Origin of the sequence: Pseudomonas sp. SG-MS2, assembly GCF_009933855.1 — a bacterium.
GTDB lineage: Bacteria > Pseudomonadota > Gammaproteobacteria > Pseudomonadales > Pseudomonadaceae > Aquipseudomonas > Aquipseudomonas putida_E.
The window spans coordinates 1-54,814 of the sequence record NZ_MOMO01000216.1 but is presented as its reverse complement, the minus strand read 5'-3'; the positions used below and the strand labels follow the sequence as shown (position 1 = coordinate 54,814).

General features: G+C 63.2%; 37 protein-coding genes. 10 read left to right on the top strand and 27 right to left on the bottom strand.

Annotated features, from left to right (window positions below; translation table 11 throughout):
• Positions 1-183: 183 nt before the first annotated feature.
• The 4 genes from BLX42_RS18180 to BLX42_RS18165 all read right to left on the bottom strand — a co-directional run bounded on the left by BLX42_RS18180 (position 184) and on the right by BLX42_RS18165 (position 6,742).
• The gene (locus BLX42_RS18180; protein WP_161872321.1) at positions 184-2,571 is read right to left on the bottom strand and encodes a hybrid sensor histidine kinase/response regulator; all 2,388 of its coding nucleotides are present in this window, start codon (positions 2,569-2,571) and stop codon (positions 184-186) included.
• A 14-nt stretch (positions 2,572-2,585) separates the two neighbouring features.
• The gene (locus BLX42_RS18175; protein WP_046787299.1) at positions 2,586-3,047 is read right to left on the bottom strand and encodes a response regulator; all 462 of its coding nucleotides are present in this window, start codon (positions 3,045-3,047) and stop codon (positions 2,586-2,588) included.
• Between the two features lie 15 nt (positions 3,048-3,062).
• Entirely contained in the window at positions 3,063-5,333 is a 2,271-nt protein-coding gene (locus BLX42_RS18170; RefSeq protein WP_161872320.1) for an ATP-binding protein, read from the bottom strand.
• Positions 5,334-5,593: 260 nt separating this feature from the next.
• Positions 5,594-6,742 carry a M14-type cytosolic carboxypeptidase gene (locus BLX42_RS18165; RefSeq protein ID WP_161872319.1) on the bottom strand — a complete coding sequence of 383 codons (1,149 nt, stop codon included), beginning with the start codon at positions 6,740-6,742 and terminating at the stop codon, positions 5,594-5,596.
• Positions 6,743-7,071: 329 nt separating this feature from the next.
• Between BLX42_RS18165 and BLX42_RS18160 the strand changes: the two genes are divergently transcribed.
• Positions 7,072-8,247: an MFS transporter gene (locus BLX42_RS18160; RefSeq protein ID WP_161872322.1), complete on the top strand. Its 1,176-nt coding sequence runs from the start codon at positions 7,072-7,074 to the stop codon at positions 8,245-8,247.
• Between the two features lie 43 nt (positions 8,248-8,290).
• Here the strand turns inward: BLX42_RS18160 and BLX42_RS18155 are convergent, their stop codons facing one another.
• Complete coding sequence (locus BLX42_RS18155; protein ID WP_161872318.1) at positions 8,291-8,806, bottom strand: DUF4880 domain-containing protein; 516 nt, start codon at positions 8,804-8,806, stop codon at positions 8,291-8,293.
• 436 nt (positions 8,807-9,242) lie between these two features.
• The gene (locus BLX42_RS18150) at positions 9,243-9,554 is read right to left on the bottom strand and encodes a DUF6124 family protein (protein ID WP_046787295.1); all 312 of its coding nucleotides are present in this window, start codon (positions 9,552-9,554) and stop codon (positions 9,243-9,245) included.
• Between the two features lie 130 nt (positions 9,555-9,684).
• Between BLX42_RS18150 and BLX42_RS18145 the strand changes: the two genes are divergently transcribed.
• Positions 9,685-10,347: a LexA family transcriptional regulator gene (locus BLX42_RS18145; protein ID WP_046787294.1), complete on the top strand. Its 663-nt coding sequence runs from the start codon at positions 9,685-9,687 to the stop codon at positions 10,345-10,347.
• Between the two features lie 33 nt (positions 10,348-10,380).
• Here BLX42_RS18145 and BLX42_RS18140 read toward each other — a convergent pair whose 3' ends face one another.
• Genes BLX42_RS18140 through BLX42_RS18125 form a run of 4 tightly spaced genes read right to left on the bottom strand, consistent with a single transcriptional unit; the run spans position 10,381 to position 15,939 of the window.
• Complete coding sequence (locus BLX42_RS18140; RefSeq protein WP_161872317.1) at positions 10,381-12,333, bottom strand: acetyl/propionyl/methylcrotonyl-CoA carboxylase subunit alpha; 1,953 nt, start codon at positions 12,331-12,333, stop codon at positions 10,381-10,383.
• The gene (locus BLX42_RS18135; RefSeq protein WP_161872316.1) at positions 12,330-13,145 is read right to left on the bottom strand and encodes a gamma-carboxygeranoyl-CoA hydratase; all 816 of its coding nucleotides are present in this window, start codon (positions 13,143-13,145) and stop codon (positions 12,330-12,332) included. Before BLX42_RS18135 ends, BLX42_RS18140 begins: the two co-directional genes overlap by 4 nt.
• Positions 13,146-13,148: 3 nt before the next feature.
• Positions 13,149-14,756 (bottom strand): carboxyl transferase domain-containing protein, encoded by a 1,608-nt coding sequence (locus BLX42_RS18130; RefSeq protein ID WP_161872315.1) that lies wholly within the window; start codon positions 14,754-14,756, stop codon positions 13,149-13,151.
• A gap of 19 nt (positions 14,757-14,775) precedes the next feature.
• Positions 14,776-15,939: an isovaleryl-CoA dehydrogenase gene (locus BLX42_RS18125; RefSeq protein WP_012313713.1), complete on the bottom strand. Its 1,164-nt coding sequence runs from the start codon at positions 15,937-15,939 to the stop codon at positions 14,776-14,778.
• Between the two features lie 216 nt (positions 15,940-16,155).
• Between BLX42_RS18125 and BLX42_RS18120 the strand changes: the two genes are divergently transcribed.
• Positions 16,156-17,829 (top strand): AMP-binding protein, encoded by a 1,674-nt coding sequence (locus BLX42_RS18120; protein ID WP_161872314.1) that lies wholly within the window; start codon positions 16,156-16,158, stop codon positions 17,827-17,829.
• An 86-nt stretch (positions 17,830-17,915) separates the two neighbouring features.
• On the opposite strand, the gene BLX42_RS18115 is transcribed toward BLX42_RS18120, so the two are convergent.
• Together BLX42_RS18115 and BLX42_RS26570 are read right to left on the bottom strand one after the other, a co-directional pair.
• The gene (locus BLX42_RS18115; RefSeq protein ID WP_161872313.1) at positions 17,916-18,845 is read right to left on the bottom strand and encodes an RHS repeat-associated core domain-containing protein; all 930 of its coding nucleotides are present in this window, start codon (positions 18,843-18,845) and stop codon (positions 17,916-17,918) included.
• 226 nt (positions 18,846-19,071) lie between these two features.
• A complete protein-coding gene (locus tag BLX42_RS26570) occupies positions 19,072-19,233 on the bottom strand; it encodes a hypothetical protein (RefSeq protein ID WP_012313715.1) in 162 nt (53 codons plus the stop codon).
• A 139-nt stretch (positions 19,234-19,372) separates the two neighbouring features.
• On the opposite strand from BLX42_RS26570, the gene BLX42_RS18110 reads away from it, so the two are divergent.
• The 3 genes from BLX42_RS18110 to glgB are packed head-to-tail and all read left to right on the top strand — an operon-like array spanning position 19,373 to position 26,962.
• Positions 19,373-21,391: an alpha-1,4-glucan--maltose-1-phosphate maltosyltransferase gene (locus BLX42_RS18110; RefSeq protein WP_161872312.1), complete on the top strand. Its 2,019-nt coding sequence runs from the start codon at positions 19,373-19,375 to the stop codon at positions 21,389-21,391.
• 42 nt (positions 21,392-21,433) lie between these two features.
• Positions 21,434-24,751 (top strand): maltose alpha-D-glucosyltransferase, encoded by a 3,318-nt coding sequence (treS, locus tag BLX42_RS18105; protein WP_161872311.1) that lies wholly within the window; start codon positions 21,434-21,436, stop codon positions 24,749-24,751.
• Positions 24,752-26,962: a 1,4-alpha-glucan branching protein GlgB gene (gene glgB / locus BLX42_RS18100; protein ID WP_046787288.1), complete on the top strand. Its 2,211-nt coding sequence runs from the start codon at positions 24,752-24,754 to the stop codon at positions 26,960-26,962.
• 56 nt (positions 26,963-27,018) lie between these two features.
• Here glgB and BLX42_RS18095 read toward each other — a convergent pair whose 3' ends face one another.
• From BLX42_RS18095 to BLX42_RS26565, 12 genes are all read right to left on the bottom strand, one after another.
• Positions 27,019-28,095, bottom strand: coding sequence for an autotransporter outer membrane beta-barrel domain-containing protein (locus BLX42_RS18095; protein WP_046787287.1), 1,077 nt, complete (start codon positions 28,093-28,095; stop codon positions 27,019-27,021).
• Positions 28,096-28,513: 418 nt separating this feature from the next.
• Positions 28,514-30,667, bottom strand: a complete 2,154-nt coding sequence (gene glgX, locus BLX42_RS18090) for a glycogen debranching protein GlgX (RefSeq protein WP_046787286.1) — start codon at positions 30,665-30,667, stop codon at positions 28,514-28,516.
• A gap of 144 nt (positions 30,668-30,811) precedes the next feature.
• On the bottom strand, positions 30,812-31,096 hold the full coding sequence (locus BLX42_RS18085) for a DUF2934 domain-containing protein (RefSeq protein WP_046787285.1): 285 nt from the start codon (positions 31,094-31,096) through the stop codon (positions 30,812-30,814).
• Between the two features lie 14 nt (positions 31,097-31,110).
• The gene (locus BLX42_RS18080; RefSeq protein WP_161872310.1) at positions 31,111-33,885 is read right to left on the bottom strand and encodes a malto-oligosyltrehalose synthase; all 2,775 of its coding nucleotides are present in this window, start codon (positions 33,883-33,885) and stop codon (positions 31,111-31,113) included.
• A complete protein-coding gene (gene malQ, locus BLX42_RS18075) occupies positions 33,882-35,951 on the bottom strand; it encodes a 4-alpha-glucanotransferase (RefSeq protein ID WP_161872309.1) in 2,070 nt (689 codons plus the stop codon). Before malQ ends, BLX42_RS18080 begins: the two co-directional genes overlap by 4 nt.
• Positions 35,948-37,690, bottom strand: coding sequence for a malto-oligosyltrehalose trehalohydrolase (treZ, locus tag BLX42_RS18070; RefSeq protein WP_161872308.1), 1,743 nt, complete (start codon positions 37,688-37,690; stop codon positions 35,948-35,950). The genes malQ and treZ overlap by 4 nt, the downstream gene beginning before the upstream one ends.
• A 14-nt stretch (positions 37,691-37,704) precedes the next feature.
• A complete protein-coding gene (gene glgA / locus BLX42_RS18065) occupies positions 37,705-39,264 on the bottom strand; it encodes a glycogen synthase GlgA (protein ID WP_125923237.1) in 1,560 nt (519 codons plus the stop codon).
• Between the two features lie 535 nt (positions 39,265-39,799).
• Complete coding sequence (locus BLX42_RS18060; RefSeq protein WP_161872307.1) at positions 39,800-40,630, bottom strand: alpha/beta hydrolase; 831 nt, start codon at positions 40,628-40,630, stop codon at positions 39,800-39,802.
• A gap of 14 nt (positions 40,631-40,644) precedes the next feature.
• On the bottom strand, positions 40,645-42,972 hold the full coding sequence (locus BLX42_RS18055) for a TonB-dependent siderophore receptor (RefSeq protein WP_256672024.1): 2,328 nt from the start codon (positions 42,970-42,972) through the stop codon (positions 40,645-40,647).
• A 65-nt stretch (positions 42,973-43,037) separates the two neighbouring features.
• Positions 43,038-43,967, bottom strand: a complete 930-nt coding sequence (locus BLX42_RS18050) for a DUF4880 domain-containing protein (RefSeq protein WP_161872305.1) — start codon at positions 43,965-43,967, stop codon at positions 43,038-43,040.
• Complete coding sequence (locus BLX42_RS18045; protein WP_046787278.1) at positions 43,964-44,473, bottom strand: sigma-70 family RNA polymerase sigma factor; 510 nt, start codon at positions 44,471-44,473, stop codon at positions 43,964-43,966. Before BLX42_RS18045 ends, BLX42_RS18050 begins: the two co-directional genes overlap by 4 nt.
• 127 nt (positions 44,474-44,600) lie before the next feature.
• Positions 44,601-44,768, bottom strand: coding sequence for a DUF6026 family protein (locus tag BLX42_RS26565; RefSeq protein ID WP_168216561.1), 168 nt, complete (start codon positions 44,766-44,768; stop codon positions 44,601-44,603).
• A 167-nt stretch (positions 44,769-44,935) separates the two neighbouring features.
• Between BLX42_RS26565 and gnd the strand changes: the two genes are divergently transcribed.
• The 4 genes from gnd to BLX42_RS18025 all read left to right on the top strand — a co-directional run bounded on the left by gnd (position 44,936) and on the right by BLX42_RS18025 (position 50,042).
• Positions 44,936-45,955: a phosphogluconate dehydrogenase (NAD(+)-dependent, decarboxylating) gene (gene gnd, locus BLX42_RS18040; RefSeq protein WP_323613676.1), complete on the top strand. Its 1,020-nt coding sequence runs from the start codon at positions 44,936-44,938 to the stop codon at positions 45,953-45,955.
• A complete protein-coding gene (zwf, locus tag BLX42_RS18035; RefSeq protein ID WP_115275321.1) occupies positions 45,952-47,457 on the top strand; it encodes a glucose-6-phosphate dehydrogenase in 1,506 nt (501 codons plus the stop codon). The genes gnd and zwf overlap by 4 nt, the downstream gene beginning before the upstream one ends.
• Positions 47,458-47,504: 47 nt before the next feature.
• On the top strand, positions 47,505-49,301 hold the full coding sequence (locus BLX42_RS18030; protein WP_161872304.1) for a glycoside hydrolase family 15 protein: 1,797 nt from the start codon (positions 47,505-47,507) through the stop codon (positions 49,299-49,301).
• 120 nt (positions 49,302-49,421) lie between these two features.
• A complete protein-coding gene (locus tag BLX42_RS18025; RefSeq protein WP_012313733.1) occupies positions 49,422-50,042 on the top strand; it encodes a TetR/AcrR family transcriptional regulator in 621 nt (206 codons plus the stop codon).
• Positions 50,043-50,119: 77 nt separating this feature from the next.
• On the opposite strand, the gene preA is transcribed toward BLX42_RS18025, so the two are convergent.
• The 3 genes from preA to hydA all read right to left on the bottom strand — a co-directional run bounded on the left by preA (position 50,120) and on the right by hydA (position 54,365).
• A complete protein-coding gene (preA, locus tag BLX42_RS18020) occupies positions 50,120-51,394 on the bottom strand; it encodes an NAD-dependent dihydropyrimidine dehydrogenase subunit PreA (RefSeq protein WP_115275318.1) in 1,275 nt (424 codons plus the stop codon).
• On the bottom strand, positions 51,395-52,762 hold the full coding sequence (locus BLX42_RS18015; protein ID WP_161872303.1) for an NAD(P)-dependent oxidoreductase: 1,368 nt from the start codon (positions 52,760-52,762) through the stop codon (positions 51,395-51,397).
• 163 nt (positions 52,763-52,925) lie between these two features.
• On the bottom strand, positions 52,926-54,365 hold the full coding sequence (gene hydA, locus BLX42_RS18010) for a dihydropyrimidinase (protein WP_046787272.1): 1,440 nt from the start codon (positions 54,363-54,365) through the stop codon (positions 52,926-52,928).
• Between the last annotated feature and the right edge of the window lie 449 nt (positions 54,366-54,814).

The following is a 54,814-nucleotide window of genomic DNA, read 5'->3' as shown; positions in this document are numbered from 1 at the left end:
TAAGGCAGCAGGTTTTGATCCTGCCATGCGTTGGTTCGAATCCAGCCGCCCCTGCCATTTTCTCGTTAAACATCCATTCCTGATTCAGTGCAGATGACTATCGGCGCTGGGTTTTTTCGTTTCTGGCGTTTGCGCAAGCCCATCGCCAGCTGACGACAATGGGCCCTGTCAGCTACAGCGCGATTACCTGTTCACCCGCAGCAGTTCATCCAGCACGCGGGCCAGTTCCTCAGCCTGCACCGGCTTCTGCATCACCAGGCTGTCCGGCAAATCCAGCCCTTCCAGCTCGGCATACCCTGTCAGAAACACCACCGGCAAGCGCGGATGCCGTTCACGTGCGGCCAAAGCCAGTTGAGCACCGTTGAATTCGGGCATGGCAAAGTCGGTCAGCAACAAGTCGATCTCGTTGTCCAGCTGGGCCAATGCCTGTTCGCCGCTGTGTGCCTGGCGTACCTGATAGCCGTACTGGCGCAACACATCGCCGAGCATGTCACGCACCAGGTGGTCGTCATCCACCAGCAGCACCGTGCGGTCGCGGCCACTGTCGCTGATGGACTGCGACGCAGCCGGGATCACCGGGTCCGCCGCCAGCTCATGCTTCACTGCGGGCAGGTAAACGGCAACCTGGGTGCCATGCCCAGGCGCGGTGTCGATGCGCACACCGCCACCAGACTGCTTGGCAAAGCCGAACACCTGGGCCAGCCCCAGGCCCGAGCCTTTGCCGATGTCCTTGGTGGTGAAGAAGGGTTCGAACACCTTGGCCACCACCTCTTCGCTCATGCCGCAGCCGGTGTCGCGGATGCTCAGCATCACATACTCGCCCGGCTCCGGGTCTTCCGGCCGCTGCGGGCGGGCCTTGATCCGGGTATTGCGTGTGGCCAGCGTCAACTGGCCACCGTCGGGCATGGCGTCGCGGGCGTTGATCGCCAGGTTGAGAATGATCATTTCGGTCTGGGTCGGGTCGGTCAGCGCTTGCCACAGGCTGTGGTCCAGGTCCAGGCGCACAGAAATGCTCCCGCCCAAGGTGCGGCGCAGCAATTCCTCCAGGCCGCCCAAGGTGCGGTTGAGGTTCAGCGGTACCGGTTCCAGGCGCTGGCGGCGGGAGAAGGCGAGCAGCTGTGAGGTCAGCTTGGCGCCGCGTTCACCCGCCTCGCGGATATGCGTCAGGCGTTTGCGCGCTTTTTCCAGGTCACCTTTGTCCAGGTCGCGCTCAAGGAAGCTTGAGCCGGTAAGGATGACTGTCAGCAGATTATTGAAGTCGTGTGCAACACCCGCCGTGAGCTGGCCGACCGCCTCCAGCCGTTGCATCTGCTGCAACGCTGCCTCTATGCGCTCGCGCTCGGTGATCTGTTCGCGCAGGCGGTCGTTGGCGTCGGCCAGGCCCATGGCTGCTTCGCGCTCGCTGGTGATGTCGCGGGCTACCACATAGAGCAGCGTGTCTTCCGGTACCACCACCCATGACAGCCAGCGCAACTGGCCGCCTGCATGCTGGATACGGCCGACGAAGCGCGCGCTGGTGCGGCCATGGGCGAGGGCGGCGAGTTCGGTCAGCAGCGCTTCTTGGTCCGGTTCGGGCAGCAACTGCAATAACGAGGTCTGGCTCAGGCGTTCGCGCGAGAAACCCAGGCTGGCCTCCCAGGCAGGGTTCAGTGCGACCGGTGTGAGGTCTTTGTTGAGCACCGCGAGCAAGTCCTGGGAAAGCTCCCAGGCCCGGTCACGCTCGCGGGTACGGCGCTCGACCCGCTCGCCGAGCATTTCGTTGAGCTGTTTGAGCGCCTGGGTCGCCAGGCGCTGGGCGTGGATGTCCTGCAATACGCCCGAAAAGCGTGTGCAGCGGCCATCGACAAACTGGCTCTGACCGCTGCTGAGCAGCCAGCGCGGTTCCAGGCCGTTGGGTTGGGCAATGCGAAATTCGGCCCGGTAAAGCCCGTCGCTGTCCGGGCGCATGGCGTATTCCACCGTTTCGCGCACCCGTTGCACGTCTTCTGGATAGATGCCGGCATAGAAAACGTCAAGGCTCATCTCGGTGTCTACCGGCAGACCGAACAGCGTCTTGCAGCGGTCGTCCCAGATCAGCAGCCCTTCTTCCGGGCGAAAGTCCCAGGTACCCATGCCGGCTGCATCGATGGCAATCCGGGCGCGTGCCTCAAGGTCCGCCAGGGCTTCTTCGGCACGGCGCCGACGCTGACGTTCCTGCACTTCGGTAAGCGCCCTGCGCACTGCCTTGGGCAGCAACGACAGGTTTTTCTTCAGTACATAGTCGGTGGCACCCAGGCGGATCATTTCCACCGCGTGCTCCTCACCGTATATGCCCGACAGGAAGATGAACGGCGTATCCGGCGCCAGGCGCTGGGCGATGGCCAGCACGTCGGTACCGGACGAGCCGGGCAGCACGCAGTCGCAAAGGATCAGGTCATAGCTGGCTTCGTGCAGGGCATGCTCGGCGGCAACATGATCGAACACCAGCTGCGACTGCAGCTGCAGTCCGCTGCGCTCCAGGCTTAGCAAGGTCAGCTCGGCATCCAGCGAGCTGTCTTCGACCATCAGTAATTTGAGCGGCGTTGGCAGCATGTTCGCGGCGGGCCTCAGTTGCTGCCACGCCGGTTGAGGCGTAGCGAGCCAGGTGGTGGTTCGTTGAGCACGGCCCAGAACACGCCGAGGTCGGAAATCGCCGCGACGAACTCCTTGAACTCCACGGGCTTGACCACGTAGGCATTGACCCCCAGTTCATAAGCCCGCAGCAAGTCGGGCTCTTCTCGCGACGAGGTTAGCATCACCGTCGGGATGCTGCGCAGCTCGGGGGTGGCACGCACCTCCCTTAGCACTTCCAGGCCATCGACCTTGGGCAGTTTCAGGTCCAGTAGCAACACGGCGGGGTTGCCGTCGTCGCGCGCGGCATAGGCGTTACGCCGGAGCAGATAGTCGAGGGCATCAGCGCCGTCGCGCAGAACGATGACCTCGTTGGCCAACTGGCTACGCTCCAGGGCCAGGAGCGTCAGCTCCAGGTCCCGGGGGTTGTCTTCTACCAGCAGGATAGGTTTGAGCATGATTGAACCGGTGCCTCAGTTTGTTTCTGGATGACGTGGAAGAGTGAAATGGAAGCTGGCGCCCTGGTCGACCTGGCCTTGGGCCCAGACTCGGCCATCATGGCGCTCGATGATCCGCCGCACGCTGGCCAGACCTATTCCGGTGCCCTCGAAATCCTCCATGCGGTGCAGCCGCTGGAACACCCCGAAGAGTTTGTTGGCATAGGCCATGTCGAAGCCCACGCCATTATCGCGAATATAGACTTCGATTTCCTCCGCGTGCTGGTGTGCGCCGATTTCGATGCGCGCAGGTTCGCGGCCACGGGTGTACTTGATAGCGTTGGCGATCAGATTATGCAGCGCCAGGTTGATGAACGCCGGGTCACCGATCACCTTGGGCAGCGGTGCGACGTCCCAGACGATCTCGCGCCCTTCATAATCGGGCGCCAGTTCCTGGCGGATGGCTTCTACAAGCGCATTGAGGTCAACATCCGACAGGCGTAGGGCCGAGCGGCCCATCTGCGAGAAGTTGAGCAGGTTATCCACCAGGCTGCCGGCGAACTGCGCAGCTTCCTCGATGTGCTTGAGAAAGCGCCGGCCGCGTTCACTCAGGCCCTGGCCTTCGATTTCGCCTAGCAGTTCGGTGTAACCGGCGATATGCCGCAACGGTGCGCGCAGGTCGTGGGACACGCTGTAGCTGAAGGCTTCGAGCTCCTTGTTCGAACGGCGCAGCTCGTTGGCCAGTTGCGCCAGCTCTTCGGCCTTGCGCAGGACAATGCCGAGCACGGCGGTGCGCAGTTCGACCACGCCTTCGATCGTCAGCGGGTCCCACGGCTCGCAGTAGCCGCCCAGCTGTTCCTGCCAGTGTTCGAAGCTGTGCCGCGGGTTCAGCGCGCCCTGCGGGCCTATCTGTTTGTCGGGCCGTCCGGCCCAGTTGACCGTGCGCACCTGCTCGGGGCGGAACCACAGCAGGTAGTGCGAGTGGATCTGGGAAATCGCCACTGCCAGCACGCCACCGGCATGCTCGGCCAGCTCGGGCAGTTCGTCGATGTCGCGGCGCACGTTGTCACTGTGGAACACCGTCTCATCATGACGCTGGGCCAGCCAGTGCACCAGCGCAGTGACCTGCGCTGCCGGCGGCGTCTGGCCAATCAGGTCGCAGCGCTCGGCGGAAATGACCGCTGCGCCGCTTGCCCCGGCGAAGGCCAGCAGCACCTCGGGCTGCGCGCGCAGACCCTCGCTGACACTGTCATGGTCGGCCATCGAGGAGATCATGCGTACGATGTGCTGGCGCAGGTCGAGCAGCTTCCGGGTATTGGCGTGGGCCTCACGCGACTCGATCTGCAGCGACAGCACACTGGCCAGCAGCTCGCAGGCTGTGCGGGTGCGCAGGTCGACCGGTCGAGGTTGCTCGTGGTGGCACGACACCAGCCCCCACAGTTGCCCATCGACCACGATCGACAGTGACATCGACGCCAGGGTGCCCATGTTGCGCATGTACTGCAGGTGCACCGGCGACACGCTGCGCAACGCGGCAAAACTCATGTCCAGCGGCTTGCCGGTGCGCGGGTTGGCCGCCGGCACCAGCGGTGAGGCCTGGTAGTCGGCATCTTCGATCACACGAATGCGGTTGACCCGATAGAGCTCGCGGGCCTGGCGGGGAATGTCCGACGCTGGGAAGCACAAACCCAGGTAGCGTGGATAGCCGGCATCAGCCACTTCAGCGAGCACCTGGCCATTGCCCTCTTTATCGAAGCTGTAGGCCTTGACCCGGCCAAAACCGGTGATTCGCTTTATCTGCAATACAGTCTGCTGCAGCAACGCTTCCAGGGTTGCGGCGTTGTTCAGGCTACTGACGAAACCCCGCACCAGGGGGTAATAGTCGCCTTGGTCGACCGGGCCGACAGCCTGACGAACGGGCTCGAACTCAGCGATCAGTACCTGATCATGGCGATGGGTCAGCAGGCGCAGCCGGTCGTTGCAGGGTGCCCCATTACGCAGGAGCACATCGCCGATGTGGAAGGGGAATACATCGTCGCCGGGCAGGCGCTCAAGATGGGAACGCAGATCGAAACTGTCGCTGACCACGTCGGCGAAGGTGCATCCCACCAGCTCAAGGGCGGGCACACCGAGCCAGCGTTCGACATTGTCGCTGGCCTGGAGGATACGCAGGTCCTGTTCATCCAGTACCAGCAGAAAACCATGTGGCTGGATGCTGCCGGGTACCTGGATCGGCTCCTGGGCGCAGCGTTCCACGGCTTCGGCGAGTGCGATGTCGGTGGTCGTCAATGGATACGCTCCTGTCATGTTCGTCCATGCATGGCGCGCATGCGTCTGATGCGGGCTCGGTGGCTGCTGCGCACCGTAACAGAATGCGCACTGCTTTGCCGGCCTATGGCCATTGGAGGCACGGGAGGCGCTTGGGTTCGATGCCAGCCGAAAATTTCTTTGCTGTGGGCAGTGCCAGACGATGTCTGCGGTTTGTACCGGGACAGCTCGCAGACACTATATAGAGATCTGAGCGAGGGTATTGGAGCGGGCTGGCCTCGCGAAGAGGCCAGCATTGATCAGCGCAAATCGTCAGCCATCTTTAGCAAGGTCTCCAGCACCGCCCCTGCCAATGCCTTGGACCGCTCTCCCGACCAGCCGGTCACCGGGTTGGGCGCATCGTCATGGTCCTTGAACGGCATCTCAAGGGTCAGCGACAGGCAGTCGTACGCCATGCCCACCGCATTGCACGCCAGTGTCGTATTGGCCTGCCCCGGCTCATCGCGGGTATAGCCATACTTGGTCTGGAAGTCAGGCGTAACGCTGCACAAGGTGCTGCGGAACTGCTCCTCAAGCTTGGCCAGGCGTGGCGTGTACCCCGGGTTACCCTCACACGCTGCGGTGAACACGTGCGGGATTTCTTCATCCCCATGCACATCGATGAACGCATCCACCCCGTACTGCTTCATCTGCGCCTGGGCAAAGAACACCTCCGGGCTAGCCTCGACGCTGGCGTCCTGCCAGGCCCGGTTGAGGTCCTGGCCCTTGAAGTTGGTGCGCAGGTGGCCGAGGAAAGCGCCATCCGGGTTCATGTTTGCGATCAGGTACAGGTCAGCCTTGGCCAGCAGTTGCTGGACGACGGCGTCATTGGCTTGAAGACGGTCGATCACCCCCTCCATGAACCACTCGGCCATGTGCTCGCCCGGGTGCTGCTGGGCGATCAGCCAGAGCTTGCGTTTGCCTGCGGCTCCGTCGCCTGCGCGCAACAGCGGAATGTCGCGGCCCTGCACGCTGCGGCCATGGGCCAGCAGTTCGACACCGGGAATCTGCTGGGCACGCTCGATCAACTGGTTGTGGCGCGCACGCGGGTAGGGCTCGAAGTAGGCGAACCAGATCTGCTCCTGCTCGGCTTTCACTTCGAAGGCCAGTGCCTTGCCATCGAACTGGCTGGGCACACGGAACCAGGTTTGCTGGTCGTACGAAGCCACGGCGTTATAGCCGGCCCAGGCGTTCTTGTAGGAAGACTCGCTGGCGTTGTCCAGGCTGAAGCGATGGACCTGACCGGGCGTGAGGCCGCTGACCTTGAAGTGGAACCACTGGAAGTGGCCGCTGTGGGTGTCCGGGCGAATGGCCAGGTGGACCTGGGCAGGGTTACTGGCATCCAGGACCTGGATGTTGCCGGAATCGAAAGCGCAGTCGATCTGCAGAGGGGACAGCGTCACGGTCATTGGCGTGGCTCCTTGGGCTTTGTTGTGGGGGTACTGTACACCCCTCGTGGGGGAGACTGTGTACAAAAAACAGCACCCTCAATGATTTCCTATTGTTGGGAAGTTAATTGCAGGCTGATTAAGCCGTTGATAGATCGAACTGGAATGGGCGGGTCAGGATGGACTAGTACGATGTTGGGTTCAAGAATCCTACACGTTTTTAGGGTGTTTCATTCAGTAATCCCGCTTGTGTGTATTGCCTGTGTGGGTTCGTATATGCATTGAAAAAAATAGTGGAACGGTTAGGCGTGTTGGTCAGCGCCCTGTCGTCAGTAACCGGAGTGGGTGGCGTGCCTGCTAAAACTACTGCCCTGTCGATTTTACTCATTCTTATCAGTCTGCTGGGTGTATTCCCACTCGACGTCATTTTGCCTTCTGTTCCGCAGATGGCTGAGTATTATGCAGTCGATACAAAGCGCATTGCCTATTCAGTGAGTTTATTTGCGCTGGGTGTGGCTCTATCCCAAGCGGTGATCGGCCCGCTTTCCGATTGTGTGGGAAGAAAACGCTTGCTGATCGCTGGGCTCTTGGTAGGCATCGCAGGGGCAATCGGCTGCATGCGCACCACTCACTATGAGACCTTCATGGTGTTTCGCCTGTTGCAGGCCATGGGCTGTGGCTGTTTCGTACTAAGCCAAGCGCTGGTGCAGGATAGTTACAGTGGCCAGCAGCGCAATGCGATGCGAATTCTTCTGACCAGTGCAAGCGGCGTCTTTATCGCGTTGTCGCCGTTAGCAGGCAGCGTGCTTCAGCAATATTGGGGGTGGCAGGGGAGTTTTCAGGCATTTGTCATGCTGGCAGTATTGGTGCTGTTACTTTGTTTGATGTTATTGGGTGAAGATAGAGCCTCTCGCTATCGGGGAGGTTTTTTGCCTGGCTATTGCCAGATTCTGAAGGACAGAAAGTTTCTTGTGTATTCGTTCTTCTCCTGTTTGGCATTTGCCTGTCACTTTTCATTTGTTGTCGTATCCCCCTTGTTGTTGATGGGGCCGCTAGGGTTGACGGAGTTCGCCTTCTCCATGGTGTTCCTCTTGTATGGGTTGGCCTACATGGTCGGCGGTGTAGTTGCCAATTCGCTGAATCGAAGTATGAGTACACAGGCGCAGATTGGTTGTGGATTTGCACTGATAGGCACCGCTGGCATTGCCCTGCACCTTGCTATTTCAAGCGGTGCACTGGTGCTCATCGATCTTGTATTGCCATTAACCTTATGCACAATCGGCACGTCGATCGTCCGCCCGGCTGCAACCACGTACGCACTCAGTCGGCATCCCGATCGCGCAGGGGCTGCTGCATCGGTCAGCAACACATTGCTCTTTGCGTGCGGTGGGGGCGTTAGCCTGCTGGTGGCTTCATCAGGAGAGGTGAGTTTGGCAATGCATCTGGCAGTGAGTTTTATAGCCTCTTGCCTATCAGGCTGGTTGCTCCTTGCCTACGTGTCCGGGCTATTCGGACATAAGCCTTGATTTGGCAGGGGTACTGGCTTTGCATCCTGCCGACCCTGACGGCTTACGCCCAGTAGCCAAACAGCACCAGCGCCGCCACGCCCAGCCCTACTGCAATCGAACACCCACCCAACGAAATCGCCGCTCGCCCTTGCCGATACCAGCCATCGTGCCCCAGCTCCCTCGCTGGGGCGAGCAGGCTGCGCCAGCGCAGTTCGGTGTCATGGAAGGCTTGCAGGTGCGCTGCATCGGCGTCCAGCCAGCGCCGAAAATCAATGCGCTCGCAGGTGGTGACCTCAGGGCTCTGCAACCGTACATACCATTGGCCGGCAACGCTGGCCACTGCATCACCGTGCGGGCGGGCCGTTTGCAGGGCCTGGTTCATGTGCCGTTCGATGCTCAGCAAGGGCAAGTCGAGGCGCCTGGCGATACCGGCGAAGTCCAGCTGGTCCAGGCGATTGAGCAGGAACACTTGCTGAACGCGGCGTGGCAAGCGCTTGAGCCCGTGCAGCAGAGCATCCTCGGCGTCGTGGCCGGTAGCGGGCGTTGGGTGCTCAAAAGGCAGCAGCAGGCGGCTCATGGTCAGCTCCTTGCTCAAGAGTAGGGGTGGGGGCATCTTCCGTGATGCGAAACCAGCTTAGTAGAAACGAGATTGATTCTCAAGTGCGGATTCCGCAAAGTTTTGTAATGAGCGTTCACGCCCTGACACACTTTTGCTATCATCGCGGCCATCAATGATCTTCATTAGCCTGAAGAGCCAAAAAAAAGACCCGGCAATAAGCCGGGTCAAAAACCGTGATTAGCCTGATGAGGAGATAATCTGAGAGCGACCTAAGCTCCAGGTTATCCAGCAGATCTCGCGATCAGCTGAGTGCAATAATAATCGTTATCATTTGCCAGTCAAATGATTTTTCACCTATCCGGTAAAAACTTTTGCTGGAGCACTCCCTTGTCCCGGCAATCGGGGCCCCTTGCCGTTACCTGGCCACCACGTCTCTCCCTATTCCAGTTCCAGTCTAAAGACCGCTCTGCACGGTCCGCTTGTGCTCCAGCAGCGCCCTGGCCATGTCCATCATGTGCATCAGTGCAAAGGTCAGCTCGCGGTGGCTGCCTTCCTGATGGGTGGCGGTTTCATGGGCGGTGGCGGCCGCGCAGCGCAGCAGCGCGATGGCGTGCTCCTGGGCCTGGTCTGCGGTGACGCCTTCGTGGAGTGTCCAGATCTTGTTGTCGATGCTGGGGCGCGGCGGGTTGGGGTTGAGGTAGTAGTCGAGGGCGCGGCGGGCTGCTTCGCTGTCGAGTTCTGTTTCGTCGTTTTTCGGTGGTTTCATCGCGATACCTTCTGATTTCCCTTCAAACACAATGAAATCAGAGCATAGGTCAATCTGTACTATTAATCCTGTCACAAATAATTCAGAGTGTGTATTGAAGCGGCTAATACAGTCCGTATTGTTGCCGCTCATGGAAAACTGGAACGCATTTCTCAAGCGCTACAAGCGCGAACATAATCTCAGCCAGCTCAAGCTGGCCGAACGTCTGGGCATGACTCAGGGCGGCGTGGGCCATTGGCTGCGTGGGACGCGGCGGCCAACGCTGATCACCATCAACGAGAAACTGGAAAAGCTCGGGTTGGTGTACCTGGAGGCCCAGGTCATGGTGGTTGAACGTGAGGTCAATGACCTCACGCGTGAATCCAGGGGCACCTACGGCCCCGCACGGCCTTTGTCGGTTGAGGCGCTGCGTTATGCAAGCTTCCGTTTCCCTGTGCTGAGCTGGGCTGATCTGCAGGGGCCTTTACCTGAAAAGAGCGACCTGCACGAACAGACTGACTATATGCCGGCGGGTAATGCATTTTGGCTGGCAGTGGAAAACGACTCGATGAACGCCGCCAGTGGCAAGAGCGTGCCGGAAGGTATGCGTATCCTGATCGATACGGGGCTCGAGGCGCAGCCGGGCAAGTTGGTGATTGCCAGGCAGCCGGGGCGCTTGGCGGTCTTGCGGCAATTGATCGAAGAGGGTGGGGAGCGGATGCTCAAGCCCCTGAATACCCGTTATCCGACGGTTTTGTGTGAGCCAGGGTGTGAGTTTCTCGGGGTGGTTGTGCGGGTGCACGGCTCCTTCTAGATTGCCGGGGCCGCAAAGCGGCCCTTGCTTGCATCACTCCACCAGTTCGACCAGCACCGTCCCTTCGCTGACCATATCCCCTTCCTGGCAAAACAACGCCTTCACCGTCCCACCTTGCGGAGCGCGGATGCTGTGTTCCATTTTCATCGCCTCCAGCACCACCAGCGCAGTCCCTGCTTCCACCGCCTGGCCCGGCTCCACCAGTACCCGCACGATGCTGCCATTCATGGGCGCGCCCAGCCCGCCCTGATGGCTGTGGCTGGCTTCGGCCTCAGCGATCGGGTCAAAGGCCTCGATGGCATGCACTTCACCATCCCAGCGCAGGTATAGCGTGCCACCGCGGCGCACTGCCAGGTAACGCCTGCGCACGCCGCCTTGATCATGCCCGAGCTGTTCGCCGTCCAGCTGCCAGGCCAAAGTAGCGCCGTGCTCAAGGGTAACTGCCTGGCTTTCGCCGCCGCTGCGTAAATGCAGGCTGCTGTGCGCTGGCAGGCCCAGGCGCAAACCCGTGCGCTCAGCCCAGGGGGAGCGTTCATCGTCGTCACGCTGATGCGGCGCCTGGCCCTGCAGCCAGGCTTCCCCTGCGGCTTGCCAGAAGCCTGCGGGCAATGGCTGCGGTACCGGCAGCAGTACCTCCTGATGACGTGGAATAAAGCCTGTATCCAGCTCGGCCGCCGCGAATGCGGGATGGGCGAGGATGCGGCGCAGGAAGGCAATGTTGGTCTTCAGCCCGCCGATGGCGAACTCGTCCAGCATCGCCAGCAAGCGCAGGCGTGCCTGTTCACGGTTTTCGCCCCACGCGATCAGCTTGCCCAGCATGGGGTCATAAAAGGATGAGACCTGGTCTCCCTCGCTTACCCCGCTGTCCACCCGGCGACCTTCGCCAGGTGCCGACTCGCGGTACAGCGTCAGGGTGCCTGTAGCCGGCAGAAACTCATTGGCCGGGTCTTCGGCATACAGGCGCACCTCGATGGCATGGCCGATCAGCGGCACCTGCGCCTGGGTAATCGGCAGCGGCTCGCCGCAGGCGACGCGGATCTGCCAGGCCACCAGGTCCAGGCCGGTGATAGCTTCGGTCACCGGGTGCTCTACCTGCAGGCGGGTATTCATCTCCATGAAGAAGAACTCGCCACGGGCATCGAGCAGAAACTCCACGGTGCCGGCACCGACATAACCGATGGCCTGGGCGGCGCGCACCGCCGCTTCGCCCATGGCCCGCCGCAATTCAGGGGAGAGCCCCGGCGCAGGCGCTTCCTCGACCACTTTCTGATGGCGGCGCTGGATCGAGCAGTCGCGCTCATTAAGGTACAGGCAGTTGCCGTGCTGATCGGCGAACACCTGGATCTCGACGTGGCGGGGCTTGAGCACGTACTTTTCCACCAGCATGCGCGCATCGCCGAACGACGACTGCGCTTCACGCTGGGCCGAGGCGAGGGCATCGGCCAGCTGGCTTTCTTCCTCCACCACTTTCATGCCCTTGCCGCCGCCCCCGGCGCTGGCCTTGAGCAGCACCGGGTAGCCGATGCGCTCGGCGGCGGCGCGGAAGGTTTCCAGGTCCTGGGCGTCGCCGTGGTAACCCGGCACCAGCGGTACGCCGGCCGCTTCCATCAGCGCCTTGGCTGCCGATTTGCTGCCCATTGCATCAATGGCGCTGGCCGGCGGGCCAAGGAAGATCAGCCCGGCGTCCTCGATGGCTCGGGCAAACCCTGCGTTTTCCGAAAGAAAGCCGTAGCCTGGGTGAATGGCCTGGGCGCCGCTGGCTTTGGCCGCAGCGAGCAATTTGTCGATCACCAGGTAACTGTCAGCGGCTTTGCTGCCACCCAGGTCGACACGGATATCCGCTTCGCGGCTGTGGCGGGCATCGCGGTCGGTGGCGCTGTGCACGGCCACGGTGGTCAGGCCCATGGCCTTGGCGGTGCGCATCACCCGGCAGGCGATTTCGCCACGGTTGGCGACCAGCAGCGTGGTCAATGGCGGGCGGCTCATGGGCGCGGCTCCTTGTTGGGCTCGGTTTGCCAGGCGGGGCGACGTTTTTCCAGGAAGGCGCGCAGGCCCTCCTGGCCTTCGGCGCTGACACGGATACGGGCAATGGCGTTTTCACAGTAGCGGCGCAGGGCAGGGCTGAGCTCACCGTCATCGACTTCGCGCAGCAGGTCCTTGGTGGCGCGCAGTGCCTGCGGGCTGTTTTGCAAGAGGTTGTCCACCCAGGCCTGTACCTGCACTTGCAGCTCACTGGCCGGGTACACTTCTGCCAACAGCCCCAGTTCCCGGGCCCGTACGCCGCTGAAGCGTTCGGCGGTCAGGGCATAACGGCGCGCGGTACGCTCACCGATGGCCTTGACCACGAACGGGCTGATCACCGCCGGGGCCAGGCCGATGCGCACTTCGGACAGGCACAGCTGTGCATCCTCGGCGCCGATGGCCATGTCGCAGCAACTGATCAACCCCAGGGCGCCGCCAAAGGCCGCGCCCTGCACCACGGCCAGGGTGGGTACCTTCAAGCGGTGCAGGGCGTACATCAGTTCGCCCAGTTCACGGGCGTCATCGAGGTTGGTGTTGAAGTCCAGCTGTGCCGATTGCTGCATCCACGCCAGGTCTGCGCCGGCGCTGAAATGGCGGCCACGGCCGCGCAGCAGCATGAAGCGCAGGCTGGCGTCGTCGGCCAGCTGGCCGAGGGCGACGATCAGCTCGCGGATCATCTGTGCATTGAAGGCGTTGTTCTTGTCCTCGCGGCTCAGCCACAGGGTGGCGAAGCCGCGCGGGTCGCGGATCACTTCGAGGGTGCTGAAATCGCTCATGGGTCACATCCGGAAAATGCCGAAGCGGCTCTGTTCGATTGGTGCGTTCAGCGCGGCGGACAACGCCAGGCCTAGCACGTCGCGGGTCTGCGCCGGGTCGATGACGCCGTCGTCCCATAGCCGGGCGCTGGAATAGTAGGGGTGACCCTGGTGTTCGTACTGGTCGAGAATGGGCTGCTTGAGCCTGGCCTCATCCTCGGCGCTGAAGGCCTGGCCGCTGCGTTCGCTCTGCTCGCGCTTGACCTGGGCCAGCACCCCGGCGGCCTGTTCGGCCCCCATCACGCCAATCCGCGCATTGGGCCACATCCACAGGAAGCGCGGATCATAGGCGCGGCCACACATGCCGTAGTTGCCAGCGCCAAAGCTGCCACCGATGATCACCGTGAACTTCGGCACCTGGGCGCAGGCCACGGCGGTGACCAGCTTGGCGCCGTGCTTGGCGATGCCGCCTTCTTCGTACTTCTTGCCGACCATGAAGCCGGTGATGTTTTGCAGGAACAGCAGCGGGATGCCGCGTTGGCAGGCCAGTTCGATGAAGTGCGCGCCTTTCTGCGCGGCTTCGGCGAACAGGATGCCGTTGTTGGCCAGTATCGCCACCGGGTAGCCGTGCAGGTGGGCAAAGCCGCACACCAGCGTGGTGCCGAACAGCGCCTTGAATTCATCGAAAACCGACCCGTCGACCAGACGCGCAATCACCTCACGCACATCGAACGGTTGCTTGGCGTCGGCCGGCACCACGCCGTACAGCTCTTGGGCGGGATACAGCGGCGCAACCGGCGCCTGGCGTTGCAGCTTGCCGAGCTTGTGCCAGTTGAGGTTGGCCACGCTGCGCCGGGCGATGGCCAGGGCGTGCTCGTCATTGTCGGCATAATGGTCGGCCACGCCGCTGGTGCGGCAGTGCACATCGGCACCGCCGAGGTCTTCGGCGCTCACCACCTCACCCGTCGCGGCTTTCACCAGTGGCGGGCCCGCCAGGAAGATGGTCGCCTGCTGGCGGACCATGATCGCTTCGTCGGCCATGGCCGGCACATAGGCGCCGCCTGCGGTGCACGAGCCCATGACCACGGCGATCTGCGGGATGCCCAGCGCGCTCATGTTGGCCTGGTTGAAGAAGATTCGCCCGAAGTGCTCGCGGTCCGGGAACACTTCATCCTGGCGCGGCAGGTTGGCGCCGCCCGAGTCCACCAGGTAGATGCACGGCAGACGGTTCTGCTGGGCGATGGTTTGCGCACGCAGGTGCTTTTTGACCGTCAGCGGGTAATACGAGCCGCCTTTCACTGTGGCGTCGTTGGCCACGATCATGCATTCCACGCCTTCGACACGGCCGATGCCCGCGATGACGCCGGCAGCGGGCACGTCTTCGCCGTACACCTCATGGGCGGCCAGCTGGCCGATTTCGAGAAATGGCGAGCCCGGGTCCAGCAGACGATCGATACGCTCACGCGGTAGCAGTTTGCCCCTGGAGGTGTGCCGTTCTTGGGCCTTGGGCCCGCCGCCTTGTGCAATGTGGGCGAGCAGGCCGCGCAGGGCCTGGACCTGTTCGAGCATGGCCGCGCTGTTGCCGGCGAATTCCGCCGAACGCGGGTTGATCTGGGTGTGCAAGGTAGCCATGTGCGCCCGTCCCTTGTGCTCAGCGGGTTTCGTTGAACAGTTCGCGGCCGATCAGCATCCGGCGGATTTCGCTGGTGCCGGCGCCGATCTCGTACAGCTTGGCGTCGCGCAGCAAGCGGCCCGCCGGGAATTCATTGATGTAGCCGTTGCCGCCGAGGATCTGGATCGCTTCCAGGGCCATCTGCGTGGCGCGCTCCGCGGTGTACAGGATCACCCCGGCGGCGTCCTTGCGTGTGGTCTCGCCACGGTCGCAGGCCTGGGCCACGGCATACAGGTAGGCGCGGCTGGCGTTCAGTTGGGTGTACATGTCGGCGATCTTGCCCTGGATCAACTGGAACTCGCCGATGCTCTGGCCGAACTGCTTGCGGTCGTGGATGTAGGGGACCACCAGGTCCATGCAGCTTTGCATGATGCCGGTGGGGCCACCGGAGAGCACCACGCGCTCGTAGTCCAGGCCGCTCATCAGTACGCGCACGCCGCCGTTGAGCTGGCCGAGGATGTTTTCTTCCGGCACTTCGACGTCATCGAAGAACAGCTCGCAGGTGTTGGAGCCGCGCATGCCCAGCTTGTCGAACTTGTTGCTGCGGCTGAAGCCTTGCCAGTCGCGCTCGACAATGAACGCTGTGATGCCGTGGGCGCCCTTGTCCAGGTCGGTCTTGGCGTAGATCACGTAGGTGTTGGCATCCGGGCCATTGGTGATCCAGGTCTTGCTGCCGTTGAGCACGTAGCGGTCGCCGCGCTTTTCGGCGCGCAGTTTCATCGACACCACGTCGGAGCCGGCGTTTGGCTCGCTCATGGCCAGCGCGCCGATGTGCTCACCGCTGATCAGCTTGGGCAGGTACTTGAGCTTCTGCTCATGGGTGCCGTTGCGGTTGATCTGGTTGACGCACAGGTTGGAGTGGGCGCCGTAGGACAGCGCCACCGAGGCTGAGCCACGGCTGATTTCTTCCATCGACACCACGTGGGCCAGGTAGCCCAGGCCGGCGCCGCCGTATTCTTCCGGTACCGTGATGCCCAGCAGGCCCATGTCGCCAAACTTGCGCCACATGTCGGCAGGGAACAGGTTGTCGTGGTCGATCTGCGCGGCGCGTGGCGCCAGCTCGGCGGCGACGAAGGTGCGCACCTGGTCACGGAGCATGTCGATGGTTTCGCCCAGGGCGAAGTTCAGGGAGGGGTAATGCATGGGGCACCTTCTTGTTCTTGAAATTAGGAAACACCGTAGCTCAGCAAGCGGTAGCCATTGGCTATGAGCGCTATGTCGTTTTCACCTTTACGTTAACGTAAACCTGCGGTCCGCCGGTGTCAATCCGGTCATCACCTTTACGTAAACGTAAATCTGCGCCACAGTATTTGTCGCTTGCTTGAGCCGTGCCCAGAACAACCACAAGAAGGGACACCCATGAGTCAACCCAGCTACACCCAAGGTCGTCAGGACCAACCCTTGCTGACCCTGACCATTGGCCAGGCCTTCGATGCGACCGTGGCCCGTTACGCCGATGGCGAAGCGTTGGTGGTGCGCCAGCAGGGCCTGCGTTTCACCTGGCAGCAGTTGGCCGAACAGGTCGATGTCCATGCCCGGGCGTTGATGGCCTTGGGTGTCGACAGGGGGGACCGGGTCGGCATCTGGTCACCCAACTGCGCCCAGTGGTGCATCCTGCAGCTGGCCAGCGCCAAGGTCGGTGCGATTCTGGTCAATATCAACCCGGCCTACCGGGTGGGCGAGCTGGAGTACGTGTTGCGCCAGTCCGGCTGCCGCTGGCTGGTGTGCGCCGATGCCTTCAAGACGTCCGATTACCATGCCATGGTCAAGGAGCTGATACCGGGGCTGGCTGCAGTGGTGCCCGGTGACTTGGCCAGCGAGCGCCTGCCCGAGCTGCGCGGGGTGATCAGCCTGGCCGGCAACCCGCCCCCAGGCTTTCTGGCGTGGCATGCGCTTGGCGAGCGGGCAGGGGAGACGGCTGTTGAGGCTTATCAGGCCCGCCAGCGCAGCCTGCAGTTCGATCAGCCGGTGAACATCCAGTACACCTCCGGCACCACTGGCGCGCCCAAGGGGGCGACGCTCAGTCATTACAACATCCTCAACAACGGTTTCATGGTTGGCGAAAGTCTGGGCCTGACCAGCACCGACCGCATGGTGATCCCGGTACCGCTGTACCACTGCTTCGGCATGGTCATGGCCAACCTTGGTTGCATCACCCATGGCAGCACCATGATCTACCCCAGCGACGCCTTCGATGCCGAGCTCACTCTGCGTGCGGTCGCCGAGGAGCGCGCCAGCATCCTCTATGGCGTGCCGACCATGTTCATCGCCATGCTCGACCACCCGTCGCGCCAGCACCTGGACCTTTCGACCCTGCGCAGCGGCATCATGGCCGGTGCCACCTGCCCGATCGAGGTCATGCGCCGGGTCATCGACCAACTGCACATGGCCCAGGTGCAAATTGCCTATGGCATGACCGAAACCAGCCCGGTGTCCCTGCAGACCGGCCCCGACGATGACCTGGAGCTGCGCGTGACCACGGTTGGCCGCACCCAGCCCCAGCTGGAGACCAAACTGGTGGATGCCGACGGCTGCATCGTGCCCAGGGGCGAGATCGGCGAATTGTGCACCCGTGGCTACAGCGTGATGCTCGGTTACTGGGACAACCCGCAGGCCACGGCGGATGCCATCGATCCTGCAGGGTGGATGCACTCGGGTGACCTGGCGGTGATGGATGAAGATGGCCATGTGCGCATCGTCGGGCGCAACAAGGACATGATCATTCGCGGTGGCGAAAACATTTATCCGCGCGAGCTCGAGGAGTTCTTCTATACCCACCCTGCAGTGGCGGACGCCCAGGTGATCGGCATCCCGTGCGATAGGTATGGCGAGGAAATTGTGGCCTGGATCAAGCTGCACCCTGGGCACAGTGCAACCGTCGAAGAACTGCGGGATTGGTGCAAGGCGCACATCGCACACTTCAAAGTGCCGCAGCATATCCGCTTTGTCGATGAGTACCCCATGACAGTGACGGGTAAGGTGCAGAAGTTCCGGATGCGAGAGGTCAGTGTGGCAGAAATCGTGGCGACTTGAGAGTGATGCTCCTCGGGTTGCCCCGCTTTAAGTGCTTCGAACAACCTGAGGAGCCTTGCCATCCACTGTACTGCTGGCGGAATTGACTAATTTTTATTTTTTCTGACAACCGATAGTAGTCTACTCAATAAGCCTGGTTTTTCTGGGTAAAAAACGATCGGCTTGGGGTTTTTGATTTCCGGATTTGTTTCTATGTTTAGAAACTCCCCGTCAATGTGGTGTGTCCGGGAGACATTCTTTTTATAGGTATATACTGGGCGCCCGGTCAAGTTTGCCATTGTTTGCCCGACGGGTTTCGACCAGCCGGTATAGCCTCCCCTTCTTCCGGCTTTACAGCTATGCAAGTGTATAGGGCCGTCAGTTAGCTCAAGGTTGGCGTCCTGCATCTTTTGCAGTACTTGACGGGGCTTGTATCCACCAATCGTGCCTAAGCTTCTATCGCCATGACCTTTAATATAGGTCATGCCATCGGTGTTGTAGCCTACCAGTAGTGCTCGGTTGTACCCACTTTGATTATCGACGACTTTGCCCAGTGCTATCATCGTACCGTCGGTGATCAATACCGGCCTTGAATTAAGACTGCGGGTGCGCCAGCGCCCACTGGGATCACTAAAGTTTGTAGGGTCACCGGACACAAATGCGTAAGCATTAACACCACCCCTGTCGAAAGGGCTGAAGTCATCAGGGCAGGTGAACCTGCGTAGAGTAGGGAGATAAGACCGATACCCCATGCCTAACCAGTATTGCGAACTGATGGCGTCGAAATACTCACCGTTGAATGCGACAGGTTGTACTTCATCCAAAGGGCTATGCCCGTATGCATCGTAAGCTACTAAATTCCGTATTGTTGAGGTGCTGTCGCTGATGGGGGAGTTATGTGGGTCGCAGGCCAATAGATGTATTTCTTTGTTTTTTCTATAGGCCGAAATAACTGTTTCATTCCTCAAGATGTAGGAAGTCTGTGTAGGGCTAAGCGTTGTAATATATGTGGCGTTACGGTAAAAGTGTCTTTTCATCGTCCAGGCCTCTTGGGGTAATTGGCACAGCGGCCCACTCGCTCACCTGCGCAGTCAGCGCATAGCATGTGTCGCGCACTTCAAGCGGCAAAGTTCTATAGGCTGGAGATGAGTGTGGCACCAAGGATTATCCCAATAGTGAGTGTTCTGAAAAATTGGGGGCCCATCATCGAATCAATCCGCCCACACCGCTACTGGCAAAAATATCAGGTGGCGTGGTCTACCCTTAAGCCTTCACCGGTGGCTCCTGGCTCGGCGGGTCGCCGACCGTCGGCGGCTCGGTCGGCTTGATCGGCAGCTCGTCCGGGTCCTCTTCCGGCACGGGCGGCGGCAGGCTCGGGTCGTCGATGTTGGGGTCGGGTGTCTCTGGTGGAATGGGAATGTTCATGGCCTGACCTCGCAGGGTGAATGAGAGGGTGGTGCAGGCTTTGATACGTGGCTGCGCCGTTTGCTCAATTTTTTTGAACCCCCTGCGTGGACGATGGCTCTGAACCCTTACCGCCAATGCCAACAGGGAGCCAGGACCGATGTCGCGCAACGAGCCCTTCGAAAGCGTACCGATGGCGAACGATCACCCCGACCAGGCCATCAGCCTGTCCCAGGCGCTGCTGGCGCCGCGCATCGTGATCGAGGATACCCAGCCCGCACTTGACGGTGGCGGTTTCGCCGTCAAGGCCATCAGCGGCCTGCCGGTTGCAGTCAGCAGCAAGGTCTACAGCGATGGCCACGATCGCCTGGCTGTGATGCTCAAGTGGCGGCAGGCCCATGGCCGGCGCTGGCACTGCGTGCCCATGCATTCGCCGGGCAACGACCTGTGGCTGGCCGAATTCACCCCCACCGAACTCGGCCCGCACCTGTTCAGTATCGAGGCCTGGATCGATCCGTTCGCCACTTATTGCCACGACCTGGAGAAGAAGTTCCACGCCGGCGTCGACGTGAAACTGGAACTGGAAGAGGGCCGCCAGCTGCTCGGCAAAGGCGCAGAGCGCAGCGAGGGCGAACTGCGCAAGCAGATCGAGGCACTGCAGGTTCAGTTGCCCACGTTGGCCCAGGCTGACCAGGTGGCGCTGCTGCTGGATGCGCAGGCGTCGCGCCTGATGACCGAGGCCGAGCACCGCAGCTACCTCACCTGCAGCCGCGAATTCCCGGTCGATGTCGACCGCCCGGCCGCGCAGTTCGCCAGCTGGTATGAGCTGTTCCCGCGTTCGATCACCGACAGCCCTGAGCGCCACGGTACCTTCAACGACGTGCACGAGCGTTTGCCGGTGATTCGTGACATGGGCTTTGACGTGCTGTATTTCCCGCCCATTCATCCGATCGGCAAGCAGCACCGCAAGGGCCGCAACAATGCCTTGCGTGCTGAGCCCAACGACCCGGGCAGCCCCTACGCCATCGGCAGCCCCGAGGGCGGGCACGATGCCATACACCCGCAGCTGGGCACCCGGGAGGACTTCCGCCGCCTGGTGGCCGCCGCCGCCGAGCACGGGCTGGAGATCGCCCTGGACTTCGCCATCCAGTGCTCCCAGGACCACCCGTGGCTCAAGGAACATCCCGGCTGGTTCAGCTGGCGCCCCGACGGCACCATCCGCTATGCCGAAAACCCGCCGAAGAAGTACCAGGACATCGTCAACGTCGATTTCTACGCCGCTGACGCCGTGCCGTCGCTGTGGCTGGCCCTGCGCGATGTGGTGGTGGGCTGGGTCGAGGAGGGGGTAAAGACCTTCCGCGTCGACAACCCGCACACCAAACCGCTGCCGTTCTGGCAATGGTTGATCGCCAATGTGCGCAGCCAGTACCCGGACGTGATCTTCCTGGCTGAAGCCTTCACCAAACCGGCGATGATGGCGCGCCTGGGCAAGGTGGGGTACGCCCAGAGCTACACCTATTTCACCTGGCGCAATACCAAACAGGAACTGCGCGAGTATTTCGAGCAGCTCAATCAGCCGCCCTGGAGCCTGTGCTACCGGCCCAACTTCTTCGTCAACACGCCGGACATCAACCCGTTCTTCCTGCACACCAGTGGCCGTGCGGGGTTTCTGATCCGCGCCGCGCTGGCGACCATGGGGTCGGGGCTATGGGGCATGTACTCGGGCTTCGAGCTGTGCGAAGGCACACCCCTGCCGGGCAAGGAAGAGTACCTGGATTCGGAGAAGTACGAGATCCGCCCGCGCGATTTCACCCAGCCCGGCAACATCATTGCCGAAATCGCCCAACTCAATCGCATCCGCCGGCAGAACCGTGCCCTGCAGACGCACCTGGGCGTGGCGTTCTTCAACTGCTGGAACGACAACATCCTGTATTTCGCCAAGCGCACGCCCGAGCGCGACAACTACATCCTGATAGCGGTCAGCCTCGACCCGCACAACGCCCAGGAGGCCAGCTTCGAACTGCCGCTGTGGGAGCTGGGGCTGGACGATGACGCCGACACCCTGGGCGAAGACCTGATGAACGGCCACCGCTGGACCTGGCATGGCAAGACCCAATGGATGCGTATCGAACCGTGGCATCAGCCATTTGGTATCTGGCGCATAGAAAAGGCCCGATAAGCCCCTGGGCGGCGCTGAACCCGCAATTGAAAGGAGTCGCACATGGCCAAGCGTTCCCGCCCGGCAGCCTTCCTCGACGACCCGTTGTGGTACAAGGACGCCGTGATCTACCAGCTGCACATCAAGTCGTTCTTCGATGCCAACAACGACGGCATCGGTGACTTCGCCGGCCTGATCAGCAAGCTCGACTACATCGCCGACCTGGGCGTCAACACCCTCTGGCTGTTGCCGTTCTACCCCTCGCCACGGCGCGACGACGGTTATGACATCGCCGAATACAAAGCCGTACATCCCGACTACGGCAGCATGGCCGATGCCAAGCGTTTCATCGCCGAGGCGCACAAGCGCGGGTTGCGCGTGATTACCGAGCTGGTCATCAACCACACCAGCGACCAGCACCCCTGGTTCCAGCGCGCCCGCCATGCCAAGCGCGGCAGCAAGGCCCGCGACTTCTACGTGTGGTCGGATGACGACCAGCAATACGACGGTACGCGGATCATCTTCCTCGACACCGAGAAGTCCAACTGGACCTGGGACCCGGTGGCCGGCCAGTACTTCTGGCACCGCTTCTACTCGCACCAGCCGGACCTGAATTTCGACAACCCGCAAGTGCTCAAGGCCGTGATCGGGGTGATGCGCTTCTGGCTGGACCTGGGCGTCGACGGCTTGCGCCTGGACGCCATCCCCTACCTCATCGAGCGCGATGGCACCAATAACGAGAACCTCCCCGAGACCCACGAGGTACTCAAGGCGATTCGTGCCGAGATCGATGCCAATTACCCCGACCGCATGCTGCTCGCCGAGGCCAATCAGTGGCCCGAGGACACGCGCCCGTACTTTGGCGAGGGCGATGGCGACGAGTGTCACATGGCCTTTCACTTCCCGCTGATGCCGCGCATGTACATGGCCTTGGCCATGGAAGACCGCTTCCCAATTACCGACATCCTGCGCCAGACCCCGGAAATTCCGGCCAATTGCCAGTGGGCCATCTTCCTGCGCAACCACGATGAGCTGACCCTTGAGATGGTCACCGATCGCGAGCGCGATTACCTGTGGAACTACTACGCCCAAGACCGTCGCGCGCGCATCAACCTGGGTATTCGCCGCCGCCTGGCGCCGTTGCTGCAACGCGACCGCCGGCGCATCGAGCTGCTCACCAGCCTGCTGCTGTCGATGCCCGGCACGCCGACCCTGTACTACGGTGACGAACTGGGCATGGGCGACAACATCTACCTGGGCGACCGTGACGGTGTGCGTACCCCCATGCAGTGGTCGCCGGACCGCAACGGCGGTTTCTCCAAGGCCGACCCGCAGCGCCTGGTACTGCCGCCGATCATGGACCCGCTGTACGGCTACCAGACTGTCAACGTCGAGGCGCAGGCCCACGACCCGCATTCGCTGCTCAACTGGAACCGCCGCCTGCTGGCGGTGCGCAACCAGCAGAAAGCCTTCGGCCGCGGCACCTTGCGTACGCTCACCCCGAGCAATCGCCGCATCCTGGCGTACATCCGCGAGTACACCGATGCCGAGGGCAACAGCGAAGTCATTCTGTGTGTTGCCAATGTGTCGCGTGCGGCGCAGGCCGCAGAACTTGAATTGTCCCAGTACGCCGACAAGGTGCCAGTGGAGATGCTCGGCGGCAGCGCCTTCCCGCCGATCGGCCAGCTGCCGTTCCTGCTGACGTTGCCGCCTTATGCCTTCTACTGGTTCTTGCTGGCAGCGCACGACCGCATGCCCAGCTGGCATGTTCAAGCTACCGAGGGGTTGCCGGAATTGACTACGCTAGTGCTGCGCAAACGCATGGAAGAGCTGCTGGAAACGCCTTCGAGCGATACATTGCAAGACGCGATCCTGCCGCAATACCTGCCCAAACGGCGCTGGTTCGCCGGCAAGGAAGGGCCTGTCGACCAGGTGCGCCTGTGTTACGGCGTGCGCTTGGGCACCGCCACGACACCCGTGCTGCTCAGCGAAATCGAAGTGCTGGGCGATGGCGTGGCCAACCGTTACCAGTTGCCGTTCGGGCTGCTGCCTGAAGACCAGATCAGCAGCGCGTTGCCGCAACAACTGGCGCTGTCGCGGGTACGCCGTGGCCGTCAGGTGGGCCTGATCACCGATGCCTTTGTGCTCGAACCCTTCATTCGCGCTGTGCTGCGCGCCTGCCAGGACGGCCTGCGCCTGCCCTGTGGCAATGGCCAGGGCGAGTTGCGCTTCCACTGCACCGAACCGCTGGCCGGCCTGGGCCTCGATGAAGACAGCGCTGTGCGCTACCTGAGCGCCGAGCAGTCCAACAGTTCGGTAGTAGTGGGCGATCGCGTAGTGCTCAAGCTGATCCGCCGGGTCAACCCGGGGGTTCACCCGGAGCTGGAAATGAGCGCCTACCTCACCGCCGCCGGGTTCGCCAACATTTCGCCGCTGCTGGCCTGGGTCAGCCGCGTGGACGAGGCGCAGGCCCCGCACCTGCTGATGATCGCCCAGGGTTACCTGAGCAACCAGGGCGACGCCTGGGCCTGGACCCAGAACACGCTGGAGCGGGCCATCCGCGACGAGATGGAGCCATCCAGCAACGATGGTGAAGCGCATACCGACGCACTGGCCGAGCTCAACGGTTTTGCTGCCTTGCTTGGCCAGCGTCTGGGCGAGATGCATCTGTTGCTGGCCGCCCCGACCGACGACCCCGCCTTCCGGCCGCGCAGCAGCGATGGTGAAGACAGCGAGCGCTGGGCCCAACAGATCAGCAGCGAGCTCTGCCATGCCCTGGACTTGCTGGCGCAGCACCGCGACAACCTGGACAACGACAGCCAGGCGTTGGTCGACGACCTGCAACAGCAACGTGAAGGCCTTGCCCAGCACATCGCAAACCTGGCCAGGCAGGCCCAGGGTGGCCTGCTGATGCGGGTTCACGGCGACCTGCACCTGGGTCAGGTGCTGGTGGTGCAAGGGGATGCCTACCTCATCGATTTCGAAGGCGAGCCTTCGCGTGCGCTGCAAGAGCGGCGGGCCAAGCACAGCCCGTACAAGGATGTCAGCGGCGTGTTGCGATCCTTCGACTATGCTGCTGCGATGATCCTGCGCAGCGCCTCGGCGGTAGACGCTTCCGAGGCGGCACGGCAGGCTCGTCAGCGGGTCGCCCGGCAGTACCTGCACCAGTCGCGCCACGCCTTCGTCGAAGCCTATGGCCTGGCCACCGCCGCCATGCCTCACGCCTGGCAACAGGCCGAGGGCGAACGCGCCGCACTGGAACTGTTCTGCCTGGAAAAGGCCGCCTACGAGATTACTTATGAAGCCGAAAACCGGCCAAGTTGGCTGGCCGTGCCTTTGCATGGCTTGCATGGATTGATCAGTACCTGGGGAGAGTCATAGATGAATGCAACCACGCGTGATAACGGTGGCCTTCGGCAGCGGGAGCTCGATGCCCTTGCCCGCGCCGAGCACGCCGATCCTTTTGCAGTACTTGGCCCCCATGGCGATGGCGCGGGCGGGCTGTGGGTCCGCGCTTTTCTGCCAGCTGCCCTGAGCGCCCGGGTGCTGGCCCGCGATGACGGGCGTGTGCTTGCTGACATGCAGCAGGGCAGCCTGCCCGGGTTGTTTACCGCGCACCTGGATGATGCACAGCCGTACTTGTTGCAGATCGGCTGGGCCGGTGGCGAGCAGGTGACCGAAGACCCGTATAGCTTCGGCCCGCAATTGGGCGACATGGACCTGCACCTGTTTGCCGAGGGCAATCACCGCGACCTGTCCGGGCGCTTCGGCGCCCAGCCCATTGCGGTCGACGGCGTCCATGGCGTGTGCTTTTCGGTATGGGCGCCCAATGCGCGGCGCGTGTCGGTGGTGGGCGACTTCAACAATTGGGACGGCCGTCGTCACCCGATGCGCCTACGGCACAGTGCCGGGGTGTGGGAACTGTTCGTGCCGCGCCTGGGCGTAGGCGAAACCTACAAATTCGAGGTGCTGGGCAAGGAGGGCGTGCTGCCGCTGAAGGCCGACCCGCTTGCCCGCGCCACTGAGCTGCCGCCCAGCACCGCATCGAAGGTGGCCGGCGAACTCAGCCATTCATGGCAAGACCAGGAGTGGATGGAACACCGCGCCCAGCGCCATGCCTACAGTGCGCCGCTGTCGATCTATGAACTGCACCCAGGCTCCTGGCAGTGCGAGCTGGATGACTTGGGTGAAGTGTCGCGCTTCTACAATTGGCGCGAACTGGCCGAGCGCCTGGTGCCCTATGTGCAGAAGCTCAACTTCACCCATATCGAGTTGCTGCCGATCATGGAGCATCCGTTCGGTGGCTCATGGGGCTACCAGCCCTTGTCGATGTTCGCGCCGACCTCGCGCTACGGCACGCCAGAAGACTTTGCCGCGTTCATCGACGCCTGCCACCAGGGCGGTATCGGTGTAATTCTCGACTGGGTGCCGGCGCATTTCCCAACGGACGAGCATGGCCTGGCGCGCTTCGACGGCACCGCTCTTTACGAGTACGACAACCCCCTGGAGGGCTTCCACCAGGACTGGAACACGTTGATCTACAACCTGGGCCGCAACGAAGTACGCGGTTTCATGCTGGCTTCGGCACTGCACTGGCTCAAGCACTTCCATATCGATGGCTTGCGGGTCGATGCGGTGGCCTCGATGCTGTATCGCGACTATTCGCGCAAGGCTGGCGAATGGGTGCCCAACCGCCATGGTGGGCGCGAGAACCTGGAGGCCATCGATTTCATCCGCCACCTCAACGGTGTGGCCGCCCATGAAGCGCCGGGCGCGTTGATCATCGCCGAAGAATCCACCGCCTGGCCGGGTGTCAGCCAGCCCACCCAGCAAGGTGGCCTGGGCTTCGCCTACAAGTGGAACATGGGCTGGATGCACGACACCCTGCACTACATCCAGAACGACCCGGTGCACCGCAGCTATCACCACAACGAGATGAGCTTCGGACTGATCTATGCCTATTCCGAACATTTCATCCTGCCCATTTCCCACGATGAAGTGGTGCACGGCAAGCATTCGCTGATCGACAAGATGCCCGGTGATCGTTGGCAGAAGTTCGCCAACCTGCGGGCTTACCTGACCTTCATGTGGACTCACCCGGGCAAGAAGCTGTTGTTCATGGGCTGTGAGTTCGGCCAATGGCGGGAATGGAACCATGACCACCAGTTGGACTGGTACCTGCTGCAGTACCCCGAGCACCAGGGCGTGCAACGCCTGGTGGGTGACCTGAATCGGCTGTACCGTGACCTGCCGGCATTGCATGAGCAAGATTGCCAGCCGCAAGGTTTCCAGTGGCTGATCGGTGATGACGCGCAAAACTGTGTGTATGCCTGGCTGCGCTGGAGCAGCAACGGTGAGCCATTGCTGGTGGTGGCCAACTTCACCCCGGTTCCGCGCGAGGGGTACCGGATCGGCGTGCCGTTCGGTGAGCGCTGGCAAGAGCTGCTCAACAGCGACGCCGAGCTGTATGCCGGGTCGAATGTGGGCAACCTTGGCGCGGTGGAGAGTGACGAGGTCGCCAGCCACGGGCAACCGCTGTCGCTGGCCCTGAACCTGCCGCCGCTGGGTGTACTGGTGATGAAACCCGCCTGATCCTTGGGCCTGAGTTGGCCTCTTGGCGGGCTTGTCCCGCGAAGAGGCCACACTGATCACCAGCGCATCCTGACCCCCAGGCTGCCGATCAACCCATTCAGATCGTTGTCATCCACATCACTGCTGTAATCGGCGCTGACAAACAACGCCATGGAAGGTGTCACCCGCGCCACCAGGCCCAACCCCAGTTCCACCGTGGTCGAATAGCGCGAGCCGGATATCTTGTCGACCTGGTCCAGCTTAACCTCGTCGGCATCGCTGAAGTCATACCAGACGTTGGTCCGCACATAGGGTTCGATGGGCATGCCCCGCACTTCGTAGCGCCCGGACAACTTGGCACCGACCCGGCCGCTCCAGGTTGGCTGGCTGTCGAACGCCTGCAGCGTCTCTTCCTGCACCTGGTTGCCAGGGAAGAACTGCTGGTTGATCAACTGTGCCTGGGGTTCGATCACCCAACTGCCACCCAGGCGGATCGGGTAACCACCTTCCACGGAAAAGGTCATCGCATGGCCGCTGTCGTTCACCCGCTGGCCCGTTTCGCCCCGGCCCAGCACATCGATGCGCGTGCCCATGGCTACAGCGTCCACGTGCCAGCCCTGATCATGGGTCATGCTCCAGTACACCCCCAGGCTCTCGCCGCTGAGGTTCACTGCATTGCGCTGCTTGTCGCCGAGCATCACACGGCTGCCCTTCAAGCTGCTTTGCAGATTGTTATGCCCCACGAAAATGCCCGCGCGGTGCACATTGCCGCCGCTGGTTTCACGCACGAACAGGTCCGGGCCAATCGTCAGTTGCTGGCTGGGTGCTTCCAGCTGCTCGGGGGCCTGCGCACCCGGGCGAGGTGTGCCCGGGAAAAACTGCGCCCATTGGCTGGCTATCAGGTCGGGCGCCAGCGGGCCATGGCGTTCGGCCATCTTGTTGCTGAAGGCTGTCAGTGTACCCAGGCTCAGGCCGCTGGCGCTGACGGGGTCAAGCGACAGCTGGGCCATTGCCGGCTGCTGCAGGAACAGGGGTGAGCTGGGGTCGTCCAGCAATGGGGAGGCGAAGGTTTCCACCGGGGTTGCCAGAAGCATCGACGTGGAAACCGCGTAGAAAATACGGTCGAAGCGCAACGGGTTCGAGGTGCTTTTCATGGCGGATCTCCTGTGTTTTTGTTGTACAGCCCAAGGACCTGGCCTGTTGTCACGAGCTGTACGGCTAAACACAGGGCGACCCAAACCAGTACGCCAGCTTTCTCAAGCACGCACGAAGGCGCGAGCTAAAGGCCCGGCGCAATTTTTTTACGACTAGATAATCTTTAGCTAAGGAGAGGTAAGGGCTTGCGTCAAGAAAGTGTTAAACAGGCGGGGAGCTTCAGGGCGCAGAGTTAACATCATGATTTCTGGCGAAAACACTACGCGCATAGCGGCGTTCGCTATTTCCTGCACCCTGGCTATGCCGAAACATTGCTAGCGCCGCTGTTACGCCGGGTGCGAGCCGTGCGTCCAAGGTGGCCAGGCGCAGCCGGCCCTGAGATCCGTTCGGTCCAGGGCCGGTTGAGCCAACCCCGGTTCAGTCCTCCTCGCGCTGCAGCACCATCAGCAGCAACGAGCGCCCCTGGACCTGGAACGTGCTGTCGAATGGCAAGTGTTGCCCTTTGCGCAGTTCCGGCCGGTCGGTGTCCACCAGGCAGCTCCAGTAGTCACCGTCCGGTACCGTCGGCAGCAGGAACGGCACCACATCGTGGTGCGCATTGACGATCAGCAGCACCGTCGCCTCCGAACCCGGCCGGGCGATGCCGCTGACCTGGGCGCGGCCGTCGATCAGCATGCCCAGGCAACGCCCATGCGGGTCTTCCCACTGCTCCACACTCATCTCGCTGCCGTCGGGCGCCAGCCAGGTCACGTCCTTGACCCCGATCGCCTCGTTGTAGTCGCCGACCAGAAAGCGTGAGCGGCGCAGCACCGGGTAGGCCAGGCGCAGGCGGGTCAGGCGCTTGACGAAGGCCAGCAGACCTTTGCCTTCTTCGTCCAGGTCCCAGTTGACCCAGCCGATCTCGCTGTCCTGGCAGTAGGCATTGTTGTTGCCGTGCTGGGTGCGGCTGAACTCGTCGCCAGCGACGATCATAGGGGTGCCTTGGGCCAGCAGCAGGGTGGCGAAGAAGTTGCGCATCTGGCGCATGCGCAGAGCATTGATTTCAGGGTCGTCGGTGGGGCCTTCCGCGCCGCAGTTCCACGACAGGTTGTTGTCGGTACCGTCCTGGTTGTTCTCGTCATTGTCTTCGTTGTGTTTGCCGTTGTACGACACCAGGTCGCGCAGGGTGAAACCGTCGTGGGCAGTGACGAAGTTGACCGAGGCATAAGGGCGCCGGCCGCGGTTGTTGAACATGTCGCCCGAGGCGGTCATGCGCGAGGCGAAGTCGGCCAGCTGGCCTTCGTCGCCTTTCCAGAAGGCGCGCACGGTGTCGCGGAAGCGGTCGTTCCATTCCGCCCAGCCCGGTGCGAAGTTGCCCACCTGATAGCCACCTGGGCCGCAGTCCCATGGTTCGGCGATCAGCTTGACCTGGCTGAGCATCGGGTCCTGACGACAGGCGACGAGGAACCCGTGGCGTTCGCTGTAGCCGTCGTGGTAACGGCCCAGGATGGTCGCCAGGTCGAAGCGGAAGCCGTCCACATGCATCTCGCCAGCCCAGTAGCGCAGCGAGTCGGTCACCAGTTGCAGCACGCACGGGTGGCTGAGGTCCAGGGTGTTGCCGGTGCCGGAATCGTTGATGTAATAGCGTTTGTCATCGGGCATCAGCCGGTAGTACGAGGCATTGTCGATACCGCGCATGGACAGCGTCGGGCCACGCTCGTTGCCCTCGGCGGTGTGGTTGTAGACCACATCGAGGATCACTTCGAGGCCGGCGTCGTGCAGGTGCGCGACCATTTCCTTGAACTCGGCGATCTTGCCGCTGGCCAGGTAGCGCGGGTGCGGGGCGAAGAAGGCGATGCTGTTGTAGCCCCAGTAATTGTTCAGGCCTTTGTCCAGCAGGTGCTGGTCATTGACGAAAGCGTGGATCGGCAACAGTTCGATGCTTGAAACGCCAAGGTCCTTGATGTGCTTGAGCAACTCGTCGTTGGCAAGGCCGGCGAACGTGCCGCGCAGTTTTTCCGGCACGGCAGGGTGGCGCATGCTGATGCCGCGGGCATGCGCTTCATAGAGGATGGTGCGCTCCCAAGGGATCTGTACGCGCTGGTCGCGGCCCCAGGTGAAGGCCGGGTCGATGACTTTGCATTTGGGTACGAAGGGCGCGCTGTCGCGCTCGTCGAACGACAGGTCGCCGTCGGGATGGCCGATGGTGTAGCCGAACAGTGCCTCGGACCATTTCAGGCTGCCGACCAGTTGCTTGGCGTAGGGGTCGATCAGCAGTTTGTTGGGGTTGAAGCGGTGGCCGTTCTCTGGCTCGTAGGGGCCGTAGACACGGTAGCCGTATACCAGGCCTGGGTGGGCGTCAGGCAGGTAGCCGTGGTAGATCTCGTCGGTGTACTCCGGCAGCTCGATGCGCTCGAGTTCCTGCTCGCCTGTGGAGTCGAACAGGCACAGCTCGACCTTGGTGGCGTTGGCTGAGAACAGGGCGAAGTTGACCCCCAGCCCATCCCAGGTGGCGCCGAGCGGGAAGGGCATGCCCTCGCGCAGGCGGGATGGTGCGATGGAGCGGGTTTTCTTGGGAATGCGGGGGCTCATGGCGGTCCTCGGATGGCCGTAGGGAAGGGGGCGGATGGTCCTTCAGTCGCGGCCCCATCGCCGGCAAGCCGGCTGCCACCGCAATCCCAGGGTCTTTGAGATCTTTGTGGGAGCCGGCTTGCCGGCGATAGGGCCGGGACCGGCTTAGCCAGCAGCCGGCTTCTTCACCGTTTTGGGCTTTTTCGCAGCGGCCGGTTTCACCCCTGGCAGCGCCGCAGCCTTGGGCTCGGCAGGTGCTTTTGGCGCCGCCGCGACCTTGGGCTTGGCGGCGGCCTTCTTGCGCGGCGCAGCCTTTGGCGCCAGCGCCTCGGCCTCGGCCAGCTTGCGGGCCATGTCCCAGTGGCGCTCTTCCTCGCCTACAGGCTTACCTTCAGACTCCCAGATCTGGTAGGCAAATTCGCGAATACGTTTTTCATCGACACTCATCATGACGCTCCTGATGCTCAAGATTGTTGTATCAACACATTGACCGGAAATTCCGACAGCACGGCGCTCAACATCAGCTCCTTTGAAGGGCTGACCACCGCGCTTGGGAAAAGTCCCATCGAGTTGGCAGGCGACAAGGCAAACGGCAGAATCACCCGGGTGTCGTCCCAGTTCTGTGCCGGGATCAACGGTGTAGCAGCGCCGCCCAACAGGCCGCTGGCCAGGCGCGGGGCGACGACGATGGCGCGGTGTTCCTCACCCAGCCGGGCAAAGGCCACGACCTTGTCGGCATGGCGGCCCTGCACGTTCAGCGGCAGGTAGGCACCGCGGCGGAACAGCTCGGCGTGGGCCTGCCGGCAATCCAGCAGCCGCGCCAGCAGCGCCTGCTTGATGCGGCCGTCGCGCCAGTGCGCCAGCAGCTCTGCCACGGGCAGGGCGTCGTCCAGCGTGTGACGCCTGCAAGCGTAGTCCACGGGGCGGCGGTTGTCGGGGTCGACCAGGCTGAAATCCCAGTACTCATTGCCCTGGTAAAGGTCTGGCACGCCGGGCACGGTGCTGCGCAGCAAGGCCTGGACCAGGCCATTGAGGGCGCCGGGGGTGGCGATCGACTGCGCCGCGTCGGCCAGGGACTGGCGTAACTGCTGGTTCTCGCGGTCGAGCAACAGGCCATCGACATAGGCGGCGCAGGCGGCCTCGTAGGCTTCGTTCGGCGCGTTCCAGCTGCTACGCAGCTTGGCTTCGCGCAGCGCCTTCTGCTGCCATTGGCGGATGCGCCCGGCATAGTGCTGCAGGGCGTTATCGTCGTGCAGGTCAAGGTCCAGGGGCCAACTGCCCAACAGCGTCTGCAACAGCAGCAACTCGTCGCCCGGGCTCGGCGCAACGCCGTCGTCCAGCTGTTCACGCAGCGGAGCAGCCAGCTCGCGCCAGTGCTCCACGCGGCTGGCGAACCAGGGGCCGCGCTCACTCAGCACGGCCAGCCGCGCGCGGGTGTCTTCGCCGCGTTTGTGGTCATGGGTGGCGGTGGCCAGCAGGTTGTCGGGGAAGTCGCGCAGGCGGCGCTGGGCCTCGTTGTGGAAGTGTTCGGGGCCGGCACTGAAACGCTCGGCCTCGAAGCCTACGTCATTGCGCGACAGCAGGCGGGCCGAGCGGTAGAAGGTGGTGTCCTCCACGGCTTTGGCGGCGCTGGGCGCGGTGAGCTGTTGAAAGCGCACGCAGGCATGGCGCAGGTGCTTGCGCGGCCGGCCGGGGGGCAGTGCGCGCCATGCCTGGCCGCCGAGCCATTGTTCGAGCTGCTCGAGCAACGGCCAATCGGCTTCGCTGAGGTCGTGGCGGGCATTGGCCAAGGCCTGCTGGAAGAATTTCTCGTCTTCGGCCGGGCGGCCGCAAGCATTGAAATACGTGCGGTACACCGGGTAGTGGGCAACCAGCGCCTGCAACGCGCGGCGGATCGCCCCAAGGGTCAGGTCGCGGGTCATCAAGTCGTCGCGCGCGACTTGCAGCAGCGCCTGGGCCACCGACTCGCAGTCGCCGGCCAGGCTGGCATTGAGCACCAGGTAGCGGGCCTGGCGGACTTCCTCCGGGAAGTTCGGGCGCTCGCTGACAGTGGCCCACAGCTCGGTCAGCGGCGCTTCGCCGGCGGGGTCGTGCTGCAGCAGCGAGACCTGGTTCATGAACTCGTAGCCGGTGGTACCGTCGGTGAGCCAGTCGCGATGCAGGTGTTCATCGGTGCCGAGAATCTTCTCGACGTAGATCGGGAAATGCTCAAGCGCCGCATTGAGGGGGCGCCTGGCAAGCAGACCGTCGACCCGCCGGCGCAGCTTGCGGCAATAGCCGCGTGGGTCGGCCAGGCCGTCGATATGATCGATACGCAGGCCATCGACCAACCCTCGCTCAATCAGCTCGAACAGCTTGGCATGGGTCGCCTCGAATACCACCGAGCGCTCTACGCGCAGACCGCCCAGCTCGTTGATGTCGAAGAAACGCCGCCAGTTGATGTCGTCGGCGGCAGTGCGCCAGCTGGCCAGGCGGTAGGTTTGGCGTTCCAGCAGCAGGTGCAGGCGTTTGAAGCCGCTTTCGGTGCGGCTGTCGAAGGCGAGCAGTGCAGACTGCAGGTCGGCGCCCTCGCGCACCAGGCGGGCCAGTTCGGCTTGCACCGGCAAAGCCGCTGCCAGCGGGTCGGCTGCATCGTTCAGTGCGGTGAAGTGCTCGGCCAGGCGCTGCAGGGCAGGCTCGGGGCTCAGGGAAAGAATCCAGCCATAGTCAACCGGGCAGATCGGGAAGCGGTGCTCGTAATGGGCCACCTGCAGCACGCCGTGTTGCTCGTCGAACTCCAGCGGAATTTCGCCATTTTTCAGCGCCGCGCCATAGTCACAGCCCAAAAACGGCAGCAACAGCTGGCCGGCCAGCAGGGGGTCGCTGGAGTGCCACTGGATATCGAAGAACTCGGCGTAGGGGCTGCGCCGGCCCCACGCCAGCAAGCTCTGCCACCAGGGGTTGTCGGCGCCGCCGACGGCCATGTGGTTGGAGACGGTGTCCAGGATCAGCCCCATGCCGTGCTGGCGCAAGGCGGCCACCAGCCGCTCCAGGGCGGCCTCGCCACCGAGCTCCGGGTTGACCTGGGTCGGGTCGACCACATCGTAACCGTGGCGCGAGCCGGCGCGGGCCTTGAGGATCGGCGAGGCATACAGGTGGCTGATGCCCAGCTGGGCAAAGTAGGGCACCAGCGGCAGTGCATGGTCGAGGGTGAAATCACTGTGCAACTGCAGACGCAGGGTGGCGGACAACGGCTTCATCGGTCACGCTCCCAGGCTTGTTCGCGGGCCTGGGCCAACAGCTCCAGGCGGCGCGCGGCATCTTCATCGTCGAGCAGTTCGCGCACCGGGGGCGCGAATCGCCGGCGCCAGTTGGGGTGGCCTTCGGTCGTGCCGGGGAGGTTGGGTTGCTCTTCACTGCCGAGCAGGTCTTCGAGCGGGATCAGCACCAGCGGTGCGCGGGTGTGACCAACGTAACGGATGGCAGCATCGATCAAGTGGTCGTTGTCCTTTAGTGGGCCGTAATTGGCTTGCAGGGTGCGGCGCAGGCCGTCACGCTCTTTCTGTCGCGCCTGGCGCCAGTGCAGCTCGGTGGCGTCATCGATCAGTTGCAGGCGCTGGCTCCAGTCGATGTCGCGGTTTTGCAGCCAGCCGGCCAAGGGCGCCAGGTCGTGGGTGCCGGTGGTGGCCAAGGCTTTGTCCGGCCAGTCGAGAATCGGTGTGAAGTGGCCGGGCTGGGCCTGCTCGAAAGGCAGCACGCGCATGCCCAGCACGGCCTTGTCCGCCAGTTGTTCGCGCAGGCCTTCAGGCACGGTGCCCAGGTCTTCACCAAGGATGATTGCCTGGTGCCGCACCGACTCCAGGGCCAGCAGGCGCAGCAGGTCCTCCAGCGGATACTGCAGGTAGGCCCCTTCGTCGGGCTTGCAGCCACGGGGGATCAGCCACAGGCGGCGCAGGCCCATCACATGGTCGATGCGCAGGCCGCCGGCATGGGCCAGGTTGGCCCGCAGCATTTCGATGAAGGCGCGGTAGCCATTGCGTTTGAGGCCTTCGGGCGAGAACGCGCAGATGCCCCAGTCCTGTCCGCTGCGGTTGAGGATGTCCGGCGGGGCGCCAACCTTCAGGTTGGCCAGCAACTCGTCCTGGCGGCTCCAGGCCTGGCTGCCGGCACCGTCGGCGCCCACCGCCAGGTCGGCAATCAGGCCGACCGCCATGCCGTTGCCACGGGCGGCTTCCTGGGCGCGCTGCAGGCTGCGCTCGGTCAGCCACTGGCAGAACGCATGGAACTCGACCTTGGCGGGATACGCGCTGGCGAAGGCCTCCACTTCTGGGTGATAGGGGTCGTGCCAGGCGCTCGGCCAGTTGCGCCAGTCGGCACCCAGGCCGTCGTCCACGGCTTGTGCCTGCAGCACTTCAAAGCGGCAGTGGTGCTCCAGCGCCTGGCCACCGGCCTCGCGGAAGCTCTCGAAGTCTTTGCGCAGGGGGTGATCAGCCTGGATGAAATTCTGGTACAGGGCGTCGAGCAGGCGCAGGCGGGCGTCGGCGGCGCGTGGCCAGTCGACCAGCGGGCGTTGCTCGAGGTCTTCCAGGGTTTGCTCCAGGCCACAGGCCTCGACGGCCATGCGCACGGCACGTTCACCGAGCACGGCAGCGGGGCTGGCATACAAGGGGTTGAGCAGCAGGCGGCTGGAGGGTGAGTAGGGGCTGTAGTGTTGCTGGTCGAACGCCGACAGGGCGTGGATCGGGCTGATGGCGAGGGCGTCGGCACCACGCTCTGCGGCGCTGCGCGCCAGTTGCTCCAGAGCCAGGCAGTCGCCGTAGCCGCCATCACCTGGGCGGCGCAGGCTGTAAAGCTGCACCGCAATGCCCCAGCAGCGCGGTGGCGGCTGTTCGACAGCGTCCTCCAGGCTGTGGCAACGCAGCGGCGCCACGGCCACTGTGAAAGTACGGCCATCGATATCGACGCGGTGATAGCCCAAGGGCAATGCGCCAGGCAGTTGTGCCTGGTTGTCGAGGGTCAGGTCGAGCTGGCTGTGGTCTTCCAGGGTGCAGCGGGCGGCGCTGCCTGCGCTGAAGTAGCGCGCCAGTGCCAGTGGCCGGCCCAGGTCGGCAGTCAACAGCGGCGGTAAGTGTTCGCTGTCTTCGGCGGCGTCCACGGCGCGCAGGCTGTCCTGGAGGGCGCGGTCGTCACTGGCCGGGTGGCCAAGCGCTTCAAGGACCTTGCGCAGCACGTCGTCGCTGACCTGTTGTGGCCTGTTGTTGGCGTCGATCCAGTCGCGGGCCAGCCCTACGCGGGCGGCCAGGCGGTGTAATGCAGTTTCACTCATGGGCGCTCCTGGCCAGGTGCAAGCAGGCTGACCACGCAGCTGTACGCAGACAGTGCGGTGTCGGGGTGCGTGGTATCGCTACTGTCGAACAGGCGGTGTTCGGCTGCGGGCAGTTCGACCGGCTGTGGCGTGGCGGCCAGGTTCAGGTCGATGCGCAGGGTGTTGCCATTGCCCAGGCGCCAGCGTGCGGTCAGTGCCTTGTCGCCCAGCACGTCGGTGCCCAGCGCACGGCTGCCAGGCAGGTACGGTATGACATGGCGCCGGCGCAGTTCGAGCAGTTGCTGATAAAGGCCGTGCCAGCCGGCGATCACTTCCTGACGCTGTGGCCGTGAGGCCTGGAATGTCTGTTCGGCATTGGGGTCGGGTATGCGCTCGCGCTGCTCGGGATCGGCAAACGCGGTGAAGTGGGCGAATTCGCCACGCCGACCTTCGCGCACGGCATCGGCCAGCTCGTCATGGAAGTCGGTGAAGAACAGAAACGGCCGGCAACTGCCATCCTCGTCACCCATGAACAACAGCGGGATCATCGGCGACAGCAGCAACAGGCCGGTAGCGGCGCGCAGGGCAGGGACCGGGCACAGGCGTGTCAGGCGTTCGCCCAGGGCGCGGTTGCCGATCTGGTCGTGGTTTTGCAGAAACAGTACGAACGAGCTGGGCTCAAGGTGGCCACTTGGTTCGCCGCGCGGGTGACCATGGCGGTTGGCCTGGCCCTGGAACACGAACCCTTCGGACAGGCAGCGGGCCAGCTTGTTGATCGGCAGGTCCTGGTAGTCGGCGTAGTACCCTTCGGTTTCACCCGTGAGCAGCACGTGCAGCGCATTGTGGCCATCGTCGTTCCACTGGGCGTCGAAGCCCTGTTCCAGCAGGAACGCCTGATTGTGCTCATTCTCCAGCATCAGCCACACCTGGCGGCCAGGTTCCACCGCAGCGCGTACCCGTTGCGCCAGCTCGACCAGGAAGTCGGGCTGGTCGATGGCATGCACTGCATCCAGGCGCAGGCCGTCGCAGCGGTAGTCGCACAGCCACATCAGAGCGTTCTGGATGAAGAACTCACGCACCTCTGGCCGGCGGAAGTCAATGGCTGCGCCCCAGGGCGTCTGCCGGTCCTCACGGAAGAACGGGCTGGCGTACTGGTGCAGGTAGTTGCCGTGCGGCCCAAAGTGGTTGTAGACCACGTCCACCACTACCATCAGGCCCTGGCCGTGGGCGTTGTCGACCAGCGCGCACAATTGCTCTGGGCTGCCATAGCTGTGCTGCGGCGCGAATGGCAGCACGCCGTCGTAGCCCCAGTTACGCTCGCCAGGGAACTGCCCCAGCGGCATCAGCTCGATGGCGCTGATGCCAAGCTCTGCCAGGCGCGGCAGATGCCGGGCGACACCAGGGTAGCCCTTGAGCACGCCGACGTGCAGTTCCTGAATCACCGCTTCGTGCCAAGGGCGGCCTCGCCAGGGGTGTTGCCAGGCGTAAGCCTGGGTATCGACCACCTGGCTCGGGCCCTGCACGCCTTCGGGCTGGTAGCGCGAAGCCGGGTCGGCCACCCGCAGCTCGCCGTCGATGCGATAGTGGTAACGGTCACCGGCCTGGCACGGGGCAACGCCGGTATACCAGCCATCTGCGTCGGGCAGCAGCTCGATCGGCGGCTGCTGCTCCAGTTCCAAGCTCACGCTGCGCGCATCCGGCGCCCATAGGGCGAAGCGCGCCGACGTGGCGTCCAGTAGGTGTGCGCCATGCCTGTGCATCTTCGATTCCCCGCTCAGTAGTGGCTCAACTGTGCCTGTTTGACCAGGTCCTCGTAGAGGCGGGCGTAGGGTTCGACCGCCTGGCACCAGTTGAACGGCTGGGTCATCGACAGGCAGCGCATGGCGTTGAGCAGGTTTTTCTTGCCGTAGACATAGAAGGCACGGCTCAGCGCTTCGCGGTAACTCTCCACGGTCGACTCATCGAACAGGAAACCGGTGACGCCATTCTCGATCGTGTCGGCCAGGCCTCCGGTGTTGCGCGCTACGGGCAGTGAGCCAAAACGCTGCGCATACATCTGGCTCAGGCCGCAGGGCTCGTAGCGTGATGGCATCAGCAGGAAGTCGCTGCCGGCGAACATCCGCCGCGCATCGGTTTCGTTGAAGCCGATACGCACGCCGATGCGGCCGGGATGGCGCAGGGCCAGTTCGCGCATGGCCTGCTCTTCTTCAGGCTCGCCACGGCCGATGATCGCGATCTGCCCGCCCTGTTCGACGATGTAGTCGGCCACGCCCAAGGTCAGGTCCAGGCCTTTCTGGAACACCAGCCGCGAGACTACGGCGAACAGTGGCCCTGCGCTTGGCTCGAGTTCGAACAGGCGGCGGACTGCTTCGGCATTGCGCGCCTTGCCATCCCAGTCGTTGATACTGAAGTTGTGCTGCAGATGCTGGTCGGTGGCCGAATCCCAGCTTTCGTCGATGCCATTGGGGATGCCGCCGAGCAGGCCTTGCTGGGCCTTGCTGGCGAGGAAGCCATCCAGGCCGCAGCCGAATTCCGGCGTGGTGATTTCGCGGGCGTAGGTGGCACTGACGGTGGTGATGTGGCTGGAGTAGGCCAGGCCGGCCTTGAGGAAGGACAGCTTGCCGTAGAACTCCATGCCTTCCTGCTGCATGGCATGGTCAGGGATCGCCAGTTCCGGGCTGCAGGCGCGGCTGTACACACCTTGGTAGGCCAGGTTGTGAATGGTGAACAGGGTCGGGGTGCTCAGGCCGCGCCAGTGCATGTAGGCCGGGGCCAGGCCTGCCGGCCAGTCATGGGCGTGCACCACTTCGGGCTTCCAGTGGATCTTGCCTTCACCGGCGGCAATCTCGGCCGCGGCAAGGCCAAGGCGGGCGAAGCGGATGTGGTTGTCGGGCCAGTCACGACCGTTGTTGGCACCATAGGGTGTGCCGTCGCGCTGGTACAGTTCAGGGCAGATCAGCACGTAGATGACCAGGCCGTCAGCCATGTCCATGCGGCCGATCTTGCACGGCGGCAGGGCCGCATGGCCGCCGAGTTCACCGACGATATGAATGGGGTTGTCGCTTTCCATCACCTGGCTGTAGCCGGGGATCAGCACACGGACATCGTGCAGGTGCGCCAATGCCCGCGGCAGTGCTGCCGAAACGTCACCCAGGCCGCCGGTCTTGATCAGGTCGGCAATTTCGGAGGTGACGAACAGGATCTTGCGTTTGTTGGGGTTGTGCTGGCGCTGGGCGCCGGGTGCCTTGACTGTCGTGGCGAAATCCGGGGTGAGCGGTTCGCGGTTTTCCGGTTTGAATGAATCTACGTGAGGTTCGACAGCGGCACTGATCATACTTCTCTCCGTCCCTATGGTGTGGCCGAGTGCTGGCACCCGTTTGCTTTATTTCGTGCTGGTTATCTCTGTTTCGTGTCTTCGTAGTGCGGTCCTTGCCCCAAGGTCGTGCGCGCAGGCACGGCGCGATCGGCATTCCCGCCGAAAGCGTTTGGTCTGGAAGGAGTGAGCGGGCTGCAGCGAGGGGTATCCCATTGCTTTGGCCTACTTAAAGTTCCTGACCCGTCGCCTTTTGCAAAAGTTCGACTTTTTTCATGTCGCCTCTTCCCTGAGCAAATCGCGGGCCGAAAGCTGAGTGTAGGAGACCGGAAGTAAAAAAGGTGACCCACTGGTCACTTTCGTTATGACGCGAGATAGACGCAAACGTTGGCGTGTGTCATCGCTTTGAGAAGGGGTGTTCCAAGAGAGGGCGCAGGCAAATTTTTCAGGGACATTTTGTGGCGAAAAAGGGTGTATGCACCGTTAGGGTGCACGGTGGGGCTTACCCATTTTGGCCTTCTCGCAGGTCGATCTGCGAAAAGGCCGACACCTGCAGCTAGAACCTGCGGGTACTGATCAACTCATCCAGGACCCGTGTCGGCACCCTGAACGGCACCGACATGTGATCTTCCCCAGCCTCGAGCTGGAAATCACTGCGCAGCCCGTACTGCGACAGTGCCTCCAGGCGCAATTGCAGGGCCCGGGCATCCTGAATCTCCTGGGGCATCTCGCGGTCACCGATCAACAGCGTAAGGCTGCTATGGGTCAGGTCCAGTTGCCCGGCGTGGGCACGCTGCGTGAATGTCCGCTCATGGGCCATCAGGTAGCGGTCACGCCACCACAGGCTCGGGCTGATGGCGATCACGTGCTGGAACAGTTGCGGTCGGGTAAACAGCGCATACACGCCGAACATGCCACCGAACGAATGCCCGACCAGGCTGCGCTGGTCCTGATCGACCTTGAAACGGGCATTGACCTTTGGCATCAGGCGTTTTTCGATGAAGTCCAGGAACAGGTCCTGGCCACCTTGGGGTGGTTTGTTGCGCTCGGCAGGTTGCGATGGCGACAGGTCGAAGGCGCGGCGTTCGAAGTCCAGTGGGGTGTCGCTGGGGTAGCCGATGGCGACCAGTATCGCGCCGCGCAGCCGGTCTTGAGCGCGCTTGGCGGCATGAAACGCCGGGAAGTAGGCGTTGCCGTCAAGCAGGTAGATCACCGGGTAGCCGCCGGTCCAGGGCACATCGCCCTCCGGCAGGCTGATCATGATCCGGTATTCGCGGCCCTCGGCACTTTTCATCGACCATTGCTCGGTGCCGTCCAGCGTCACCGGCGCGGCGTGGGCCAGGCTGGCAAGCAGCGCAGTGCCCAGCCAGATCATCAATGTGCGCATGTTCATCCCCCCCTTTACCAGCGATAACTCAGGCTGGTGACCACGCTGCGCGCTTCACCCCGGTAGCAGTAGCCCTGCTGGCAGTTGATATAGCGTTTGTCGAACAGGTTGCGCGCATTGAGTGCCAGGCGAACGCCGTCCAGGCCGCCGCCGAAGTCGTAGTGCACGCCGGCATCGACCAGTGTGTAGCCTTCGTTCTTCACGGTGTTCTGTGCATCGCCGTAGTTGCTGCCGGTGTAGCGGGCACCGCCAGAGACGCCTACGCCCATCGGCAGGCGGTAGTCGAGCCAGACAGAAGCAAGATGGCGGGGAACGTCCAGTGGCTGCTTGCCTTCATTGCCATCGTTGCTTTCAGTCACTTCGGGGTCGTTGAAGCTGTAGCTGGCGGTCATCTTCAGCCGGTCGCTGAGGTCGGAAACGGCTTCCAGTTCCAGGCCCTTGGAGACCTGTTCGCCAGTGGCGATACTGTTGATCGGGTTGGCCAGGTCGCGGGTCAGCACGTTCTTCTGGGTCAGGTGGTACAGCGAGGCGGTGAGCATCGTTGCGCTGCCTGGTGGCTGGTACTTCAAGCCCACTTCGTATTGTTCGCCTTCGGTGGGTTTGTAGGCACCGCTGCCACTCTGTGGCTGGAACGAGGTGGCGTAGCTGGCGTAGGGTGCCAGGCCGTTGTCGAACAGGTAGAGCGCGCCGACCGAGCCAGTGGTGGCTGAGTCACTGGTCTTGCGGTTGATGCCGCTGAGGTTGTCGCTGCGCCGCACGTGCACGAAGTCGCGGCGCAAGCCGGCCGAAAGCCGCCAGCGGTCGAGGTCGATCTGGTCCTGCAGGTACAGGCCGGTGCGTTGCTCCAGGCCATCTTCGTCCGCCAGCGGCGTACCCGGTTTGGCCACCGGTTGGTGGTAGTCGGGCGCGAAGCGGTCGATCGACGGCGCCGGGCCGCTGGCATACGACAATGAGGTGTCGATCCAGCCGTAGTCCACGCCGGTCAGCAAGGTGTGGTGCAGGGTACCTGTTGCAAAGCGGCTGACCAGGCGCGTGTCGGCCGAGACACTCGACATGTCTTCGTACACACCGATGGCATCGCGATCGAGGATGTGACCCTCGCGCTCCTGATAGGGTTGCAGGTACTGGTTGGTGGTATCGACCTGGCCGTAACGCAGGTTCTGCTGGAAGCTGAAGGTGTCGTTGAAGGTATGCTCGAATTCGTAGCCGAAGGTCCATTGGCGCTGTTGCAGCTTGTCGAAGTACTCGTCACCCTGCCAGAAATCGGTCAGGTGATCGCCCTGCTGGTAGAGCATCGGTGAGGCGGCTGTCTCGCGTTCCTGGTATTGCGCCAGCAGTGTCAGGCTGGTGTCTGGGTCGATCTGCCAGGTCAGCGAGGGTGCGATCAGGCGCACGTCGTTGTTCAACTGCTCGATATAGTTTTCGGCATCGCGGTACACACCCACAACGCGGTATAGCAGGTCGCCGGACTCGTTCAGCTTGCCACCCAGGTCGAATTGCCCTTGTTGGTGGTTGTAGTCGCCCGACTGGATCTGCACTTCATTTTTTGCCTGCAGGCCAGGGCGTTTGCTGACCCGGTTGACCATGCCGCCGGGGCTGATCTGCCCGTACATCACCGACGACGGGCCTTTGAGCACTTCGATGCGCTCCAGGTTGTAGGCTTCGGTCTGGTACAGCGACAACCAGCCGCTGCCGGGTTGGCGCAGGCCATCGAGAAAATCCGCGCCCATGGTGGTTTCGAAGCCACGGATGCTGATCATGTCGAAACGTGGGTCCAGGCCTGATGCGCCTACCCGTACACCGGCAGTGTAGGCCACGGCATCCTCGACGCGGTCGACCTTGCGGTCGGCGATCTGCTCGGCGGTGACCACGCTGATGCTCTGCGCGGTTTCCAGGATGGGCCGGTCGGTCTTGGTGGCGCTGCTGGCGTTGCTGGCGAAGTAGCCCTCGACGGGCGCGAAGGCGCTTTGCGAGGCGGTTGCGTCGATGCTGATCGGCTCCAGCTGCAGGCTGGCATCGCCCTGGCCGGGCAGCACGACATAGCCGGCGCTGGACTTGTGCAGTTGCAGGCCACTGCCACTGAGCAGTTGGTTCAGCCCGTCTTCCAACGGGCCGCCACCGGCCAGCCCTGGGCTGTTCAGGCCGCGCACGGCCTCCGGCGAGAAGGACAGGGTGATCCCGGCACGTTCAGCGAAGGTGCTCAGCGCCTGCCCCAAGGGGCCTGCCGGGATGCTCGGCGCGGTCGCTGTGGCGGCCAGCGCAGCGCCGGCGTGCAGGGCCAACGCAAGGTACACGGCACGTGACAAGGTTCGGGAGCAGCGGGGCGGTCGGGCAGGCAGCATGAAGCGATCCATTCGAGGGGGTGATCATCCCTAACCGGATGAGCGCGTGAAGTCCGACAGTTTTTTCATGCCTGGGATGAAATACGCACCCACCAGCGTGTGCGTTGGTCGATACGCACAGGCAGCAGGTGGGCGATGTTGTCCAGCAGTGCCCCCGGCTGGTCGAGGTGGAACACGCCCGACAGGCGCAGGTCGGCCACTGCCGGGTCGCAGCGCAGCCAGCCACGGCGGTAGCGAGCGGCCTCGGCGAGGAAGTCGGCCAGGGGTATGTCGTTGACGATCAGCAGGCCGCGGCTCCAGGCGAACGGATCCAGGGCGCCGCCGCCCAGAGGCGCCAGTCGCGTGGGGTAGAGCGCAAGGCCGCTGCCAGCCTGCACCCGCTGCGAGCCCGCAGCGGCAGTCACCAGCACTTCACCGCGTTCGACGTGCAACTCGCTGTAACCATCGCGCTCGCGCAGCATGGCGCGCGCCTGGTGGCCTTGGCAAACGCCCTGCTGGCAGCGCACGCGCCAGTCGGCGCCATCGACCAGCATTTCGCCACTGCGCAGGCGGATTTCCCTACCATGCAGGTCAACGGCGCTGTCAGTGTTCAATTGCAACTCGAGGTCGCCGTTCAGGCGCAACTGCCGCTGTTCGCCGACTCCGGTGGTCAAGTCACTGCGCCACGCGGGGGGCGCAGTGCCGATCAGCAGCGTGGCGCCGCCCGCTGTCAGGCCCAGGCCCAGCAGCTTGAGGGTGCGGCGGCGGCTCAGGTCGACGTCGGCCTGGCGCAGCACGGCAGCCGTGCAAGTGGCATCGGGCAGGTGCCCGTTGTGGAAGTGCCCGCTGACCTGCTGCATGCGCTGCCAGGCCAGGTCATGCCGTGTATCACGCAGCCGCCAGGCATTGAACTGGCTGAACACCTCGACATTGCCCGGGCTGGCCCGCAAGCGCATCTGCCACTCGATGGCCGTACGCACGATGGCTTCAGGCAGCCGCTCTGGCGCGGCGGTCACTCGAAGCACAGCCGGTAGCAGTGCAGCAGCGCGTTGGCTACGTGGCGCTCTACCGTGCGGCTGGAAACCCCCAGCCGTTCGGCTATTTGCGCATGGGTCAGGCCGCCCAGCTGGTACAGCAGGAAGGCGTCGCGCACGGTGGGTTTGAGGCCATCGAGCAATTGCGCGATGCGCTCAAGGCACTGCATGGCCTCGTGGCGCACGTGCGGGGAGGGGTAGCTGGCCTCGGGCAACTGCGCCAAGGTTTGCAGGTAGGCGCGCTGCAGTGCGTCGCGCCGCCAATGGTCGACCACAAGGCCACGGGCGATGCGTACCAGCAGAGCGCGGGGCGCCTGGGTACTGATTGGCTGGTTGCGCACCAACAGGCGTACGAACGTGTCCTGGGCCAGGTCTGCGGCCTGTTGCGAGCAGCCCAGCGAGCGCTTCAGCCAGCTGTGCAGCCAGCCGCGCTGGGTGTCGTACAGGACCTCAAGCGGAATGATCGCATCCGTTTCATGCACTGCCATGCAACGCCCCGGGCCAGGTGAATGGAGAAAGCGCGCACGATAAACGCGAATCGTTCCCAATTCAAACTTTTTTCTGTGGGGCCAGCAGTGTGGGAGCGTTAACGCTCCCACCAGGGGGGAGAATGAATCAGAGGCTTACAGGTTCATCGCCGGAGCGCGCCCGCTCCAGCTGCATGTGCAACTGAGCGACTTGCTGGCGCAGTTGGTCGCGTTCGTCCTTCAATTTACGCAGCTCATCACGGCGCACGGAGACATAGAGGGTCTGGGTTGGAGTGGCAGGCATCAAGGTACCCATGTAAACACCTCGCGGTTTTGGCTGGTGACAATCAAAGCGTAGTCGCTTCACGCGGCGGGCATTCTGAATTCTTTCACTGCTCATTGGAACTTTTTTGTTTAACGTTGTCTCGCCGTTCGTCGCTGAACCCTCGGGCGGTGTGCTGGACTAATCTGAAACGCTGGACTGTGTTGTCATTCATTTTTCAAGGGGAGCATCGGCTCATGCAACTGGGAATCGTCGGGCTGGGCCGCATGGGCGGCAATATTGCAAGGCGGCTGATGCGCGCCGGGCACCGCACGGTCGTGCACGACCGTAACCGTGATGCAGTCGTCGGGCTGGAAGGCGAGGGCGCCCAAGGGGCTCACGACCTTGGCGCGCTGGTGCAGAAGCTCAAGGCGCCGCGGGCGGTATGGGTAATGCTGCCGGCGGGCGAACCTACCGAGCAGACCATCGCGCAGCTGGCCGAACTGCTGGAACCGGGCGATGCGATCATCGACGGTGGCAACACCTTCTACAAGGACGACATGCGCCGCGCCGCCGAGCTGGCCAAGCGCGGGCTGCATTACCTGGACGTCGGTACCTCTGGCGGGGTGTGGGGCCTGGACCGTGGCTACTGCATGATGATCGGCGGTGAGAAAGACGTGTTCGAGCGCCTGGAGCCTTTGTTCAAGGCGCTGGCCCCGGGCGTTGGCGACATTCCGCGCACCCAGGGGCGCGAAGGTGAGCACGACCGCGCCGAACATGGCTACATCCATGCAGGCCCGCCCGGCGCCGGGCACTACGTGAAGATGGTGCACAACGGCATCGAATACGGGTTGATGCAGGCCTACGCGGAAGGCTTTGACCTGCTGCGCAGCAAAGGCGGCGATGAGCTACCGCAAGAACAGCGCTTCGACCTGAACGTCGCCGAAATCGCCGAGGTATGGCGCCGTGGCAGCGTGGTCACCTCCTGGCTGCTCGACCTCACCGCCGATGCCCTGGTGGCCGACCCGCACCTGGCGCAGTTCAGCGGCTCGGTATCGGACAGTGGCGAAGGCCGCTGGACGATCGACGCAGCAGTCGAGCAGGCCGTGCCGGTACCTGTCCTGTCCAGTGCGTTGTTCGCCCGGTTCCGCTCACGCCAGCAGCAGGGCACCTACGGCGACAAGGTCCTCTCGGCCATGCGCCTGGGCTTCGGTGGCCACGTCGAGAAGAAAGGCCAATGACCCGACAGACCACTCCTGCAGCCGGCCCTTGTACCTTGTTCCTGTTCGGTGCCAACGGTGACCTGGTCAAGCGCCTGCTGATGCCGGCGCTGTACAACCTGGGCCGGGACGGCCTGCTCGACCGCAACCTGCGCATCGTTGGTGTGGACCATAATGCCGCCACTGCCGATGAATTCGCCGAACGCCTGCACGCGTTCATGCGTGAACGCGACAAGGGCGGCGAGGGCGCGGCCAAGTGCCTGGACGAAAAACTTTGGGCGCGCCTGGCCAAGCGCCTGGACTACCAGACCGGCGACTTCCTGGACCCGGCCACCTATACCGCGCTGGCCAAGCGCATCGACAAGACCAGCCATGGCAACGCCATTTTCTACTTGGCCACCTCGCCACGCTTTTTCCCCGAGGTTGCCCAACGCCTGGGGGATGCCGGCTTGCTCGACGAGTCTGGTGGTGGCTACCGCCGGGTCGTGGTGGAAAAACCCTTCGGCACCGACCTGGCCAGTGCCGAGGCGCTCAATGCCTGCCTGCTCAAAGTGATGAGCGAGCGGCAGATCTACCGCATCGACCATTATCTGGGCAAGGAGACGGTGCAGAACATCCTGGTCAGCCGTTTTTCCAATGGCTTGTTCGAGTCGTTCTGGAACAACCACTACATCGACCATGTGCAGATCACGGCCGCCGAAACGGTGGGCGTCGAGACTCGCGGTGGGTTCTATGACCACACCGGTGCCCTGCGCGACATGGTGCCCAACCACCTGTTCCAGTTGCTGGCGATGGTTGCCATGGAGCCGCCTGCAGCCTTTGGCGCAGATGCCGTGCGCGGCGAAAAAGCCAAGGTGATCGGCGCTATTCGTCCCTGGTCGACGAAGATGGCCCTGAAGAACTCCGTGCGCGGCCAGTACACCGCGGGCAAGCAGGGCCGCAAGCGCCTGGCCGGGTATCGCCAGGAGGACAGGGTGGCGGCCGACAGCCAGACCGAAACCTACGTGGCCCTGAAGGTGATGATCGACAACTGGCGCTGGGCCGGCGTGCCGTTCTACCTGCGTACCGGCAAACGCATGAGCGTGCGCGACACCGAAATTGCCATCTGCTTCAAGCCTGCGCCCTACGCGCAGTTTCGCGAATCGGAGCTGGAGCGGCCCAAGCCCAACTACCTGAAGATCCAGATCCAGCCCAACGAAGGCATGTGGTTCGACCTGCAAGCCAAGCGCCCGGGCCCGGAACTGGTGATGGAAAACGTCGAGCTGGGGTTCGCCTACAAGGACTTCTTCAAGATGACCCCGGCCACGGGGTACGAGACCTTGATCTACGACTGCCTGACCGGCGACCAGACCTTGTTCCAGCGTGCCGACAACATCGAGAACGGCTGGCGTGCGGTGCAGCCGTTTCTGGATGCCTGGGCGCAGGACGGCGAGGTGCATGAGTACCCGGCGGGCGAGGATGGGCCAGCGGCCGGCAATGAGTTGCTGGCCCGTGACAAGCGCGAGTGGCACCGGTTGGGATGATCGCACGGCCCACTGTGTGGGCCAGACAGTTGCATTAAGGAGATCCAATGCCTGCCCACATCGAAGACTATGCGCTGCTCGGCAACTGCCGCAGCGCCGCCCTGGTCAGCCGTGACGGTTCCATCGACTGGCTGTGCCTGCCACGCTTCGATGCCCCCGCCGTGTTCGCGGCGCTGCTGGGCAATGAAGAAAACGGTCGCTGGCGCCTGGCCCCCAGCGACTCCATCGAGCATGTCAGCCGGCGCTACCAGCAAGATACCCTGGTGCTGGAAACCACCTGGGTGACTGCCAGCGGCCGCGCCCGTGTGCTGGACTTCATGCCGCTGGACGACGTCAATTCGGTCGTGCGCATCGTCGATGGCATTGCCGGCGAAACCAACTTTGAAATGGACCTGGTGATGCGCTTCGACTACGGCCGCAGCGTACCCTGGGTGGAAAAGCTCGACCCCCTGACCCTGAGCGCCGTCGCCGGCCCCGACCGGCTGATCCTGTGCAGCACGGTGGCCTCGCACGCCCGCGACCATCACACTGTCGCGCGCTTTCGGGTGTGCGCCGGTGAGCGTCAGGTGTTCAGCCTGCGCCATCAACCCTCGCACCTGCCGGTACAACCCGACTGCGATATCGAACATGCCCTGGCGCATACCGTCAGCCAGTGGCAGGCCTTTGCCGCCCGCTGCCCGGACGTCGGCCCCTACAGCGCGAGCGTGCGCCGTTCATTGCTCACCCTCAAGGCCATGACGTATGCCCCTACCGGTGGCATCGTTGCGGCCGTCACCACCTCGCTGCCCGAAAGCATCGGCCATGAGCGCAACTGGGACTATCGCTTCTGCTGGCTGCGCGATGCCACCATGACCCTGCTGGCGTTCATGAACCTGGGGTACTTCGACGAAGCACAGGCCTGGCGTGAGTGGCTGCTGCGTTCGGTGGCCGGCAACCCGGAGCAGATGCAGATCATGTACGGCCTGGCAGGGGAGCGAGACCTGCAGGAATACACCCTGCCGTGGCTGGCCGGGTATGAGCACTCGCAGCCGGTGCGGGTGGGCAACGCTGCCGCTCAACAGCGGCAGCTGGACATCTACGGCGAGGTCGCCGACGCCATGGCCCAGGCGATAAAGGGCGGGTTGCCCAGGCACCCACGCAGTGCGGCGATTTCCCGCCTGATCATGCCCTACCTGGAACGCATCTGGCGTGAGCCGGACGAAGGCATCTGGGAGGTGCGTGGTGGCAGGCAGTACTTCGTGCATTCCAAGGTCATGGCCTGGGTCGCGTTCGACCGCGCGGCGGGGTTGGCTGAGACCACCGAGGAGGGCAGTGAGCGCGGGCAGTATTACCGGCAGGTGGCAGATGAAATCCGCCGCGAGGTGTGTGAGCAGGGGCTCGATGCCAAAGGCCTGCATTTCGTCCAGGCCTATGGCTCGAGCGAAATGGACGCCAGCCTGCTGCAGATCGCCCTCACCGGGTTCCTGCCGGCCCAGGATGAGCGGTTTCTGCGCACGCTCGAACAGATCGAGCAGCGCCTGCTGAAAAACGGTTTGCTGATGCGCTATGACAGTGACCGCTGCAGTGACGGCCTGACGCCGGGTGAAGGGACGTTCCTGGTCTGTTCGTTCTGGTTGGCCGATGTGTATGTGCTGTTGGGGCGCCAGGGCGAGGCGCAGGCGCTGTACGAGAAGCTGACCGGGCTGTGCAATGACGTGGGTTTGCTGGCCGAGCAGTATGACCCGGCGGGCAAGCGCATGCTGGGCAACTTCCCCCAGGCGTTCAGCCACATCGGCATCATCAACACGGCGCTGAACCTGCACCGGGCGCAGTGCCCGGCAAGGGATCGGGCCCAGTGTGGTTGAAGGGCATGGCTACTCGTATTCAGCGAAATGACCGGAGTAGACTAGTGCCAAGAGCAATCGACAAGGAATACGCATGAGCGTTCGTCGCCATGAGCTGGCAGCCAGGGCATCGCAATTCTGATGGCCAACCACAAGATCGAAATTCGCCGTCGCAATATCGAGAAGATCCTCGTGGCCGCAGAAAAGGTGTTCGCCGAGAAGGGCTACGGCGCAACGTCCATGGGTGATATCGCCGAACAGGCCGAGCTGCCGCGCTCCAACCTGCATTACTACTTCAGCACCAAGGATGAGCTGTTCCGCGCAGTGCTGCAGGACCTGCTGGATGTGTGGAAGCAGGACGCACTGTGCTTCGAGAACTTCGACGACCCCCGGGTGGTGCTGACCAGCTACATTCGCGCCAAGATGGGCCATTCGCGCTCACGGCCGCTGGGCTCGAAGATCTGGGCCGAAGAGATGCTGCATGGCGCGCCGCTGCTTGGGGTGAGCCTGGATGACAGCCTGGTGCCCTGGGCGAAGCTGAAGGTAGACAAGATTCGCCGCTGGGTGGAGGAGGGGCGCATCCTGCCGGTGGAGCCTTCGGCGCTGCTGTACATGATCTGGGCTTCGACCCAGCACTATGCCGACTTCGGCTACCAGGTGGCTGTGCTCAATGGCGGAGAACCGCTGTCGGACCTGGCGTTCGAGAGTGCGGTACAGACGGTGACGAGTGTGATCCTGCGCGGTATCGGCCTGGAGCCTTGATAAGTGCATCGCGGGTCGTGCAGGAGCGGCCTTGTGTCGCGAAAGGGCCGCAAAGCGGCCCCGGCGATTCCCAGGCGTCAGCTCGCTTCGCGGTAGGGGTTGCGCGGGTCCTGCGTCCAGTTCAGGTATGGCTTGCCGGTATCCTGCGCCACCATCTCGATGCAATCTTCCACCGGGCAGGTGATCTGGCACAGGTTGCAGCCCACACATTCGTCTTCGATCACGCTGTAGGCGTGGGTCCCGTCAGCCTTCAGCGTACTGGCAATGGCCTGGTGCGAGGTGTCCTCACAGGCGATATGGCAGCGCCCGCAACCGATGCAGGCATCCTGGTCGATGTGCGCCACCGATTTGTAGTTGATGTCCAGGTACTTCCAGTCGGTGGTGTGCGCCACGGCCTGGCCGCGGAATGCTTCGAGGTTCTGGTGCCCGTGCTGGTCCATCCAGCGCGCCAAACCGTCCTGCATGTCTTCGACGATACGAAAACCGTGCAGCATCGCCGCAGTGCACACCTGCACCGCGCCACTGCCCAAGGCAATGAACTCGGCCGCATCACGCCAGTTGCCGATACCCCCGATGCCACAGATCGGTAGCCCGCGCGTTTGCGGGTCGCGGGCAATCTCGGCGACCATGTTCAGGGCGATGGGTTTGACCGCCGAGCCGCAGTAGCCACCGTGGGTGCTCTGATCGCCGACGATCGGGTGGGCGACCATGCGGTCCAGGTCGACGCTGGTGATGGAGTTGATGGTGTTGATCAGCGACACGGCATCGGCGCCACCGCGATGAGCCGCACGCGCCGACTGGCGGATGTCGGTGATGTTGGGCGTGAGCTTGACGATCACCGGCAACGCGCAGTGCGTCTTGCACCAGCGGGTGACCATTTCCACATACTCCGGCACCTGGCCGACCGCCGCGCCCATGCCGCGCTCGGGCATGCCATGCGGGCAGCCGAAGTTCAGTTCGATACCGTCGGCACCGGTGGCTTCCACCAGCGGCAGGATGAATTTCCATGATTCTTCGATGCACGGCACCATCAGCGAGACGATCAGCGCACGGTCTGGCCAGTCCTTCTTCACCTGGGTGATTTCGCGCAGGTTGATTTCCAGCGAGCGGTCGGTGATCAGCTCGATGTTGTTGATGCCCTGCACCAGCCGGTTGGCGCCGTAATGCGCCGAGTAGCGCGACGACACGTTGACCGCTGCCGGGTCCTCGCCCAGGGTCTTCCAGACCACGCCGCCCCAGCCGGCTTCGAAGGCGCGGACCACGTTGTAGGCTTTGTCGGTTGGCGGTGCGGAGGCCAGCCAGAAGGGGTTGGGCGCCTTGATGCCGGCGAACACGATAGACAAGTCGGCCATTTATGCAGCCTCCACATTGAGCATGAGTTGGGCATGGATAGCTTCGGCGGCCAGCTTGCCATGTTGCACGGCCTGGACGGTGAGGTCCTGGCCCAGGGCGGTACAGTCGCCACCGGCGTAGACGCCCGGCAGGCTGGTGCGCATGCCCTCGTCGACGCGAATGCGCTCGCCGTCGCGGGCCAGTTGCGCAGCCAGCGGGTCGTTAAGGCTTTGTTCGTCGAAGCGTTGGCCGATGGCTTTGAAGATGGCATCGGCGGCCAGCTCGAAGGTCTCACCGGTGTCGCGCAGGCGGCCATCGGCCAGTTCGGTGCGGGCGAAGCGCATGCCCCGCACGCGGTTGTCGTCGTCCAGCAGCACGGCGTCGGGGCGCGCCCAGGTGTGCAGACGCACCTGGTTGGCCTTGGCGATGTCCTGCTCGTGGCCGGTGGCGCCCATGTCGGCGTAGCCGCGGCGGTATACCAGGTTGACATCGTGGGCACCCAGGCGGCTCATCTGTACGGCCATGTCGATGGCGGTGTTGCCTGCGCCGATCACCAGGCAACGCTCTGCCAACGGCAGTTGCGAAAGATCATCCGCCTGGCGTAGCTCACGGATGTAGTCGGTGGCGGCGAGCATGCCGGGCGCCTCTTCGCCAGGCAGGCCGAGCTGGCGTATGGCGTTCAGGCCAAGGCCGAGGAATACCGCGTCGTACTGATCACGCAGCTCTGCCAGGCTAAGGTTGTCGCCCAGGCGGTGGCCGTGGCGCATTTCGATACCGCCGATCCCGAGCAGGAATTCCACTTCGCGCTGGGCATAGTCGTCCACCAGCTTGTAGCGGGCGATGCCGTACTCGTTCAGGCCGCCGGCCTTGTCGCAGGCCTCGAACACCACCACCTCATGGCCATGCATGGCCAGGCGATGTGCGCAGGACAACCCGGCGGGGCCTGCGCCGACCACGGCGATGCGTTTGCCGGTGGCTGGCGAGCGTTTGAACGGGTGCTCGGTGAAACCGGCATTGTCCAGGGCATAGCGCTGTAGCTGGCCAATCAGTACCGGTGCGCATTCCTGGACGTTGTTGCGCACGCAGGCCTGCTGGCAAAGGATCTCGGTGGGGCACACGCGGGCGCAGCTGCCGCCCAGGATGTTGGCCGAAAGGATGCGCTCGGCGGCACCTTGCAGGTTCTCGTCGCTGATACGGTGAATGAACGAGGGGATGTCAATTTCGCTCGGGCATGCGTTCACGCAGGGCGCGTCGTAGCAATACAGGCAGCGGGCGCTTTCCACTGCGGCCTGGCGGGCGGTGAGGGGTGGCGCGAGGTCACTGAATTGCTCGGCCAGCTGGTCGGCGCCGGCCCGGGGGCGCGGCAAGTGGTTCAGGGCATCGATCACGGTTGTAGCCTCTCTTTTTTTTAGAGCTTGGGCGGGGGGGGGCGCCATGCGCCCCAATCGCCGGCAAGCCGGCTCCTACAGGTACAGTGATGTCCCTGGGAGTGATGCCGCCCCTGTAGGAGCTGGCTTGCCGGCGATGGGCTGCGCAGCAGCCCCAACAGCTTCAGCGCTGGACGGGTATCGGGCGCTGCTGCTCGGCGCGGCGGCCCAGGACCTCGTACACCGAGGGATACGCCGGGCGCTCCACGTAACGCCCCGCGCCAGGCTCGGCACGCAGGTCGCCATCGGCCCAGACCACGCGGCCCTGGCTGATGGTGTGGCTGGGAATACCGCGCACGGTGCGGCCTTCGAAGATGTTGAAGTCAACACGCTGGTGGTGGGTTTGCGCGCTGATGGTGCGCGTGCCCTGTGGGTCCCACAGCACCAGGTCGGCATCGGCGCCGACGCGGATGGCGCCCTTGCGCGGGAACAGGTTGAAGATCTTCGCGGTGTTGGTGGAGGTCAGCGCGACGAATTCATGCATCGACAGCCGCCCGCTGTTGACGCCAGCGTCCCACAACACCGCCATGCGGTCTTCGATGCCGGCAGTGCCGTTGGGGATGCGGCTGAAGTCGTTGCGGCCCATGGCTTTCTGCTCGGCGCAGAAGCAGCAGTGGTCGGTGGCGGTGGTGTGCAGGTTGCCCGACTGCAGGCCGCGCCACAGGGCTTCTTGATGCTCCCGCGGGCGGAACGGTGGGCTCATGACATAGCCTGCGGCGGTGGCCCAGTCCGGGTCGCGGTAGACGCTGTCGTCGATCAGCAGGTGCCCGGGCAGCACTTCACCGTAGACCGGCTGGCCCTTGGCCCGGGCATAGGTGATTTCGTCCAGCGCTTCACGGCTGGAGATGTGTACCACGTACAACGGCGTACCAATGGTTTCGGCGATGCGGATGGCGCGGCTGGCAGCCTCGCCTTCGACTTGCGAAGGGCGCGACAACGGGTGCGCCTCGGGGCCGGTCAGGCCTTGGGCGAGCAGTTTTTGCTGCAGGTGGTAGACCAGCTCGCCGTTCTCGGCGTGCACGGTGGGGACCGCGCCCAGTTGCAGGCAACGCTCGAAGCTGGCGACCAGGGTGTCGTCGGCCGCCATGATCGCATTCTTGTAGGCCATGAAGTGCTTGAAGCTGTTCACGCCATGTTGGGTGACCAGCTCGCCCATTTCTTCGGCGACCTGCTCGCTCCACCAGGTGATGGCAACGTGAAAGCCGTAATCGGACGCGCTCTTTTGCGCCCAGCCGCGCCAGGTGTGAAAGGCCTCCAGCAGCGATTGCTGCGGGTTGGGGATGACGAAGTCGATGATCGAAGTGGTGCCGCCGGCCAGCCCGGCGGCTGTGCCGCTGAAGAAGTCCTCGCTGGCCACTGTACCCATGAAGGGCAACTGCATGTGGGTGTGCGGGTCGATGCCGCCGGGCATCAGGTACTGGCCGCTACCGTCAAGGATCTCGCAGTCGGTAGGGGCTTGCAGGTCTTTGCCAATGGCGCGGATCTGGCCATCGACACACAGGACATCAGCGGGGTAGCTCTCTTCGTGGGTGACCACGGTGGCGCCACGGATCAACAGGGACATGCCGTCTTCCTCGCAGGCTGACCGGTCTGTGCCGGTTCTTCAATTGTTATGCGCCAGTGGCTGGAGGATGAATTTCAATCCTGTCAGGCCTGACAAGAATGGAATCTAGATGCTCATTGTGGATTGTTCAAGAAAATAATTTATGAGCTTATAGTTTCTATAACTAATTGTTTTTTAACGATTAATTTCAATAATCACCAAAATGGTGAGGCCTTTCACCATTTTGACGCACTTGACAAGAAGCCAAATTGGTCAAGATTTTCCATGCAAAATCAGCTGCTTGAAACCTGGCCGGGAGGCGCAAGGCGCGCCACTGAAAAACCAGGCTGCACCAGTTTGAAACCTGATGCAGGGGCCAGGGCCGGCCCATGGCGCTGACAGCGGCAGGCGAAGGCATGACCGTGCCATCGCCTCAAGCGGATCAATGCCTTGCAGATCAGTTGATTACC

Coding starts and splice junctions, on each gene's coding strand:
- BLX42_RS18060 (WP_161872307.1), bottom strand. CDS start 40,630: ATGCGCACATTGATGATCTGGCTGGGCACTGCGCTGCTTGCCAGCCTG.
- BLX42_RS18045 (WP_046787278.1), bottom strand. CDS start 44,473: ATGGCAGTGCATGAAACGGATGCGATCATTCCGCTTGAGGTCCTGTAC.
- BLX42_RS18150 (WP_046787295.1), bottom strand. CDS start 9,554: ATGAAACCACCGAAAAACGACGAAACAGAACTCGACAGCGAAGCAGCC.
- zwf (WP_115275321.1), top strand. CDS start 45,952: ATGACCCGACAGACCACTCCTGCAGCCGGCCCTTGTACCTTGTTCCTG.
- BLX42_RS18085 (WP_046787285.1), bottom strand. CDS start 31,096: ATGATGAGTGTCGATGAAAAACGTATTCGCGAATTTGCCTACCAGATC.
- BLX42_RS18115 (WP_161872313.1), bottom strand. CDS start 18,845: ATGAAAAGACACTTTTACCGTAACGCCACATATATTACAACGCTTAGC.
- preA (WP_115275318.1), bottom strand. CDS start 51,394: ATGGCCGACTTGTCTATCGTGTTCGCCGGCATCAAGGCGCCCAACCCC.
- glgX (WP_046787286.1), bottom strand. CDS start 30,667: ATGAGCCCCCGCATTCCCAAGAAAACCCGCTCCATCGCACCATCCCGC.
- BLX42_RS18025 (WP_012313733.1), top strand. CDS start 49,422: ATGGCCAACCACAAGATCGAAATTCGCCGTCGCAATATCGAGAAGATC.
- BLX42_RS18055 (WP_256672024.1), bottom strand. CDS start 42,972: ATGCTGCCTGCCCGACCGCCCCGCTGCTCCCGAACCTTGTCACGTGCC.
- BLX42_RS18170 (WP_161872320.1), bottom strand. CDS start 5,333: ATGACAGGAGCGTATCCATTGACGACCACCGACATCGCACTCGCCGAA.
- BLX42_RS18125 (WP_012313713.1), bottom strand. CDS start 15,939: ATGCATTACCCCTCCCTGAACTTCGCCCTGGGCGAAACCATCGACATG.
- BLX42_RS26570 (WP_012313715.1), bottom strand. CDS start 19,233: ATGAACATTCCCATTCCACCAGAGACACCCGACCCCAACATCGACGAC.
- treS (WP_161872311.1), top strand. CDS start 21,434: ATGGCCAAGCGTTCCCGCCCGGCAGCCTTCCTCGACGACCCGTTGTGG.
- BLX42_RS18130 (WP_161872315.1), bottom strand. CDS start 14,756: ATGGCTACCTTGCACACCCAGATCAACCCGCGTTCGGCGGAATTCGCC.
- BLX42_RS18095 (WP_046787287.1), bottom strand. CDS start 28,095: ATGAAAAGCACCTCGAACCCGTTGCGCTTCGACCGTATTTTCTACGCG.
- BLX42_RS26565 (WP_168216561.1), bottom strand. CDS start 44,768: ATGGGTACCTTGATGCCTGCCACTCCAACCCAGACCCTCTATGTCTCC.
- glgA (WP_125923237.1), bottom strand. CDS start 39,264: ATGATCAGTGCCGCTGTCGAACCTCACGTAGATTCATTCAAACCGGAA.
- treZ (WP_161872308.1), bottom strand. CDS start 37,690: ATGCACAGGCATGGCGCACACCTACTGGACGCCACGTCGGCGCGCTTC.
- BLX42_RS18135 (WP_161872316.1), bottom strand. CDS start 13,145: ATGAGCGATTTCAGCACCCTCGAAGTGATCCGCGACCCGCGCGGCTTC.
- hydA (WP_046787272.1), bottom strand. CDS start 54,365: ATGTCCCTGTTGATCCGTGGCGCCACCGTGGTCACCCACGAAGAGAGC.
- BLX42_RS18145 (WP_046787294.1), top strand. CDS start 9,685: ATGGAAAACTGGAACGCATTTCTCAAGCGCTACAAGCGCGAACATAAT.
- BLX42_RS18110 (WP_161872312.1), top strand. CDS start 19,373: ATGTCGCGCAACGAGCCCTTCGAAAGCGTACCGATGGCGAACGATCAC.
- malQ (WP_161872309.1), bottom strand. CDS start 35,951: ATGAGTGAAACTGCATTACACCGCCTGGCCGCCCGCGTAGGGCTGGCC.
- BLX42_RS18180 (WP_161872321.1), bottom strand. CDS start 2,571: ATGCTGCCAACGCCGCTCAAATTACTGATGGTCGAAGACAGCTCGCTG.
- BLX42_RS18120 (WP_161872314.1), top strand. CDS start 16,156: ATGAGTCAACCCAGCTACACCCAAGGTCGTCAGGACCAACCCTTGCTG.
- BLX42_RS18175 (WP_046787299.1), bottom strand. CDS start 3,047: ATGCTCAAACCTATCCTGCTGGTAGAAGACAACCCCCGGGACCTGGAG.
- BLX42_RS18140 (WP_161872317.1), bottom strand. CDS start 12,333: ATGAGCCGCCCGCCATTGACCACGCTGCTGGTCGCCAACCGTGGCGAA.
- glgB (WP_046787288.1), top strand. CDS start 24,752: ATGAATGCAACCACGCGTGATAACGGTGGCCTTCGGCAGCGGGAGCTC.
- BLX42_RS18155 (WP_161872318.1), bottom strand. CDS start 8,806: ATGAGCCGCCTGCTGCTGCCTTTTGAGCACCCAACGCCCGCTACCGGC.
- BLX42_RS18030 (WP_161872304.1), top strand. CDS start 47,505: ATGCCTGCCCACATCGAAGACTATGCGCTGCTCGGCAACTGCCGCAGC.
- BLX42_RS18080 (WP_161872310.1), bottom strand. CDS start 33,885: ATGAAGCCGTTGTCCGCCACCCTGCGTCTGCAGTTGCACAGTGATTTC.
- BLX42_RS18165 (WP_161872319.1), bottom strand. CDS start 6,742: ATGACCGTGACGCTGTCCCCTCTGCAGATCGACTGCGCTTTCGATTCC.